Consider the following 57,671-nt stretch of genomic DNA (forward strand, 5'->3'; position numbering starts at 1 on the left):
TCAACGATGGGTACCATCTCACCGCTTGCCAGCAGCATGGAATCTATACATACCTCTCCGTGATAGCCTGCCATGAACAAGTCCTTGCAGGCATCTTCCATAATGCTGAAATAATCATTGTCCCGGAGAATCCGGGTAAACCCGGAACCGGCAGGATAGGAGCCTATATAAGAGAAGGCTTCATTTACCATTCGCTGAACAGAGATAAACTCCGCTTCCCCCTTCTCTGTTATGAACAGCTGACAGGAGAAATCCTCCGTTTTATCCAGCAGGGGTTCGATAATGAACTGTGTTTGTTTGCCTCTATTCTCTTGCTCTTGCAGATAGGCCGCAATTCTCTTCAGCATTCTCTCGCTTGAAATTAACATATTGCCTTTGCCTGAGACACCGAGCGGGTCCTTAACCAGCACTTGTCCGGTCCGTAGCAGCTCCGAGCCCAGGGCCAGCAGTTCCTCCGAGCTGTCAGCTATAGAGGACATATTGCGAATGCCCAATCTTTGTCTTAGTTCATGAGAATAGATCTTTGAATTCACAGCTCGAACTGCATCTAAGGAGGGAAACTGATTACCGACATTGAACCTGCGCACTAACTCACTGGTATCGGACAGAATAGAGTAGGGAGAGAATAGAGCATCTTGTGGGAGTAGCTGCTGGTAGTAGCTTGCATCAGCCATTAGAAGATCAAACACATGCAGCGTGTAGTCATCCGCATGAACAGGATTTCTGCAATGAACATTGGTGAAGGTATAGCCGAGCTGTGATAAATAGCTTCTAAGATGCTCGTCCATGGGCTGCCGGGTGAACAGAATGTCCTGCTCCTTGCATAACGGAAACAACAATTCATCCATGCCCATCGTCACAGCTTGGCTGCTGTTCATAGAAGGAAGCATAGATCCATTCGGACTCCGCCACCACGCCTCGGAATCAAAGGTGCCCAGAACCACGGTTGACTTCATCCATGAAGCCCCCTTAAGAAGCGGTTTGCGTGGCTGTGATGAACCCCATGAAATCCCCGATCGACTGGAAATCCTCATAGGCAAAATGATCAAAATCAAACTCAATTTCAAATTCGTCTTCAATCCGGAGAATGAAATTAATCATCTGCAGGGAATCCAGACCTACATCATTCACTATATCGGTGGTTTCAGTGGCAGTGAGCAACAGCTCTGGATTGTTCTTAATTTCACTCAAGATCCGCACAATGGTATCCTGCATATCACCGTTCTCCTCGCATCATGAATTTTAATTAAACAGCCTTGCTTACTAGTTATGATACAGCCTCAAGGTTCCGGCTTCTAACTCACATTTTTATGATATGTATAGGATTTTTATTGGAATTGATATAGCTGAGATATTACTGTTTGGAGTAAGATCCGCATGGGAGCTTGGGTGGACGCTGCGTGAACGGACCGATGTTCCAATCGCTGTGGTCTCCAGATTTTTTTCATTCCCCCTTAGCGGTGAAAATCCGGAGACCAAGGCGACCGCTGCCGCTTTTCCACATTCGTTCCGTTCTCTCCGCTGTTTAAGCGGGGAACGAACTACAGGCTTAAAATATATAAAAAAGCACTAAAGAAATAAACAAAATGTATGCTGTTTTCCGCATACATACGGCCCACATGCCTGCGTGCCAGCACAATGTATGCTGTTTTCCGCATACATTCGAACCACATTCCTGCGTTCCAGTAAATGTATGCTGTTTTCCGCATACATTCGGGCCACATGCCTGCGTGCCAGTAAATGTATGCTGTTTTCCGCATACATTCGGGCCACACGCCTGCGTGCCAGTAAATGTATGCTGTTTTCCGCATACATTCGGGCCACATGCCTGCGTGCCAGTAAATGTATGCTGTTTTCCGCATACATTCGGGCCACATGCCTGCGTGCCAGTAAATGTATGCTGTTTTCCGCATACATTCAAGAAGCAATTAAAGAGCACTCATCCACAACAAAAGAAAAAACAGGTCCCTGCTGGCATAAATGCCAAGCAAGAACCTGTATTGTAAGCTATGATGCGGTCAAGAGGACTCGAACCTCCACGATATTGCTATCACTGGCACCTGAAGCCAGCGCGTCTGCCAATTCCGCCATGACCGCATATTATGTATTACAGTGATTCAATCACCGTAATTAAGAATATACTCTCTTTGGCCGGGAATTGCAAGCTTTTTTTGTGTGTATTTCTGTAGGGAGGTGTGCCTTAAGCCAATACCTTCAGCACATCCGCGATCTTCCGCTGATGCGACAGGACACCGTAATTCATCCAGGCCATGAAATCCACCTCGTACACGCAGCGGTTACGCACCGCAGGCAGACTTCTCCAGATTGGGGTATCGAGCAGTTCCCGCCCCTCACCTTCCTGCCGGTCGAACGTAATGAACAAATGATCTGCGTTCAAGCCGGACAGCTCTTCAGGGCTCAGGCTCACGCGCTTCTGTCCACGGGTGAGCTGCCGTACCAGGGGATGCCGGCCAAGCCCCAGATCTTCATAGAGGACACCCGCTGCATATCCCAGATTCTCACTGCCATACAGGGCAAAGCCATGGGCAGAAATCCGCAGCAGTGCCACTGTCTGCCCCCGGACGCTGCGGCTGAGCAGCCGCCTGGCCTGACGGGCCTGCTGCTCATAGTCGCAGATGACCTCCTGCACACGGCCGGTCCTGCCAAAGACCGCTGCCGCCGAGCGGAGCGTGGCACGCCAGTCCTCCTGGTGGAACGGGAGCCGGAACAGCGGGGCCACCCGGCTGCATTCCCCCAGCTGCCAGCGCTGGAAGCCGTCATCCAGCATAATCAGCTCAGGACTGTAACGGATGAGTCCTTGCCAGTCTCCGCTGGAGATATCGAACGCCGGAACCTGATCCAGCCCGAGGTATTCCTGCTTGCCCCACTTGGCATGGCAATACTGCACGACCGGAGTAATGCCGAGTGCCAGCAGATAATCCTCCAGAAAAGGGGCAAATACCCGGACGCCTTCCTGATGGAGGCTTCTGTATTGTCCGGGAGTCACCCCTACTGTTCTTTTGAAGCGCCGGTTGAAATAATACTCATTGCTGTAGCCTGCAGCCAGAGCCACCTCATGCAGCCGGTCCCGGGTCAGCAGAAGCTGCTGCTGTGCCCGTTCAATACGCAGACCGTTCAGGTGCTCCAAGGGCATCCGGCCCGTAATTTCTTTGAAAATCTGCGTATAACGCGCACGCCCGATCCCTGCAATCTCAGCCAGCTGATCGACAGATAACGGTTCACTGCAATGCTCTTCCATATAACGGATCGAGGCTTCCACGGCCTCACGGTCATCCTTAGCCTTCAGTACCGGAGTATTCGCCCGCATAATCAACAGCAGCAGCTCCTGGAACCGGGTCTGAGCAGCGAACCATTCCACATCCTCCGGGCGCCGGAAGCTATAATAGATGGAATCCAGCAGCAGGGCACACTGGGAGAACGGTCGGCAATCCAGATATCCCGGGCAGAGCAAATATTCTGCATGTTCCTCCTGCCCCTTATCTCCGGTGCCAAGCTTGACGTGCCCTGCGGGAATCAGCGCGAACTCCATCCGGTACCAGCTGATCCCCTGCTCCCCGGCCTGAATCCGGTTCAGTGATCCGGCTTCGATCAGGAACCCGGCCCCTTTTTCCAAAGAATACCTTCTGTCCTCTGCCTTCAGCCACCCCTGCCCTTCAGACACAATGATTAGGGTATGCTCCGGATAGACTTCGGTCTGTTCATTCCCGGACGGGGAGCGTGTCACCGCTTCTATATTCATCAGGCTGTGGAGCAGCCTTCTCCTGGTGTGTTCCTGCAACTGTTCGGTCATTCTGCCGCCCCTCCTGACTGAGAATCATTATCATAGACTCAAGTGTAAAACAAAAAAGAAGATCTATCAACCTTGCGGATAGACCTTCTTCTCGCTTATAGACTCACCGTCGCTTAACGCTGAATTACTTCACCATTACCTTAAGCAGATCATCCAGCTTCATCTGGTTGGCGGTAATCCCCCCGGATTGCCAGTGCGAACGCTCCATCCGGTAGATATTGCCGTTCTTCACCGCAGGCAGGTTCTTCCAGAGGGGACCATCCAGCATCTTGATGGCCTCCTGGTTAGCCGCAGTATCCCACTCCCCGTTGTCAGGGAACACAATGATATGATCCGCTTCAAGCTCGGGGATCACTTCTTCGGAGATGATCGACTGAAATTCCGTCATCTCAGCGGCCATAGGAACAGGTGTCAGACCGAATTGACTATAGAGCACACCGGTAAAACGGTTTTTGACTCCAAAAAGAGCAACGGTTTTGTCTGCCACATTAAGCCGGATCACAGCCACCTTCTCTTGTCCCAAGGCCTGCTGCAACGCGGCTTTGCCGTCTGCTACCTTCTGGTCATATTCGGCCAGTACAGCCTTCCCCTTCTCAGGAATACCGAGCGCGTCTGCAACCGCTGTAAGGATTAGCCTTGAATCCTGCAATACGCTCTCCGGCAGGCGGTAGGTTGGGGCTACCAGGGAATACTGCTCAACCTTAGCGGCATCTGCACCGCCATCGGTAATGATCAGATCCGGTTTCTTATCGAGCAGCGCTTCTATGCTGCCGCTGATATCAAATTCAGGCACATCCAGATTCAGATAATCCTGCTTGCCCCAGCTGGGATGGTACCACTGCACCACCGGGGTGACGCCAAGCGCCTTCAAGTAATCTTCCACGTAGATTCCCGCTACCCGCTGAGGGTTCGCCGGAATCTCCACCTCCCCGAATTCCCCGGTGACCGTCCGTGTTGCCCCTTCTGAAGCTGTCGCTCCGCCAGTCTCTGCAGGAGCTGCACTGGCAGCTGCCGCATTTCCTGTCTGGACATTCTTACCGTCCGCAGCCTTGTTATTCGTTCCGCAGGCCGCGATAGCGGACATTGCCAGGATAAGTACAGCGGTCCAAATGATTTTTCGGCCCCAATTGTTCATGTCTCTCTTCACTCCTGTGTCTAATTTCATTGATAATCATTCTCAGATGATCTTAAACACAATAGTAGCATGCCAGGATCAGCTTTCAATGCACTTTCTCTGCGAAAATCTTATACAAACTTATAGTTTGACCCCGCCAAGCTGACGGGCCCATCGTTTATAAGCGGTCTCCCACATATCTGTCGCGTCCGGCCCCCATACCGGCTGCAAACAGCAGTACGCTTGCTAATACAAGCAGCGCAAGCGGTAGATTCCAGCTCCCCGCAGCATCATGCAGCAGGCCAAACAGTGCAGGTCCCGCCGCCGCCAGCAAATATCCGGCAGACTGAGCCATCCCTGACAGCTCGCTGGCCTCCTGTGTGGTCCGGGTGCGCAGGCTGAAAAACATCATCGCCAGACCGAAGGCGAAGCCCCCGGCAATCCCTATGCAGATAGCCCATAATGCCATCAGTGCGGTACTGCCCAGCCAGACGCCAAGGATGCCAGTGATAAACAGAACCGAAGTTATCACCACCGGCAACCGTTGGTTCTTCATCCTTCCCACCCAGAGCGGCACGAAGAAGGTGAACGGCAGCTGGGCCAGCTGCATCAGCGAGAGAATCCAGCCGGCATGGCCGGCAGACATCCCCCGCTCACCTAGGATCACCGAGAACCAGGCAATCAGCACATAATAGAGCAGGGATTGCAGCCCCATGAACAGCGTAACCTGCCAGGCGAGCGGGGAGCGCCAGACCCTTGCCGCTGAAGGGGATGCAGTGCCTGCCTGCCCTGCGCCCAGACTCTTCAGCTGCGGAATCCAGAAAATCGTAGCCAGTGCAGCAATCATGAACCAGAGCGCCAGCGTTCCTCTCCACCCCAGCCCCGCACGGGTGGCCAAGGGAACACTCAGCCCCGAAGCAGCCGCTGCACATATGTTCATGGACACGGTATAGATTCCGGTCATCAGACCGATGCGGTGCGGAAATTTCCCCTTGATCAGTCCCGGCAGCAGCACATTACAGACGGCAATCGACAGACCGATCATCGCCGTACCTGCGAAGAAGGTTACCGTGCCGGAAGCCGAACGAACCAGAATTCCCATGGACAGCGTGAGCATGGCCAGCACCAGGATATTGGGCAGTCCCAGCTTGCGGGCCAGCCGGGGCGCAAACGGTGACAGCAGGGCAAAAGCCAGTAAAGGTAAAGTCGTAATCGCTCCCGCCAGAGTATTAGACAACCCCAGGTCATCCCGGATCATCTCCAGCAGAGGTCCGACGGAAGTGAACGGGGCGCGCAGGGCAGCGGCCACACAGATGATTCCGAAGACGAGCATCCATCTGCTGCGGATATCCGCAGCAGATGAGGACAAGGCCGGGCTTGTCCTCTTTTTATTTTCACGGCCGAGCTTCATGTTGTACCTCCAGGTCGCAGCAAAGCACCCGTCAAGCCCGGGGCTTGTCAGGGAATACAGCCGCTATATGTATTACGCCCTTCAACCAAGGCGCATTATTTCATTATACCATATCGCTTGATGGAGCAGCCTCCTAGGCAGAAGTGGAAACGGCTTTGCCGTCCTTTTAAAGGACGGTACCGTTTCAGCGAGAAATAGAAGGCTAAGTTATCGTGTGAAACCTATAAATTCTTATATTTGAAGAAAACCGCCGGTCTCAGGGCTGGCGGCAGGGCAACAGGTGAAACAGAATTAGAGACAGAAGGATTTAGTGATGATGACGAGCAGGATGAACAGAACCAGAATCGCTCCAGTTGAAGTGAAGACTCCGCCGTATCCCCCAATATTTTCGCTCATGTTAACTCCTCCTTTATGCCCGTATACTGTTAAAATATGTATAAAACCGCTTTTCGGTATGGGTTAAACGGCAATGAATTCCGCAGTATATTTCTAATTTAAATGTTCTCACCGTTGACAAAACGTGTAACCCGCTTTAGTATCCTAAACATAGGTTCAGTTGAGAATCAATCTCAATAACCAGATACATAACATATTACAGAAAAGAGTGAACAAGAGATGCTGCGTCGTTTTTTCTCCTATTACCGTCCTTACAAGAAGCTGTTTATCCTTGATTTCACCTGTGCGGTGGGTGCCGGTCTGCTGGAGCTTGCTTTTCCGGTGGCTGTCAATAAATTCATTGATGATCTGCTGCCGGGCCAAGATTGGCCGCTGATTCTGATTGCCTGCGTTGCCCTGCTCGGGATCTATGCGCTCAATACAGCAATGAACTACGTCGTTACCTATTGGGGGCATATGCTGGGCATTAATATTGAAACCAATATGCGCAAAAAAATGTTCGATCATATCCAGAAGCTCAGCTTCCGGTTCTTCGACAACAATAAAACAGGTCACCTGCTCGGCAGAATAACCAATGACCTGAACGATATCGGGGAAGTCGCGCATCACGGGCCGGAGGATGTGTTCATTGCCGTTATGACACTGGTCGGCGCATTTGTGCTGATGGCCGATATCAATCTTCAGCTGGCCGTGATCACCTTCATCATCGTGCCGATTATGGCCTGGGTCATTATCCACTTCGGACGCAGCATGACTGAAACCTATCACCGTCTATTCGGCAACGTAGGAAACTTCAATGCCCGGATTGAAGATAATGTCGGCGGCATCCGCGTGGTCCAGTCTTTTGCCAATGAAGAATTCGAGAAAGAGCTGTTCGCTGTGGACAACCAGAAGTTCCGTGAGACCAAGCTGATGGCGTACAAGCTGATGGCCAAAAGCTCGTCGGTCAGCTATATGATGACCCGTCTGATCACCATTGTAGTGATGGTCTGCGGGGCGTGGTTCTTCATTCAGGGAGAGCTGGAAATCGGGGAATTCGTCGCTTTCATTCTGCTGTCCAACGTCTTCTTCCGGCCGATTGAGAAGATTAATGCTGTAATCGAGAGTTATCCGAAGGGGATTGCCGGCTTCAAACGTTATCTGGAAGTCATTGATACCGAGCCGGATATCGCTGACAAACCGGATGCAGTAGCGGTTGGCCCGCTTCGCGGGGATATCAGCTTCAGCAATGTCAGCTTCGGCTATGAAGACGACCGCAAGGTGCTGGAGGATATTAGCCTGAGCGTTAACGCCGGTGAGACGATTGCCTTCGTCGGACCCTCCGGTGCGGGGAAAACAACCATCTGCAGCCTGCTCCCCCGGTTCTACGATGTGACCGGCGGCGCGATCTCCATCGACGGAATCGACATCCGGGAAATGAAGCTCAGCTCGCTGCGCAAGCAGATCGGGATCGTACAGCAGGACGTGTTCCTCTTCTCCGGCACGATCCGTGAGAATATTGCCTACGGCAAGCTTGATGCAGGGCTGCCGGAAATCTGGCAGGCTGCCCGTCAGGCCCGCCTGGAGGAGCTGATTAACAGCCTGCCGAATGGCATGGACACTGTGATCGGCGAACGCGGCGTCAAGCTGTCCGGCGGACAGAAGCAGCGCCTGGCCATCGCGCGGATGTTCCTGAAGAATCCGCCGATTCTGATCCTGGATGAAGCGACCTCTGCGCTCGATACCGAGACAGAAGCAGCGATCCAGCAGTCACTGGCCGACCTGTCGGTGGGCCGCACCACACTGGTCATTGCCCACCGCCTGACGACGATTAAGAACGCCGACCGGATCGTTGTTGTCAGCGAGGACGGCATCTCCGAGGAAGGCCGCCACGAGGAGCTGGTGAACGCCGGAGGCACGTACAGCCGCCTGTATCAGGCGCAGTACAATGCCTAGGGGCTTCTATTGATGCGGAGCGGACAAGACTATTGGACCAAGTGGAAACGGCTGTGCCGTCCTTTCAAAGGACGTTACCGTTTCAGCGAGAAATATAAGGATAAGTTATCGTGTGCAACCTATAAATTCTTATATTTTCAAAAAAACCTTCCGAAATGCGGCTTAAGCCGTATACCGGAAGGTTTCTTTATTTTGAATCACCCGCCAATCCATTCCTCAGCACGATCTGCCATGGCCTGAACCTCGTTCATGAACCACCCTGCATGATAACCATCACAGACCGCATGATGGACTTGCAACGACAGCGGCAGGTATATGGAATCGCCTTTAGTCATAAATTTCCCTGCGGTAATAATGGGCAGAAGGTAATTCCCGTTATTGCTGATATTCAGGTTAAATCCGGTAAAGGACATCCACGGAATCATAGATACAGAAAAGGTATGCTCAGGAATCGGCGTCTTGGGGAACAATCTCCCGGAATGCTTATAGTTCTCCACATCAGACAGATAAGAATCATGGAACGCTCTGAAATCACCCGTGCCAGCCGTCCAAATTGCAGAGAAGGATTCCGAGACACTGTCAGCAATCGTATACAGCGGGTCTACCTTGTCCCAATACCCTAATTCCCCCGCACTATTGTACCCCATTCTGAACGCTGTATTGGAGTTGACTACACGGGTCATTAAGAATAGAAGGGCAGGATACAGCTTATATTCTTGTTGCTTTATCTTCCGGTATAAACCGCTAATCTCAATTTCTGCCGTCATGCTGAAGGTCGTGCCCTGGTTCAGATAATGATTAAAGATCTCTTGTCTCTTCCAGTTCTCCATATCAATCGGATTAAATTTCATTGGCTATGCCTCCTAAATGTTTGTGTAAAGTGGATTTAGGAGGCTGACTTGTCTGCTTTCTTCATTAGAAGCCCATCCTTTAAAAAGAGTTCCTGTTATTGTAGTTTATTTCTTCGCGATATGGCACTTCAGCAGCTTGCCCTTCACGGTAGTCTCCTTCATCGCCTGCAGTACAAGCGAGCCCTTACCGTTCAGAATATCGACGTAGGTCACGTTATCCTGAATCGTGATGATCCCGATGTCCTCAGCCGAAATGCCCTCAAGCTTCGCAATGGTGCCGACGAAGTCCACGGCGCGGAGCTTCTTTTTCTTGCCGCCATTGAAATACAGCTTCGTGATGTCCTGGTTCATGACCTCGGTTTTGCCGGCTTTGCGGACCTGCTGCTTACCCAGCTTCAGATCGAAGGCAGGTTTGGCATAGGCCACGGCATCGTCCGAGGGAGCCTTCATCTCCGGCAGGCTGAAGCCGATATAGCCTTCGATTTCTCTGACCCATTTGTGTTCATTCGGCGTCACGAAGGTGATGGCTTTGCCGCTTTTGCCTGCGCGGGCAGTCCGGCCGGTGCGGTGGACGTAGCTCTCTTTTTCGAGCGGGATATCGTAGTTGATGACATGGGTGATGTTCTCGATATCAATCCCCCGGGCTGCAACGTCGGTGGCGATCAGATAACGGAACTGGCCCCGCTTAAAAGCATTCATCACCTCAAACCGCTCGTCCTGCTCCATGCCGCCGTGAATCTTATCCACCGGATATTCGAGGTCGGCCATCCCGCGGAAGAGGGCATTCACCTGCTCCTGGGTCCGGCAAAAAATAATACAGCTATCCGGGTTCTCCACCGTCAGCAGGTCGCTGAGCAGTCCGAACTTGGCAGCTTGTACAACCTCAATCAAGGCATGTTCAATCGATGCTGTCGTAATTCCGCTGGCTTCAATCTCAATATCCACCGGGTCCGTCATATACTTCCGGCACAGATTCTTGATCACTTCCGGCAGTGTCGCCGAGAACAGCATCGTTACACGTTCCTTGGGCAGCTGCTTAATGATCTTCTCGATCTGCTCGATGAAGCCCATGCTGAGCATTTCGTCCGCTTCGTCAATCACCAGATATTGTATCCGGCTCAGGTTCAGCGTACCGCGCTCAATATGGTCGAATACACGGCCCGGCGTGCCTACAACGACATGCGTCTTCTGGGTCAGCTCCAGCTTCTGCGGGGCAAAAGGCTGCTTGCCGAACAAGGCTACCGCCTTGATCCGCTTGAAGCGCCCGATGTTCGTAATATCCTCTCTCACCTGCTGGGCCAACTCCCGGGTAGGGGTCAGCACCAGCGCCTGGGGTTTGTTCTCCGCCCAATCGGCAAGCTCGCAGAGCGGGATGGCGAAGGCTGCGGTCTTGCCGCTGCCGGTCTGAGACTTGACGATCAGATCCTGCGCCTTCAGCGCCACAGGAATCACCTTCCGCTGCACCTCGGTGGGGTCCACATACTTCAGAACCTCCAGCGCGCGGATAATCTCCTCATTCAGACCATAATCACTAAACTGTACTTGTTCTTCACTCATATTATATTCTACCTCTTCTATGCTGATTGTTCCGGTTCAGGCGGGGCCAGCCCGCGTTCCATCCATCTTGCGCATTATTCCATTATAACACCTACTCCGCCCCCTGATTCCATTCCTTATCGAATTGCTCCAGAAAAATCAGCATGAACCGGTGCCGCTCCTCCGCCAATTGCTTGCCGTACGGGGTGTTCATGAGGTCCTTCAGCTTCAACAGCTTCTCATAAAAATGATTGACCGCTGTACCCTTGGAATAATCGCGGTATTCCTTCTTCAGCGATTCGTCACGCGGGGGAATCTCCGGATCATAGACCGGACGGCCCTTCGCACCGGAGAAAACCATCGTCCGCGTGATGCCGATCGCCCCGAGCGCATCCAGACGGTCCGCATCCTGGACCACCTGCCCTTCCAGCGTTGACATGGGCTCGCCCCCGCCGCCGCTGAACGACATTGTCCCGATGATTTCCATAATATGCCTGCACACAGCTTCATCCGGCAGATGTGCGGTGAGCCATGTTTGTACTTTGAGCAGCCCCGCCTCCTTGGAGGGGTTCAGCTTCTCGTCTGCTACATCATGCAGCAGGGCAGCGATCGTACAGATGACCACACTCGCCCCTTCCATTCTTGCGATCAGCGCCGCAGTATTCCGCACCCGGTTAGTATGGAACCAGTCATGGCCGGTGGTATCCTGGCCGAGTTGCTCCTTCGCGAAGTTCTCTGCTGCTGTAATCAGCTCTGTATGATTCATTATGATTGCTCCTTTATGGAAAATAATGCAGGTCTTGCGCGGTTGCTCCTGATCCGCTATAATGTGCTGTAATCCAGCCGGAAGGGAATTGATTCGCATGAACCGCTTGTCCATCATAACGAATCAGCTTCATCATCACAAGCAGCGTTAGCACACCTGAATTCATTCAGGGAGGGCTAACGCATTTCGCGTTCGACCTCCCTGCGGCATAGATAAGCGCGCAGGACCATGGGGTCCGGCGCGTTTTTTATTTTAGCGGAATTTAAGTGACAAAGGAGCTGCCAAGGATGCAAAATATTAAAGGAACTTATGATTACTTCGGCCGGGAACAGGCCATCCGCCAGAAGGTGCGGACTACGCTGCAGGAGTTGTTCGAGCTGTACGGCTTCGAATCGATGGATACAACCCTGCTGAATGAGCTGGAGCTGCTGACCTCCAAATACGCCGGGGGCGATGAGATTCTGCGCGAAATGTACCAGCTGGCCGATCAGGGCGGGCGCAGGCTGGGGCTGCGTTACGATCTGACGATCCCTTTTGCCAAGGTGATTGCCTTAAATCCGGGCATTGAATTCCCCTACCGGCGGTATGAGATCGGGAAGGTGTTCCGGGATGGTCCGGTCAAAAAAGGCCGCCTGCGCGAATTCCTGCAATGTGACGCCGATGTCGTCGGTATTGCCGGCCCGCAGGCGGAAGCGGAGCTGATGCAGCTCGCCGCAGAGGCGTTCCGCCGCCTTGCGATTCCGGTTGTGCTGAAGTGGAATAACCGCCGCTTCCTGGGTGAGATTCTCGGGGCGGTCGGGGTTCCGGCAGAGGAACAGCTCTCGGTGATGCTGACCCTCGACAAGCTGGCTAAGATCGGCAGCGGCGGGGTGCTGGCAGAGCTGACGGACAAGCAGCTAACCGCTCAGACGGTTACACTGATCTCAGAGCTACTGGAGCTGAAGAACCCGGGATTCAAGGAACTGGTGGAGCGGTATAAGCTTGAAGGGCTGCCGGGGACGCTCGAAGTGCAGGCCTTGCAGCAGCTGATTGATGCGGTTGGACTTGCGGACATGTGCGTCTTCGATCCATTTCTGTCACGCGGGCTGTCATTCTATACAGGGACTGTATACGAAATCTTTGATGCCACAGGCGGCTATACGTCCAGCCTGGGCGGCGGGGGCAGATATGACGACATCATCGGCAAGCTCGTGGGGCGTGATGATATCGAATACCCTACCGTGGGGATCTCCTTCGGCATGGAGTCGATCATGGCCCTGTTAGGCGAACGCCAGGAGCAGGCAGCGGCGGAGCGTTCCGGCGTTCTGATCATTCCCATTGGCGGGTATATGCCGCAGGCGCTGGTTGCTGCTGCTGCGCTGCGTTCGGCAGGCATCCGGGTCACGGTGGACACCGGCATGCGCAAGCTCAAAAAAACGCTGGCCACAGCCAGCGCCAAGGGCATCCGCTATGTGATTATGGTCGGAGAGAGCGAAGCCGCTGAGCAGAAGCTGCGGCTGAAGGATATGGAGCTGGGGAGCGAGCAGCTGGTTACAGCGGCGGAGGCTGTTCGTTCGATTGCGTTGTGATTCTGGATGAGACAGCCCCGGGCTAACACACTGGCTCCAGGCCCGGCTTCTCACCGGACAGGCGAGTGTGGTTATGCATGCTCCCTCGCCAGTTTCAGATTACGGATGCCGATAGCTGATTGTTGTATTAATTGCAGGATTCCCGTCAGTTCGGCTCGAGATAACGCGGATTGTTGCATTTATTGCAGGATTCCCCTCAAATTAGCCTCTGCTGAGCACACATTGTTGTAATTTGTGCAGGATTTCTATCAGCTAGGCCCCAGGTTAACACACATTGTTGCAATTTATGCACCATTTTCATTAGCTCCACAATCGCGCGGATCAGCGCAAGCGGCGCTCCGCTGTGCAGTCGCAGGCCGGCAGGCCCTTAATCTCCTGCTCTACGTCCGTCAGCTGGCCACTTCAGGCCATCCATAGAAGCAGTCTATACCCTGCGCGAGCTGTCCCTGTACGCTTTGGGCGATAGACCGCTGCAATTCTTGAACACACGGTTGAAGTGGCGCACGTTGCCGAAGCCCGTCTCCTCAGCGATTCTGCTGATCTTCTCCCCGGTAAAGGCCAGCTTCCTGCGGGCCTCCTCCATGCGGATGTGGGTGACATATTCGCTAAAGGTGACGCCGGTCCTCTGCTTGAACAGATTGCTGAAATATACCGGGTTCAAATATACTTTGTCGGCTACCTCCTTGAGACTCAGCGGATGATGATAATGCTGCGAAATGTAGCGCTGGGCCACAGTGACCGGATCGATATCCTTCATCTCTCTGGATTCGGCAATGCAGCCGGTTAGGGTGAGCAGCAGCCCACGGCATTGCTCGGCAAGCTCCTGCCGTGAAGAGAGGCTGCACACCTCGAACAGGATGGTGCGGATATCCTTCGGGCCCAGCCATGATTCGGTAACCCCAAGCTCCTCGGACAATTCATAATAATACAGCAGCAGCTTGCAGATTTGCTGGTGAATGCTCTCAGGTGATTCGGCTGTGCTGCACAGCTCTTCGATCATATGTTCCACAATCGGGCCGATGCCGGCTCCTCTTCCGCCGGTAATCGACTTCTCCAGGATCTCCCAGGACCACTTCAGGGGGCCGCTGCCTTCGTTGGGGCGCTGCTTCATTTTGGCATAATCCAGCAGCTTGTCACCGCCTTCAATCAACCGGTACAGGAGGGCAATTCCGGCCTCGTTGTAGGCTCTGGGGATTCCCGGCAGCCCTTCTGCCGGATTGCTGACCCCGATCGTCACCGTCAGATTGGACAAGGAACGGATCTGCCTGCGGATCAGGTCCCCCAGTGCTCCCGGCGCTGACAGGGAATGCTGCGGGTCTGCTGTATTCAGCAGGGCAACCACCTCAGTATCCGACTGCACGAAGCTTATTCCTACGGCCTGACGATCGATCATCTCCTGGACGACCTGCTGGATATACAGGAGGAACAACGATGCATCTCCCCGCTGATAACGCTCCTTCTCCACGGAATGCTTATCCAGCTTGATGACCATGCAGATGAAATAGGGATGACCGAAGGCGAAGCCCAGCTCACGCAGCAGCCGCAAATCGCTATCTTCCGTCTTGCCTTTCAGCAGACTGTCCGCCAGATGACCGGCCACATGCCGTTTCAGCACAGGCTGCACCTGCCACGGCTGATCGCTTCGCGCAGACTGCTTGTGACGCTCGGCCAGCTCCTGCCCCAGCCGCTCCAGCACACGGCCCAGCTCCTGGCGTTCCACCGGCTTCATCAGATAGTCCTTCGCCCCCTGGCGCATGGACTGCTGCACATAAGCGAATTCATCATAACCGCTGACCACGATGGTCATCAGATCCTTGAAGCGACCCGCAGCCAATTGCTGCAGCTGGATACCGTCCATCCGCGGCATGCGGATATCGGTGAGCAGTACCTCTGGAGACAGCTCGGCCAGCTTGTCGAGTGCATCATAGCCGTCGCTGGCTTCACCGACCACCTCCCAGTTGCTATCCAGGCTGGTGATCATTTTGCGCAGTCCTTTGCGGAAGACCGATTCATCGTCAACAATCAATATTTTAGGCAACCCCGTCATCCTCCCTTGCAATGCCCTGATGATGAATGACCGGCAGCGTAAGCACGGCCTTGAAGCCCTGATACGGCATACTCTCCAGCGAGAGGCCATATTCCTCCCCGTAATGCAGCACGATCCGGCGGTGGACATTCAGCAGCCCGTTGCCGGAGCGCCCACCGAGCTCCTCCGTATTCCGCAGATGCAGCCGGAGTGCCTCCAGTGCTTCTGCATTCATACCGATTCCGTCATCCTCGACTGTAATGGTAAGCACCTGATTGCTGCTGCCTGCGGTCAATGTAATCACGCCCCGGCCCACCCCCTGGTCCAGCGCATGATTAATCGCATTCTCAACCAGCGGCTGGATCATCAGCGGAATGACCTCGCAGTCCAGCAGGGAGGGTTCAATATTCATCGTGAATTGAATCCGTTCCTCATAGCGCATCTGCTGGATGGCCATATAGCCGCCTACATGATCCAGCTCATCCTGCAGCGTCACATGCTCCTTGCGCCCGCTGAGACTGTAACGGAGCAGCTTGCTCAGATTATTGGACATGGTTATAATCTCCGGGCTGCCCTCAAGCTCGGCGTACATGCTGATCGAGCCCAGTGTATTGTATAGAAAATGCGGATTGATCTTGCTCTGCAACGCGGCAATTTGCGCATCCTTCTCGCGGATTTCCGTCTCATAGAGCAGATAACCCAGCTCGCTGAGCTTGGCAATCATGCCGTTAAACGAATGGCCCAGCAGCCCCACTTCATCCGTTCCGCTCACCGGAAAAGCCTGACTCAGATCGCCGCGCTCAACACTGCGCATCAGCCGGCTCAGCTTGCGCAGCGGCTGGGTGATCCGGTAGGCGATGAACACATACAGCAGCAAGGCTAGGCCTACACAGATCACGCCAATGAGAATAAGATACGTGCGCAGCACCTCGGTATCCTTCATCAGACCGGACACCGGCACAACGCCCACGGTGGTCCAGCCGGTCACTTCAGAGGTGACATGTGCGACCAGCAGCCCTTCACCCCCGGACTTCACATGGCTGACCCCTTCGCCCGTTCTTCCGGAGGAACCATCAGCTACTCCCTGCGGAATTCCGTGATCCTTGCCGGTAACCAGGTTGCCGGAATCATCCGTAATGTACAGCAGCTCCTGGGGGTCCAGCGTTACCTTCGACAGAATCTCACGGATGAACTTGGGGTCCACATCAATGACAATGTACCCGAGCGTGGCTCCGTCATCGAAGCTGCGCAGCTCCCTTACGATGGAGAAGGCCTGATATACATTTCCGCCGCTGGACCTTAAATCATGCGTGGCCACATAGACTGGCTGTCCATAATGACCCTTGAACTTATTCAGCCAGCTCACATTCTCATCCAGCTTGTAAGTCGTGACATACTGGCTCTCCGGCATGACCACATAGGAAGCTCCGCCCGTACCGTACAGGGATACGCCCAGAATATCGACCCGGCCGTTCAGAAACACCTGGGTGACGAAGCTGTTGAGTCCGCTGATCTCATCCAGCGTCAGGGGTTCGCCGGGAGCACGCTTCGTGGCCAGATAATCGGTCACTTTGGGATATTGATAGGGCATCACGGTCAGCCGGTTCAGCTCATTCATATAGGTATCGATATTCAGGGTAAGCTGCTTCAGCGTCTGGAGCTGATAATCGCCTACCTTGCGCTCCGTCGTTTCGGTGAAACGGGCAAAGGCGAAATAGCCCATCAGTCCCAGCGGAAGCACAATGAACACGACATTGATAAGAATAAGCTTGCGCGCAAGCGCCAGGTTCCTGAACCAGCCGCGAAAGGATTTCAACCGCATTCCCCCCCCTTGCTCCCTTACAGTCATTTCTTCAGTTGAAGGTTGATGCTGTCCACCGCCTGCTGCAGCGCCTGCGCCGGACTTTGCTCCTTGTAGATCATCCGCTCAAACTGCCGGATGATCTCTTCATTAATACTCCACTGCTTCATATTCCGCGGCCAATAGACTACGGAGTTGGCGGTATTCGCATAGTCACTGCGGAATTTCAGCGCGGAATACGCCCTGCTCTCCACTACCTTCCGAGAACTCGGGACATGGCCCGCCTCCGCCCACATTACCCCGTGCTCAACGGCCCAACGGGCAAAAGCCATCGCCGCCTTCCGTTTCTCCGTACTCATCTCACTTTGGGCCGGAATCGCCAGCGTATGCGAATCTCCCCAGACGGCCGGATGATCGTAGATGACCGGAACCGGCACAACACCCAGCTCCAGCTTCTCAGCCTTCTCAAAAGCGCCCGTGCCCCATACCCCGGTAATCAGCACCGCCGCCTCCCCGTCATAGAACAGCTTGAAGGCATCATTGATCCCTGGCGGAATCAGCTCCCGCTGGTACAGACTGTTGACGAACTCTAGCGCCTGTAACGATGCCTTATTATTGAAGACCGCCTGTGTGCCGTCCGGATTGTAAAAGACACCGCCGCCCTCGATCTGATTGTACAGGCTCCACCATAACCACACGGAATCAATCCGTGTGCTGGGCAGAGCCAGCGGTGCGACACCGGGCGGAACGGATTGCTTCAGCTTTTGCAGAAAAGCGGTAAAGCCCTGCTCTCCCCTACCGATCACCGGTTTATCCGCTGCATCCAGCAGCCCGGCCGCTCTTAAATATTTCTTGTTATAGTAGAGCACCAAGGTGTGCGTATCCAGAGGTACCGCGTAATGAGCGCCTCCGTAGACTGTGGATTCGGCAATTTTGGTGCTGAACTGGCCCCAGTCCAGGCCCGTATCCGCAGCCAAACCGTCCAGCGATTCAATATAACCGTTCTGCACGAACTGCGGGAGATTGGTGGCATGGATCACCGCCAGATCCGGCGCATTGCCGGACAGAATGGCTGTCCGCAGCCGGGAATAGTAATCATCCAGCCGGGAGTTGATCTGATCGATCCGGATATCCTGGTGCTCCTTGTTGAACTGCTCTACCAGCCTGGTCATGAAGATGTTGTCTCCCCCGCTGAACGGGGTCCAGTATTCGAGAATCACCGGCTGGACAGCAGGTGCCGGCGGCGTCTCCTTCTTCTCTGCACCACACCCGCCCAGCAGCGGCAGTACAATCAGCAGAATTGAAAGCGCACTCAGTTTAATGCGTCTGTATCCGGTCTTGCAGCTAGTATCTCTCATATGAGTAAGCCCCCGTCTTGCTTCCCGTCTATGAATCTACCTGCTCATTCACTCTTCTGCCATATATCCATATAATCTATACTGAAGCTGCCTTGTCTGTCAAAAAGAATGATCTCGTTCGCCCCCCTCTGTAATTTCAGCTCCAGCTGCCAGAGGGAAAGCTGATTGCGTTCCTGCGGGAGGGGGGAATAGGCCGTCTTCGCACCTCCGTTCACCGCCAGCTCCAGCTTCGCGTCCAGCGAAGCATTCATCACCGCCACCAGCACCGTATAGGTTCCGCTGTGCGGGACCTGAAGATGGCTGAACTTCAGCGCAGCTCCGCTGCCGCTTAAGACAGCCGCTGCCCCGCCCGAGGCAAAGGGATTATCCTCTGCCGCCGCGTTCCCCTCCATGGCTTGAGCCTCGCCTTCATATCGCGGAATTTCAATCGCTAGCACTTCTGCCGCAGCACCCTCCGGCAGCTCTATAGCTACTGTATTCTTCCCGGCTGTGAACGGCAGACTCAGATAAGCATAACCGGTCTGGCCCGCGCCGGATGGCGGCAGTGGAAGCACCGCCGGCGGACCGCCATTCACCGAGACTGCCGCCCCGGCCGGTTCTCCTCCCGGATTCACATAATGCACCAGCAGCGGGAGCATGCTGTCCACCGTGGACGGCAGGGACGGGAATTCCAGCTTGTTCCCGCTGCGCAGGGCCGCTTCCGCCTGGAGCACGCCCATGCCTGCGGGAACCGGGATGGCCTCACTCAGCGGCAGCGGCTTGCCGAAGACCGGCAGGCCGTCAGCATCCCAGCTAACCGGCTGGGCCCGTGCCTTGCGGTTGTTCCAGCCGTCCTCCGCCCCTGTCGTGGCATGATAGACGATCCACTGCTCGCTTCCGTCCGGCGAGACCGTGAATGAATTATGCCCTGGTCCGTAGACTCCGGCAGCTTCATCCATGGTCAGCAGGGGCTCTTGCGACTTGATCCAGTCTGCGGCCTCCAGCGGGTTGCCGCCCGGCTTCAGGGCAAGCAGTCCCAGGCTGTAGTAGGGAGTCCAGCTTCCAGCACCGGAATATACAATGAAGACACGGCCGTTATGATGAAGGACGGACTGGCCCTCATTAATATAAGGCGGGCCTCCGGCCTGCTCCCAGGGAAGCTGCGGCTCGCTCAGCAGCACCCGCGGTCCGCTGATCGTCAGCGGGTCACTCATCGGAGCAATATAGGTATTCTGCGCAGCGTTTGCCTCCCCTTCCCAGCCGGACCAGACGAAATACAGCTCCCCGTCCACCTCCATCGCCAGCCCGTCGATCGCCCATTTATTACTGCTGTCAGTGACCTGACCCTTGAAGGTATAGCTGCCCAGCGGATCACCGCTGTCCGCTTGCAGCACATACATCCGGTGGTTCTCGTTCTGTCCGTCATCTGCGGCAAAATAGATATACCAGCTTCCACGAATATACTGCAGCTCGGGGGCCCAGAGATTCGCCGAGTAGGCCGTCTCCGCCGGCGGGTACCATACGACCTTCCGCTCCGCCTGGCGGAAATCCAGGGTGAGCGACTTCATCACCATAATATCCGTTCCGTTATGGGTGAAGGTCATATAATAATATCCATCCTTGTAGATCACACTCGGATCAGGCGTATCGATCTCGGCCAGCGTGTTCTTGAATGTTCCCCCATGCCCCTTATAGACTTCATCCTTAACGCCGTTATTGGGCTTCAGCAACAAGTATGCACCTCCTGCGAGTATAAAGAACAGAAGCGCCGCAAGGGAGTAGATTATTCTACGTGAATGTTTGCCTGCCCATGCCTTCTGCGGTATTTCTGATTTCGTGCTCATCTGCTTCCCTCCCCGTCTTCCGCTATTTCACTCCCGAGCTGGTAATCGCCCTAACGAACGACTTCTGGCCGGCAATGAACAGGATCAGCACCGGCAGCGCCGCGATGGTGGTCATGGCCATTAATTTACCATAGCTCTGGGTATAGCTGCCGGTGGCCATCATGGCAATCCCTGCGGTGATCGTCCGCATCTCCGGAGAGGTGGTCGCGTACAGCGGCCAGACAAAATCATTATAAATCCCCATAAAAGTGAAAATCCCCAGTGTCGTCATGATCGACACCGCTGAAGGCAGCAGAATTCTCCGATACAGATTCCACTTGTTCACCCCGTCGATCCGGGCCGCTTCCTCGATCTCCTTCGGGAAGGAGACAAAGAACTGGTACAGCAGGAATACCCCGAATGCCCCGGCGGTAGCCGGGAGGATCAGCGCCTGATAGGTATTGATCAGACCGAGTGTATTGAATTCGATGTACATCGGCAGAAAAGTCAGTACGCCTGGAATCATCAGCGAAGCAATGAACATCGCCAGCAGCGTGCGGCGCAGCGGCAGATCCGGCAGACGGGCCAGGGCAAACGCCGCCATGGAATCGATCAGCAGTACGATCGCTGTGCCCGCAATCCCCACCGACAGGGAATTGACAATCCAGCGCAGAATCGGGGTATTCATCAGCTCCCCGCTCAGCCCCTGGACGAAATTATCCAGCGTAGGCTTCTTCGGCAGGAAGTTCATCCGCCCCGAGAGGGCTTCAAAATCATTTTTGAACGCAGTCGACAGCATCCAGACCAGCGGCAGCAGCACGAACAGCGCAATCAGGATGGCCAGCAGCAGCAGGCCTGTTTTTTTGGCTTTTCCCATCTATACCTTCTCCTTCCGGTTCGTAAGACGGAACTGTACGATAGACACCAGCATGATCAGCAGTGCCATCAGAATCGCCATCGCCGAAGCCGAACCGATATCCTTGCGCACGAACGCCTGGTCCAGCACATTGATCAGCAGCACCCGGGTGGTATCTCCCGGCCCCCCGCGCGTCAGCAGAAACGGCTGGGCGTAAATATTGAAGGAGGCGATGGTTGATGTGATCATTACGAACAGCATGACCGGCCGGATGGAGGGCAAGGTAATTGACACGAAACGCTTCCAGGCATTCGCCCCGTCCATGGAAGCCGCCTCATAATAATCCTCCGGCACCTCATTGAGCGCATTCACAAAAATAATCATATTGAAGCCGATCGTCCACCAGAGTGTCGTAAGCACCAGCGCAATCCAGGCCCATGGCGTAGCGGTCAGCCAGGGGATGCCGGTCAGGCCCAGCTTTTGCAGCAGACTGTTAATGAACCCGGCATTCGTATCGAACATCATCAGCCAGATGACAGCCATCACGGAAGCTGACAGCGCGTAGGGCAGGAAATAGAAGGTGCGGAACAGACCCCGGAGCTTCGCCGGCAGCGCATTGACCAGCATCGCGATCCCCAGTCCGGTAATGATCAGCAGCGGAACCGAGTACAGGACAAACTGAAGGGTGGTCCACAGCCCGCGGAAGAAAATACTGTTCTCATAGGTCCCCGGGGTGAAAATGGTCATGTAATTACGCAGCCCCACAAAGGGGTGGGCGGCAGACAGCAGCTCGAAGTCCTGCAGGCTGATGACAAAGCCATACAGAATCGGGAAGAGCAGAAACAGCGCGAAGGCAGCCAGATAGGGCAGCACGAACAGAAATGAGGTCAAGCGTGAAGTCCACAGGGTTTTCAAAAGTGTTTCCTCCTTAGCATAAGGATAAGGAAAAGCGGGAAGCTCCCGCTCCCCGCCATACCAACCGAAAGATCCGCTCCACGGAGCTATTTCATCGCCTGACGGGATTTGGCTACAGCATCATCCATCGCCTGCTGCGGTGATTTTTTGCCAAGAAGGGCACTGCTCAGCTCTCCCCATACCGGCTCGATAATGGTCCCCCAATTCAGCACATTCGGTGCGAACTGTACGGAGGAGAAGCTCTGGGATACCGTACTCTGGAACTCCATAGCCTTGAATTCGGCGCTGTCCATCACGGTCTTGGAAGCTACCGCCTGCCCGGATTCCGCCCAGTCCAGTGAGTTGCCGGAGACATATTTCAGGAAATCGCCGATACCGGCCAGCTTCGTGCTGTCTGTCACGGCCTTGGGAACGACGAAGCCATGCGAGCCTGCATAAATAGCCTGCTTCACCTTGCCGATCTGAGGCATGACAGCGACGCCATAATTCAGCCCGGCTTCATCGAACTGGGATTTCATCCACGGCCCGTTGAACTGGATGGCGTTCTTGCCCTGCAGGAACAGGGTATTCTCACCATCCTGCTGAACATTGGCCGGGGAGACACCCTTGTCTACCATATCGCGCAGCCACTGTACCATCTCCACCGCTTCAGGTGAATTGTAGGCTACATCCGTTCCGTTCCAGAGTTCCCCGCCATTCTGCCAGACGAGGGACGGGAAGATGAACTGCTGCGGCCAGAGAGTCGGCACCACGTATCCATAGACCCCCTTGGATTTGTCCGTCAGCTTCAGCACAGCGGCATCGAATTCGGCGCGGTTCGCTGGAGGCGCAGTGATGCCCGCCTTCTCGAACAGATCCTTGTTGTAATACATAACGACCGGATGAATGTCCAGCGGGATCGTATACAGCTTATTGTCGATCGTGGCATATTTCACCGGAGCTTCGGCAAAATCAGCCGGGTTGATCCCGGCCGCGGCCGCCAGCTCATCCACAGGCTGCAGTTGCTCCTTGCTCTGGTACGTCGGCACCTGATCGACATGCATAATCATCAGGTCCGGCTGTTCCTTGCCGGTACTGAGCGCTACATCAAGCTGTTTGTAATATTCGCCATTCGGCTGGATCACGAAATTCACTTTATACTTATCCTGGGAGCTGTTGTATTTATCAACGATTTTCTTCATGAACGGGCCGTCCGAGCCGGAGAAGGGTGACCAGAACAACAGCTCTGTCTTTTTGCCGCTGCTGCCGCCTCCGTCCGCGCCCTGTGTGGCCCCTCCGCTGTTCGCGCCGTTATTCTTCGCATTGTTGCCGCCGCAAGCGGTTACAACCAGTGCCAGCATCATACCCATCAGTAAAAGTGATGCTCCCTTTTGCATGGATCGCTTCATCTGTATACTCCCCTTTGACCGGTAATTCAAAGCTGACTGCTCTTTGATATCTTTATGTTACCGCCGCAGGGGAGGGTAATAAATGTCCTCAGGCTAGGATCAGTGGACATATTTACAGATTGCACAGCTTCATTCCACTTGCACAGGTTCGATCCCCTTGAACAGAAAACGGGAGTCCGCCAGATATTCCTTTAGATAGGCCAGCGCATACGGCTGTTCTTCGCGCAAGCTAGGGAGTTCATCGGGATTAGAGATGTGGTGGCTATAGTTCCCGATCATGATCATAATGAAGAAGCATTCCAGCTTCCGTTCGTAATCAGGTTCCAGCGCACGGATGCTGCTGTAGCCCCGAATCAGACTCCTGCGCTGCTCCGTGGACAGCTCCAGCAGAGCGGCGGCCAGATCATACAGGTAGAAGCCGTAGCCGCAGAGGCCGAAATCAATCGCCCGGGGCTGGCCGTCAGCGAACACCACATTCCCAAAGTGCAGGTCACCATGGATCAGGCCATAGCTGCCGGGGTCTGGCGTCATAGCCTCGAGTTCACCCGGGATTCTGGCGGCGGCAGCCTGATAGAGCTTCCACCATGCTTCCGGGACCAGAGCCGAAAGATGCTTCTCCAGCTTATTCCAATGCTTGCGAAAGCTGTCCGCTCCCCAAGCCGGACGGGTGAACTCCGCCGATGGTACAAACTGTTCGCCTGCTTGATGCATCCCGGCCAGCATCACGCCTACAGCGTGGAGCTGCTCATCTGTCAGATTGCCCGCTACATGTTCACCTTCGACCCAGCGCATCAGGGTAACATAGTTAAGCTCCTGCGCTCCACCGTAAAGTTCATTGCCAGGTTCATTGCCAGTCTCCAGGATATAACTACCGCTTGAATCGCGCAGCCCCACAGGGACAACCAGCTCCGCTGCCCCGCTGAGATGGCTGAGCCACTCCAGCTCTGACAGAATTTCTGCCCGGCTGCACCGTTCACCATGAATCCGCAGCAGCAGCTTGCCCGCTGTTTCCGTCTCTAGCTTGAAGGTGACACTATCGGATTTTCCAAGATATTCGATCTTCGTCCAATCTAATTCGTACGCCTTGAGCGCCCGCAGTACTATATCCCTTGCTGCTGTTCCTAATTTCATCTTCCTGCCCCCTCATATGGATGTCTGCATTCATTATAGGGTTGGCGGAGGCAGCGGACATAGATAATAGACAGGTATAACCTGACTTTTGCACACAAGTGGAAACGGCTTTGCCGTCCTTTTTAAGGACGGTATCGTTTCAGCGAGAAATATAAGGATAAGTTATCGTGTGCAACATATAAATTCTTATATTTAAACAAAGAGGCTGCTCCAAGAGTCATAACGCGACTTCTTGGGACAGCCTCACTGTGTAGGGTGGGGTCAGGTTTAGGTGTTTGTGTGATTGAGTACCTTGCATGCTTGTGTGCCTTGTGTAGGCGCTTCTGTGACACTTGTGTATGGGCGCTTGTGTGTGGATGCTCGTGAGTTGGCGCTTGTGTGTTAGCACGTGTGCGTGGACGCTGCGATTGTATTTTCTACAATAGATTATGATTGAATGGGTCCAAAAACTCATTCTGCTGTATTTCATACACCAGATTTCTGCATATATGCTCCAAAAGGCCGCCTGCGCAAAATTCTACTGTACAGAGTGCAGCAGATGCTATTTTTCGGGAGGTTTTGAAGGAATCTAGTGTATATAGTGCAGTCGAAGCCAGCTCGTGGTTGAATCTCACAAGCAGAAATGGCTGCGTCACGCGGCCTTAGATCTCTACTTTCTCTGCTTGCTTCCATACACAATCTTCTTGATGCTGTCGGCTGACAGGCAGAACTGCTCCGCCAGCTCAGTTACGCTCAATCCGCTGGCATAATGCTCACGAATGGACTGGTTCCGGGCGCTTAAGTAGGATCTGCCGCCTGAATTCTCCCCCCACCGCTTGTGCTGTCCCTCAGGCTTCGGGATATACAGCATCCCGCCCTGCATGTATTTCTGAATCTCCTGCAGCAGCTGCTGCGGCAATACCACATCTGCATTTACATATTTCATTACTTGCTCCGCTCCTTTTAAGTTGTTTCAACTTATCAAGGCAGCAGAGTCTATCGGACAGGTGTTCACAGAGGAACTGGTGAATCGTTACAGCGGAGTATTGCTATCCGCTCTGCACATTAACCGCTGTGTGTGGGTCCGTAGACTCTGCGCAGAGCTGAGCATTAATCTGCTCATGAAGTTTCCTCCCTCCAGTATAATACTTACATATAGCATACCGGACGCCACGGTCTTTGCGCAAATGCTGTTTACCCGTGACTTTTGACATTTCATCATAGATTTGTCCATAATACCAATAAATAAGGTAGAACCAATTGCCATTCTTAGTATCCTAGATGAGGCGGCAGGGGAGATGAGGTCATAATCATGAATAAACAATTAATCGCAGCGGCGGAGCGCGGGGATACCGCTGAGGTGTTGCGGCTGCTGGAGGCGGGAGCGGATATTCAGGCGCAGGACGAAAGCGGCCGAACGGCGGTAGCCGCCGCGGCTTATGGCAACCATGCCGAGACGGTCGAGGCGCTTATTGCCCAAGGTGCCGATATCAACATTCGCGACCGTATGCTTAATAATGTGCTGCTATATGCCGGAGCATCCGGATATCTGGACATAGTAAAAATGGCGGTTGAGGCGGGAGCGGATACGACGCTGACCAACCGCTATGGGGGGACTGCGCTGATCCCCGCCGCAGATCGAGGGCATGTCGAGGTCGTCAAGTATCTGCTGGAGCATTCGGATGTCGACATCGACCATATCAACAATCTGGGGTGGACCGCGCTGCTGGAGGCCGTCATCCTCGGCGACGGCGGGGAGCGGCATCAGACAATCGTCAAGCTGCTGCTGACGCACGGAGCCGATCCAGCCATCGCCGACCGCGAGGGTATCACACCGCTGGCGCATGCCCAGTCGCAGGGCTTTACAGAAATGGCCGCTATGCTGGAGACGGCAAGCCGCTCGTGAACAGCTGGAATAAAAAAGGGACCCCGCCAGCGTCCGGCGGGGCCAAAAGTTATATTAAAGGGGGGTATGTGAGTACTATACCCCGCGAAGCTTAAAAACAGATGAAGCCCAGGTAAAGATCTGCTGAAACGAGTTTAGATTTTGAATTTCTCTACCAGTTGTTGCATCTCCTTAGCACTCTGCGTATTCTCATCGGCCATTGTGGCTTCATGGAAGGTCTTCTCCACAATATCCGCCGTCTTCTCGGCGATATCCTGCACCCCGATGGCCCCCTCGTTCACCGTGGCCGCCACCTCATTGACAGCGATGGCGATGCTGGAGACGGTCTCGTTCAGGTGATCGGCCGCTTCCTCGAACTGGTTCATCAGCCCGTTAATTGTGGAAGCATCATCATTGTACTGCTGGCTGACCTCGGTCAGGCGCTCATAATCGCCCAGCACATTGCGGTCGATGAAGCTCAGCACGGCCTCGGAATGCCGGGTCATCTGCTCCACGGAGGCATAGACATTTTTGACCACCTCTTGAATGCCTGACGCTGTCTCGGAGGACTTCTCTGCCAGCTTGCGGATCTCCCCGGCCACCACGGCGAAGCCCCGGCCCGCCTCGCCTGCCCGTGCGGCTTCAATCGCTGCATTCAGGGCCAGAAGGTTGGTCTGGCTTGTAATGGAGAGAATCGTATCGGCCAGTACGTTGATCTCGTGGATCGCTCCTGATTGCTCAATGGCCTGCTGCATCTCACTGCGGACCGAGCTGTAGATCTGCTTCGCGTTCTCGGTAGACGTCACTGCATCATGCTGAAGCTCCAGGGCCCGCTGCGTAATCTGGCTTGATACTCCGGAGCCTTCTTTTACCTTATCGCTGATCATTCTGACATTGCTCAGGGTCTCGTGGATTGCCGCCGTCATCTCCTCGGTAGAAGCCGCCGTCTCCTCCATCCCTGCGGACAGCTCCTCTGTCGTGGCTGAATTGTCATGCGCATTCTCTCTGACCTCGTTCGACAGCTTCTCCAGCGTCTCAGCATTGTCCAGTACCTTGGTGGAGATCGCAATCAGACTGCCCGCCATCTCACGCAGCGCCGCACGGGTACGGAACATAGCCTTGGCGATGGTTCCTGTCTCATCTTTATTTTTAGTCAAATATTCATATTGGTTATCATACTTGAGATCCAGCTCTGCCGTGCGGTTCACCAGCTCCGTGAGCTTGATGATCGGCGAGGAGATCCGGGTAGCCACTGTAGTCCCGATCAGCAGAGTGAGCAGTAGGCTTCCCAGGCCGAGCAGCATAATGAAGTTCGTCATTTCGCTAACCGGCTGCAGCACCTCTTCCACATCTCCGGTCAGCACCAGGGTCCACTTCGTCTCGGGGAGCACGGTGTAGGCCGCTTTTTTCTTGGCCCCGTTGAAGGTATATTCCACAATGCCATCGGCAACGCCCTCCCCCGCCTTCACCCGCTCGACCACGGCTTTGATGGATTCGTTCTCCACCTGGGAACCTGTCTTCTTCCCGTCGGGATGATAGAGCGTATTCCCCGTTTCATCCACCAGATAGGCGTAAGAGGAAGGCGCACCCGCCACCTTGGCATCGGCCAGATAGGTCACCAGACTGTCCGCCCTGACCGCCGAAGCTACGAATCCGATCATCTTCTCACCACTCATCACCGGATGGACAAAAGCCACAATATATGCCCCTGTTGACTTGGATTTCAGCGTCTCGCTAATGACAGGCATCCCGGTCTTCAAGACATTCTTCGTATAATTTCTATCGCTGAAGTTGGCGCCGACCAGCTTGATGTCACTGTCCGCTACCGCCGTTCCCTTCAGATCGACCACGAACATATGCTCCAGATTGCCCGCATCCTTCACCTGGCCCTGAAGCTTGACATTGATCTGGTCACGTAGCGCTTCCTCCACTGAGCCGCCATTTGCAGCCTGAAGCAGCAGCTCGGTGATCTCACTCTCCCCCGCAACCAGCTGGATGTTCCGCTTCTCCTTGTCGATCATTGCGCCGATGGTCTGTGCCTTATCCGTGCCTACCTGCGCCATGGAAGATTCGGTCAGGTTCATGATGGTGCCTGTGGATTTGGTGTACGTAAAAATCCCCATTAATGCTGTAGAAATCAGGGTAACGACAATCATCATAACCGATAGCTTCATACGAATCTTCATCTTCTTCTACTTCCTTCCGCCCCGTTGTCTTTCCTTAGCCTTCAAACAACCAAAAAGATTGCTTTATTACAATAATTATCGGATTTTCCTCGAACGTAATGAATAATGGAATGTTGTATTTTCAGAAAAAATATCGATTTTTGTCGAATGACAACATAATATATCTATTTTCTTACATAGTAAAAAAACCGCCCTCCTTAACAACCGCACTCAGCGGATAAGTAAGGAAAAGCGGGTTCGCATTCCGCCTATGAAGTTGGTATTCTACTACATGCCCGGGCTGTCCGGCGAAGCTGAGGCACCCGGCAGCACTGCTGCCGAACGGGCCTGCTGCAGGCGTCTCACCCTGCTGCGGATGAACATGCCGGAGCAGGCAGCCAGAATCTGCTGGAACAGCATCCCGGAGATCACGGGCAGGGCCACCGCAGGCGGAAAATACCGCACCGCCAGCACGGCTCCTGCACTGAGATTGCGCATACCGGAGTTGAACTGCACGGCTACGGTATTCGCATAATCATAATGAAGGCGGCGCGAGACTACAGCTCCAATGACATAGCCGAGGGCAACGGTAACGAAGGTTACGGCAATAATGAGCGCAAGCTTCCCGTCCGGGTGCTTCAGATATCGGGCAATGCTGGCTCCATTGATCGAGACCACGGTGAACAAGCCCACCTTGACAAACGGGGCCAGCGGAGGCCCGCAGACCGTGCTGATCTTGCCTTTAGTGAATTGATTCAGCAGCATCCCCGCTACGGAAGGCAGGACGACCATCCAGAGCAGGCCCCGCATCATCTCGCCGGCGTCCATCTGCACGCTTGCCCCCATCAGGAGATACAGCGTAGCTGGTACAATCAATGGCGACAGCAGCGTATCGATCAGGATCAGCGCCAGAGTCAGGGCGATATTCCCGCCATGCATCGATACCCAGACTACACTGACCACTCCGGTCGGAATGGCAAAGAGCAGCACATAACCGGTAACCGTATAAGGATCGCCTGGAAAAAACAGTATCGCTGCCAGCCAGCCGATCAGCGGCATGACGATATGCAGAATAATGAACAGGATGAGCAGCTTCTGCGGCCTGGCAAGCACGGTGAACAGATCCCGGAAGCTTGACTTCAGGCTGCCGATCAGCGTCATCCCGGCGAAGATCCAGGGCACCAGCCACGTTAACGGAAGCAGCGACGCCTCATTCATCACGCCAACCACGATGGCTGCGGGTGTTAGCAGCGGCATAATCCGCTCCAGCACCGTATTGGAAGATACTAATCCGCGTCTTACTGCACCAAGCATGTATTTCAACCCCCTGTGTGAACTATGCCATTATACTCTGATGCACTGACTTCTCTGCTGTAAGGTCCGGTAAGGGAGCTATACTCCTTGCGGGAACAAGGCGTCCAACGCCGGGCAAGGTCGTTTCTCCAGATATTCCGACAGCGGGGCCGGCATATTGCTGTACAAGTCCTTCAGTGATGTTCCATTATAGATATTGCCGATAATGACCGGATGGCACAGCTCGGAGATCAGAATGTCGCCGTTGCCGTGCAGATGAAGCTGCTTCATCCCTTCGATGCAATGCGGGAAGTAAACGCCCGGCTGCTCCTCGAAGCCCATCGCCTCCATGAACCGGTCCATACAAGTGAAGTAGAGCGTCGTGTCCTCCGGCTTGCGGTCGATCAGCTCTTGGACAGCGTTCTTTAGCTGCTCGCGGGCGGCAATCGCCTTCCAGCCGGTATGTCCCATGATAATACTATTCTGAATTTCATGCGTTCTTACGCCCATCGAATAGACATGCTCGCTGATTTCCTGCATATGATCCTGTGTTTCATTGAACAGCAGTGTCTCCAGCACCACATTGACATTGGTTTTGGCGAACATAGTGATGTTCTCTCTGATCTTGTGATAGACACTCGGATGAATATTATAATAACGCGAGAAGCCTTCAGCCGTGGTGAAATTAAAAGAAATATGAATCGTCGTCAGACCTGCGTCCACCAGCTGCCCGATCCGCTCCTCATTCAGCAGACTGCCGTTCGAGTTAAGCTGGGTCTGAATGCCGCGCGAGGAGCAGTATGCCACAATCTCCACACAATCCTGGAATTTCAGCGTAACCTCGCCGCCCGAGAGCCGGACACGCTTCAGATTAGGCAGCTCCTCCAGAATGCGGATGACCTCCTTACCGTCAAGGGTCTGGCCGTCATTTCTATTGTAAGCGCAGCAGTAATCACAGCGGAAATTGCAGTTCGAGGTCACGCCGACTTCCAGCCCTTCCAGCTCATAAGTCATCGGCTTATCCAGTTCCAACGCTTTATATTTCGTGCTCATCTTCTATAGTCCTCCTTGGTTGTTCAATCCATCTGTTCTAAGGTCAACTATAGAATTATACAGGTTTGCCCGCGAGGTTAATGTGACATTTGATATTTGATCTTTGATCTTTGCAAAAAGACTGCTGCACGGTTATAGGCTCACCATACAGCAGTCTTCATTAAGATAGATGTACCTGCTACAGCTCGACAGCTTCTCCCATCCGGTTCAGCACCGGCTGGCCGATGATCCCCAGACGCCAGATCGCAATCCCCTTAAGGCCGTACCGCTTAGCCAGGCCGATCTTGGCATTGACGGAGGCTTCGTTCTCACTGTAGACCGATATCCCGAGAATCAGCTTCTCCTTGCTGACCTGATCAAGCGCCAGCCGAATGCTCTCATCAACCTTATTCATCGGCTCCGGCCCGGTCTCCCCTTCATAGGCGTAAGCCATGATAACCAAATCGTCGGCAAGTGTTCCTAGCGTCTTGTAATCATACCCCTTGTAAGAGCTGTTCAGCGGATGCAGAATGACGGTCAGCTTGAGGCTGGCGGCGCGGGCGGCTGTAGAGAGATTTTTGACAAAAGCGTTATATTGGCTCTGCACCAGCGCTTTATCCCCCGTCAGTCCCAGCCCTTCCAGATCCAGTCCGATGCCCTTGAAGCCCTTCTGCGTGGCCAAATCGACAATACTGGCGATCGTCTGCTGCTGGAGCTGCGCGTCCTCCAGATTCTTGCTCAGCTCCAGTGACGAGTCACTGGAATAGACCATCAGGTAAGGGGCAGTTCCACCCGCTGCGGCATTCTGCACAATCGATTCCGGCGTTACATCACCTGCAGCCTCCGGCCACCAGAAATCCTTACCGGTGGTGGTGAACTGGCCGTCCTTGTCAATCCGTGCCCAGCCAAAAGCAACCGCATCGAAGCTTGGAATAAGCGAGACCTCACTGTAGGCCTTCTGTGCGTAGAAGCCCAAGGTATACATATCCCGCTTCGGGGAAGTTATGGATACGGTCTTGGACGCCTGATTCCAGGAGGTCACCGCCCCGAACTGCTGGCTGAAGAACTTAAGCGGCAGCATCGTGGTTCCGCGAATGTCCTGCGGTGCGACCTCCAGCTTCACCACTGTTCCGTTCACGACTGCATTTTTGCTGCCGAGGGTCAGGACCACTACGGTTGGAGCGGTGCCAGTTGCGTCCTTCCGGCTGGCCGTAATTTTGCGGGCCTTCTGATTCCAATCGACCTGAATCCCCAGGGCTTCCGAGATGGCGCGGAAGGGCACCATGGTCGTTCCGTTCATCATCACCGGCTCCACCGGGAACGGCAGCGGATAACCGTCCAGCATGATACTGACACCCGCAGGTGCCGCATGGACCGCACTTGCCGGAAGTGCCGAGAGGCTGCCGAGTGAGATCGCTGCGCATAATACTATTTTGGCCAAATGCTTCATATAAGTTAGTTCCCCATTCTCTTAGATAGATTGTGAATCTCTCAACCTTACATCCCCTACTATTCTAGCAAACTAGATAAATATAGTAAATGAAGGTATTGTAACCATTGCAGATTCACCCGTCCGGGGTTCCCTTAATACCTATATGAACACGCTCAAAAAGACACCAACAGCCCGTTCAGCATCCACCTCTACAGCCACTTCGATGAACTCGCCTTCTTTGGGCTGTGCCCGCAGGTCTGCTACGACCATACCCGAGGTGAACGCCCCCTGATGCTCTACACGGACCTTCATCCGGCGGCAGGTTACTAGATCCGGCTGCAAGGCAGCCATCAGGGCCAGCGGATCATGCAGCGGAGCGCTGTTAATCAGATAGTTCGCCTCGCGGTAAAATTTAAAATAATACGCAAGCGACTCTTCCATAAACTCGATGACCGCCTTATTCTCTTCCCGTCTATGCCGTTTCAGCAGTTCCACATGCTCTGAAGTGATCCGCGTCTGCAGCGTCACATCCAGCCCGATCATCATTACAGGCAGCCCTGAGGTGAATACTCGGTCAGCCGCTTCCGGGTCGCCCCACAGATTGGCCTCGGCCACCGGTGTGACATTGCCCGGCTTATATACCGTACCGCCCATAACCACTACCTTCTTCAGCTTGGAGGTCAGCTGCGGGTCCAGATCCAGTGCCAGCGACAGGTTCGTCAGCCGTCCGAGCGTCACCAGGACCAGTTCTCCCGGATTCGTATCCGCCATCCGCGCAATGAACTCTGCTGCCGTCTCTTGAACCGGCACCTGCCGGGAGGGGGGCAGCTGAACGCCGCCAATGCCGTTCTCCCCGTGAACATGGGTGGAGAAGCCGGTCAGCTCGCGTACCAGCGCCCGGGAAGCGCCAAGCGCCACCGGGATTTCATAGCCCGGAGCCGCAAGCTCAAGCAGGCGCAGCGTGTTATCCGCCGCCTGCTGCACATCGATGTTGCCGAACACCGTCGTAATCCCCTCAACCACTACCCCCGGTGCCCGGAGCGCATACAATATGGCCAGTGCGTCGTCTATTCCTGTATCACAATCTATAATTATCCGGGTCGTATTGCTGCTGCTCATCTCTATCTCTCCCACTCTCTGTTTATACTTATTCATTCACCCGTACTGCACTGCCCATCTTATCACGGGGCTTCCCCCGGCTCAATATGGTTTCAACACAAGCAGAAACGGCTACGCGTCCTTAAGAGGACGGTATCCGTTTCTGCTAGAAATAGAAGGATAATGTATCGTGTGAAACATATAAATTCTATATTTAAGAACAAAATGCCTGCGGCATCCCCATTGTGATTGTGATCGGTTTTTCGACCACATTCGGCCCACACGCCTCTGCCGATGCTCCAAGACACTTACCCCCAACTTTATGCACAACTATCCACATCGGACTTAAATCATAATTTCCTAATCAAGAACAAAATCATCCTAAAGGATGAATAAGATTACCTTCGCGCGAACACAATGTATGCTGTTTTTCACATACATTCAGGTCGTATGCCTGCTTGCGAGTATAATGTATGCTGTTTTTCACATATATTCAGGCCGTGCGCCTGCTTGCGAGCACAATGTATGCTGTTTTTCACATACATTGGTCCATATTCCTGCTTACGAGTACAATGTATGCTGTTTTTCACATACATTGGGTCCATATTCCACTGTAACAGCCCATTGTATTCGGTTGTAAGCATACCCTCAGCCTTCAGTCACATTCAGCATCAAAGTCCTTCTACGAATCTTTCAAAGAACTCGTATCCACAAATTTACACACACCTTTTCCACAGCAGAAGGAAACTATAGTTTCCTATACAAACAAAGAATCCGCCAGCCTCATCAGGCGACGGATTCTTCATTACAGATTATCGAGTTACATAAGCAGCCGCAGCCTTGACGAACCGCTCCAGCGCTTCAGCCAGCAGGGAGCGCGGGCACGCGAGATTGATCCGCAGATGACCCTGGCCTTCCGCACCGAACACAGACCCTTCATTAAAGGCTACCTTAGCCTCACGGTACATTAGCTGCTTGAGCCCGTCCGCATCGAGTCCGAGCGCCCGGCAGTCGATCCACAGCAGGTAGGTGGCTTCCAGCTGCATCGGCTTCACCTGCGGAAGATGCTCGGCCAGGTAGGAGATGGCATAGTCAGCATTGCCGTTAATATGCAGGATCAGCTCATCCAGCCATTCTCCGCCTTCGTTATACGCCGCTTCCACAGCCTCCGGCGAGAAGAACGCCGACATATGCAGGCTGAGCGTCTTAATCTTATAGTCGAACTTCCGTTTCAGCTCCGGGCTGGAGGTGACGATATACGAGGTCTGCAGCCCCGGCAGATTAAAGGTTTTGGTAGCCGCCAGTGTAGTCAGCGTAATGTCTGACAATTCTGGTGACAGGGAAGCGAACGGAATATGCTTGTGTCCGGGCATGATCATATCGCAATGAATCTCATCCGAGATCACGGTTACCCCGTACCGCAGGCATAGCTCGCCCAGAAGCAGCAATTCCTCCCGTTCCCACACTCTGCCTCCCGGATTATGCGGATTACACAGCAGCAGCAGCTTCGCGCCGCCGGCCATCAGCTCTTCCAGCTGAACGTAATCCATGACATAACGGCCTGCTTCCAGCTTCAGCGGATTCACCGCCACCTTGCGGTCATTCATCCGGATCACATCATAGAAAGGATAGTAGACCGGCGACTGCAGAATCACCTGATCTCCCGGCGAGCTGAACAGCTCCACCGACAGGCTGAGTGAGGTTACAATCCCCGGAGAATCCGAGATCCACTCCTCCTGAATCTCCCAGTCATGGCGTCTGCGGTACCAGCCGGTAATCGCCTTTTTGTAAGAGTCGCCCGTCACGCTATAGCCGTATATTCCTGACTGTACGCGGCGCAGAATCGCTTCCTGTACCGCAGGAGGGCTTGCAAAGTCCATATCTGCTACCCACAGCGGAAGAATCTCCTTGTCTCCGAACAGCTTCTCGGACTGGTCCCATTTGTAGGAACGGGTATTGCGGCGGTCAATGATACGGTTAAAATCATACTTCAACTAAAATCACCCATCCTTTCTGCTTGTCCGTACATTGTACCATGGGCAGACAACATCCGGCATCCCTGATTCCGTCCGCCAGCCTGCTTCAGCTCCCCTTGCGCAGCCGTTCCAGAGACTGGCCCAGCCGGACCTCCTCCAGCGGCTTCAGCACATAATCCACAATGTCCTGGTCGAAGGCCCACAGGGCATGCTGCTTCGTCTCTGTGACCACCACAATCTGAATATCCGGCAGCCTTTTCTTCACCAGCTCGGCTACAACGACTCCTTGATGGCCGGGCAGCTGAAGATCCAGAAACAGCACATCGGGCTGCAGAAGGACAATCTGGTCCACAACATTGTCGGGATAAGCAGACATGCCGATCACATTCACCTTGCCAGTATGCTGAAGCATCGATGACAGCTTGAATAGATCGTTCTGGTTCACATCCAGCAAATAGGCCGTAATCACATGGGTTCCTCCTCCTTCCATAGGGGTGAATTACGATCATCGAGCTGCTTATACATTCTTGTTTGTAAAAAAAGTGCTGTCCCCGCGTTTGCCAAGAAACGCCTGAGGACAGCCATAGTCGGTATTATATTGCAGCCTCAAGTGTAAGCTGCTTCTGGTATTGCTTTTAGTTGAAGGAAGCTGGCAGCAGGCTGCGCAGATCCTCCGTATTCACAATCAAATGAATGTTAGTCATCGTCCGCAGGGAACCGGAGATAATACCCGCCAGCTCGCCATGCGTATCCAGCAGAGGACCACCGGACATTCCGCTTGCCACCTGGGCCGAGGTCAGAATCCGGCTTCTGCCGTTAATGTCGGCTGCCGGAGTGTTCACAATCCCCTCCGTGATGATCGCTGTATTCTTGAGCGGATAGCCCAGGGCATACACCGCTTCACCATGTCTCAGCTTGTCCCCCCGCAGCGGCAGAAAAGCATAGGCATTATCCTTTTGCTTCATCGCAGCAGGAGTTGGCAGTTCAAGAATGGCCACATCCTTCAACTCGTCGGACTTCGTGACTTTAATCGGACTGATCACCGTTCCATCCGCCATGACTCCTTCAATGCGCTGTGCGTTTTTGACCACATGATACGCCGTTGCTGCAGTACCGGCCGGAGACAGGATCACTCCTGTTCCGGTGGAGCTTGCAGTACCGTCGCTTTTCAGCACCCGCAGATAAAAGATCGCCTTACTCGCTATTCCATAGCTTTGTTCAGCGTTGTACGTCTCAGGTGTATCCGCACTGGTGGGGCCGGAATAGAAGAGTATCGCCGAGATCAATGAGAGGACCAGGCTTACGGCAAGCAGCTTTGTTTTCATCCGCCGATCTCCTTCACTTATGAATTTCTGTTATTTCACAACCGACATGATATCTTTGTAAGCCCAGTGGGTAGCCGGAAGATCCTTGAATTGTACTGCCGTTACCGTCAGCTTCTTCGTGCCGGCAATCCGGTTAATCAGCACTACGGCCTGCGCACGGGTAATCGGTGTTCCCGGCTTGAAGGTTCCGTCAGGGAAGCCTTGCACATAACCTGCCTGCGATAGGGCATTAACATATTTCTCTGCCCAGTGTCCCTTCAAATCCTTCTGCTTCGTTACGCCTGTCTCAGTTACATCAAGCTTCAGCACAGTTGTCATGATTTTGGAGAACTCGGCTCTGGTTAAGCCCTTCGTTCCGCCGAATCCGCCATCCGGGAAGCCCTCAATAATGCCGGCCGATGCGAAGAATCCGGTCAGTCCTTCATTCTCGGCATTGACATCATTGAACAGATTGCCTACATTCACTTCTTCCATGTCAAGCAGCGGTGCAAGCGACTGGATCAGCTCATACCTGGTGATGGCTGCGTTCGGCATGAACAGACCGTTCGGATAGGCTGCCATATACTTGATCTCACCGCTGTTACTCTTCAGGCTGTACTTCGCATTCTCCACCGCATACTCGATGGTAATGACTTTATCGTCTTTGTCCGTAATGGCTTTGACCGTCATGCTCTTGGTAATCAGCAGCTCACCGGTGTACTTCGTGCTCTTGACAGTCGGAATGCTACCGTCCGTTGTGTAATAGATCGTCTGCCCTTCTGGAGCCTTCAGCGCAAGCTTGCTGTTCTTAGCGATCTTGACCGGAGCTTCACTGTCACCAGTTACTGTCGATGTTCCAGCGACCGCTGTGATCGACGGAGCTGCCGGTGCAGGTGTCGGGCTTGGAAGCGGAGCAATTGGACCGCCACCACCACCGCCGCCATTGCCGGTACCAGGGTTTGGATTAGGGCTCGGATTAGGGACTACAAGCGTCCAGGTCCAGGCTGCAACCGGGCTGTACTCTTTGCCGGATACAATCGTAATGGCTCTAACCGTTGTTGTGCTCTTAAGATCGATAGGTCCGCTGTACAGCTGGGAGGTCTCTGTAGGTGTTGTACCGTCCAGTGTATAGTAGATGCTTCCTCCCTGCTCGCCTGTTGCCAGCTCCACCTTCACTTCAGTAGTGAAATTCTTATCTGCAGGAGTTGCAGTTGGTGCAACTGCTGCGCTCGGGTACTGGAATGCAGCGGTATTAATAGCAATACTTCTGCTCTGTCCTCCAGCGGTTGCCTTCAGCACTGCACTGCCACCTGATATCAGGCTGCCGGTTGTACCGTTCACTACAGCCTTGGACGGATCAGCGCTCCAGGAGAGTGCTCCGCCGCTGCTCATGTGGAATGCCGAACCCACGCGGTTAATCAGATCCTGCGAGTTCAGGATAACAGCGGCTGAAGCCAGAGTCCCTTCATTTGTTCCGTTAAAGGCCTGAGGCAGCGGATAGAATGTTTTCCGGGCTGTCCAGATTCCGGCATCCAGGCCTGCCGGCAGATTCGCGCCAGTAAGCTCTGCACCCGGCAGCCCCATGGCACTGCTGTTATTGCCGGACACTGCCTGGCCATTCAGATTGTAGTACGCAATATTATTCTTCAGCATTTGTCTGTTGAACAAGGAGCCGCTGATCGTGGCATTGTCCGATTTCTGTCCGGCAATCCCGCCGAAGAAGGCTTGCAGCGGTTGAATCTTGCCCTTCACTCCAGCCTTCACTTCTCCGGTGTTCAGGGAAGTAATAATCGACCCGCTCTCTGCCAGACCGGCAATACCGCCAGCCCATGCAGTAGACATGCCTTCGGCGAGGACCGTGGCGGCAGAGTAGCTGTTCTTGATCTCTCCAGCATTCAGTCCGCTGATCCCGCCAGCGATAGCCTGGGCTGAAGCTACACGGATATCGCCATAGACAAGCGATTCAGTGATGGAGCCTTCTGCACTGTTCTCACCGGCAATTCCGCCTGCGGCCAGTGCAGATGATACATCAATGTTGCCCTTCGATACAGCCTGGTGAATCACACCAGCGTTGCTTCCGGCAATTCCGCCAATCCGGCCTGCTCCGGCAAGCTTCACTCCTTCATTCGTGACCTTCTCCAGAGTGCCCTGATTCACACCAGCTGCCCCGCCTGCGGCAGCACTTCCCACCACGGAGCCGCTGACCTTCACATTCCGGATCACTGCACCAGTGTGGTTGATCCCGGCAGCGACACCTGCATTCACTGCGCTGGAGAGTTCCGCTCCGGTAAAGTTCACATTCAGGAGCTGGCCACGGTTATCCTTGATGAATCCGGCGGTCTGCTGGCCGGAGGCTTTCAGAGACAATCCGTTTATCGTATGGCCTTGGCCGTCGAACACACCTGTAAAGCTGTCGAACGCGGTCCAGAAGCGGCCGGCAAGATCAATATCCGCCGCAAGCAGGATTGTTGCCAGCTCCGGCTTGTTCTCAGCTGTTCTGTTGAACAGCTTGTAATAATTCAACCCTGTCTCGTTATAGAACATGACTGCCCCCGCGAGCTGCAGCGGAGTCTGTACAGTAATGGCCCCATCCGTCAGGTCGTTCAGGAAGGTAGTATCATAGTCGATACTCCAGAGTCCTGAAGTCAGCGGATCAACTGCTGCTGTACTTACGGCTGCTGCAGCCGCGCCTGTGTTACGCCCTACAGCAGCCAATGTGCCTGTGTAGGATGAGCTAATGATTTTTCCGTCCCGGAAGTTATAGCCGACCAGTGCGCCTTTGGAGACATTGTCCCCCGCAACCGCCACGGTAATCTGCGGTACATTGGCATAGACACTGGTTAACGTTCCGTCATTATAACCGGCGAAGCCGCCGTTATAGGAACGGGTTGATGACTTCACTCCGACAGTAGACAGCTTATTCTGCAATGCGTAAGACTTGCTGATGCTGCCGCTTCTCTCCACGGATGCTGCGAAACCGCCGCTGCGTGTGTCGAAGCCGGTATTGCTGATGTCACCGGAGGCATAGGAATCTGTGATCGAGTAATGATCTACAGACCCGACGAATCCGCCGACATAGGAGCCTAATCTGCCGCTGACATTCAGCTTGCCTGTGGCATAAGACTTCTGAATCTGTCCGGCAAGCGTACCGTTCTCACCCAGGAGTCCGGCAAAGCCGCCTGCATACATCGTGTTATCCTGATTGGTATCTGTGATCACTACCGGAATATCCGTATGGGTATTCGTAATCAGGACATGATCGGCCATACCGATCACTCCGCCAACGCGTGTATTCGGTACTGATTCACCCAGAGTAACTGCTGATCCGACGTTGATGGACTGGCCGGAGCCGGAGATCACCTTACTGTAATGAATCTCGCCGCCGTCTCCCCAGCCGACAAGCCCGCCGGCATTGATTACTCTGCTGTTATCTGCGTTCACACCGCTTCTGACAATGGTATCCACAATGATACCGTTACTGTATCCGGCTACTCCGCCTGCACTCACGGTATTGCCGCCGGTTACCTTCAGACCGGAGGCAACCTCGGAGCTATAGATGGAGGCATCCGTATTCTTGCCGGTCAGACCACCTGCATAGAGGTCAGCACGATGGTCTGTTCCGGTAACTGTGATCTGGCCATCATGAACCTTAGCGATGTAGATCCCTTTATACAGCGGATATGCCTTGCCAAAATCAAAGCCCTGATTAATATCCTGGGCTGAGATCGTTCCGGTGATCCCGCCGACAGTGGCCTCACCGCTCTTCGCCGCTGCCTGAAGCTCAGGTGATGAATCCACATTGTAGATGATGGAGTTATCACTCTCTCCCACAATACCTCCGGCAATGATTACTTCACCTGCGGCACTAAGAGAAGCCTTGAACCGGGCGTCATTGATTGCTGTCCGGGAAGCCGATCCGGCAATCCCGCCGAGCACAGCCTTCAAGCTGTCGCCTGTTGTAGCCAGCTTCACGCCTGATACTGCTGCATGTTCAATATCGAAGCTGCTGCCGTTATCCACAGAACGGGTCAGCATTCCGCCGAGTCTGCCTTCCTTCGCGCCCACAACACCGCCAGCCATACCATTAGCTGTCAGCTGCACACCGCTTCCAGGACCGGTAACTGTAACATTGCGGATGCTGTTCCCTTGATCGGATTGACCGATCATTCCGCCCAGGATGGAGCCAAGCCCCCGCGCTTCCAGAGTTCCGTCTGCAAAGCTTACGGTCAGCCCTTCAGCTTGACCTGTCTGGTAATGTCCAACCAGTCCGCCAACAGTGGCTTCCATTCCTGTTGAAGAGATCCGGTATCTTGAGTTCACTTCAAGGGCCAGGCCCGTCACATTACCATTCTGCACCCCGATAATTCCGCCGATAACGGCATGGTCAGCCGCGCTGCCGATGCTGCCATCCTTATCGTTGATGACATAAGTGTCAGCTGTAATATCCGCTGTGTTGTCGCCGATAAGACCGCCGGCGATGCCGCCTTCAGCTACCGTCTCAATCCGGCTTCCGCCGTCGAGCGTAAGCTGCAGACCAGCAATACTGCCTGAGTTCTGGCCGATGATGCCGCCGACAATACCGCCGCTGACCTTAACGCCTTCAAGCAGCTTAAGGTCCACATTCTTGACCGTACCCAGGTTCGTTCCGGCCAGCACACCGGTGTAGCCGTTACCGGCAACCGAGAGCGGCTCAAGATTCATGTTCTGCACTGTAGCATTCGCTCCAATGATTCCGAACAACCCGGAATGTGTATAGACCGGCTGCAGGGTCAGACCATCGATCAGCTGGCTTTTCCCGTCGAATGTTCCTTCAAAAGGATTGACTTCCTTATCACCGATAGGTACCCATTGCTTAGATTGGATATGGACCGGATTCATCACAGTCACGGTTCTGTCCTTAAAGCTGAATTGGTCTACACCGGCAATGGTGCCGTTGACAATTCCCGCCAGACCGGCAAGCTCAGCCTCCGAGGTGATCTCGAAGCCGATCGCATCCTTATCCTTCGTGTACCAGTTGATATTGGCATTCACGTTATTGCCGTTGTCTCCGCCGCCGGTATTGGCAATGCGGTTGACTTCAGGGTAACGGTAGGCCGCACTGAGCGAGCCGTATTTCCAGGCTCCCTCGAAATCCCAGCCCGACAAGCCCGGGAATACCGTTCTGTCTTTCAGTGTCTCTGACAGAATGGTGGTCAGCCGGACATGCACATTCAGCCAGCGGTGATTGCCCTCTGCGAAATCAGGCAGATCGCGGTTGATATTCAGTCCTTCATCTTTAATATAGTAGGATTTATAGAGCAGTTCTTTACTTGCATTATCATAACGTCCGGCGAAGCCGCCGGCATAAGCAGTCTTTTTCTCGTCTACATTAACCTCTGCTGCTGAGTAGACGTTGCTTATTTTACCGTTTGTAATTCGCCCAACGAAGCCGCCCGCATAAGAATTGTCGTTCGCAGCGTTAACACTTTTCGCTACATAGGAATTCTTGACCGTTCCGCCGGACAGTTCTCCGATCAGACCGCCGACAATGGTGTAGACGTTCTTCGCGGTAACCTTGGAAACAGAATACGATTGCTCCACCGTACCGGCTGTATTTCTGCCGATGAGTCCGCCCAGGTAAACAGAACCGCCCGAGGTTCCTTGAGCATCTCCTGTCACATCAATATCTACATAAGAGCCAATGACAGCACCGGCATTGCTGCCAGCTAATCCCCCGGCATGTGTACCTTTTCCTTCAATGGTCAGGTTCGCATTGGAATACGTGTAGTAGAGTGTTCCCGATGCTGTATTCACACCGGCCAGACCGCCGATGATGGAGGAATTGCCTCTTGCGATCACCGAGATCTTATCGGTAATACTGTTGTTGGCAATCAGCGTGCGGTTCTCACCAACCATACCGCCCACAATGGCATTGGCGGATGTAGCGGAGACCGTACCCAGTGTCCGGGTATTCTGAATCGTGCTGACCGAGGTCACAGGATTCAGTACCGGATCAATACTCTGAGCCGCATTGAGGCCGACAATCCCCCCGGCATACGAGGACACTGCCCCGTTGTTAGCCTTCAGATTCAGACCGCTGATATAAGTGTCCACAATAATACCTGTAGCACTGCCGTGGTTATATCCGGCCACCCCGCCTGCAGTAGCGCGCGGTGCATTAAGGGTCAGACTCACCGCTGAACCTACCAGACGTTCCAGCCTGGAGGACTCATTGTAGCCTACAATCCCGCCAACATAGGCATCTGTAGCCGCTGGTCCTGCCAGAATCAGCATATTCTCCACATTGACCACTTTGCTGTCACTGCTGATGCTGCTGTTCGTAAGGGTACCTGCCAAGCCGCCGACAGACGGCTTCGCCGCTTGCGCCTGAATGAGCATCAGCGCACCGTCTTGCGCGTTCACTTCCGGCGTTGTAATATCTGTCGTTGCCGCTGCTCCAACGATCGCTCCCGCTTTGGCATCCGCCGCAGTCAGCGTAATCATCGGGTCAGCTCCGGGAACATTCAGTACAGCTGAAGTAATTCCTGCTCGTGTGGCAGGAGTCTCCGTCCCTTCCGAATGTCCGGCGATTCCGCCCGCTTCAGCACGGACACCGCTGGCTTCAATAGACAACTGGGTCACTGTAGCGTTAACCAGTTGTCCGGCATTGAAGCCGGTATTCCCGCCAAGCTGATTATCTGCACCGCTTGCGGTGATGATAACATTCTCCGCATGATTGAACGGAGCGGCTGCGGCTGAATGGTTCTCACCGAGCATGCCGCCAGCTTTTACTGTAGCGCCTGTAGCCTTAATCTCGATACGATTCGTGTGCCCGTTGAACTGGGCAGCCGAGTTATGCCCTGCGCCGCCGCCGAAGCTTACCTTATCAGCCTTCAGCTCTGTGCGGAGATCCTGCACTTGCACAGGCACGGCTGCAGATCCGATGACCGCATCCGCCGTCAGCTTGCCAGCGGCGCCGCCGATGGTGTACCCGCTTCTTCCGGCTTCATTCAGGAAGCTGATCCGCGAGGCCTTACCGCCGGTCAGCGTCAACGGCTTGGTGTTCACACCCACGAGTCCGCCGAACGTGATATTGTCCTGCCCGTCTGCCGCATCCGCTACTGCAGCCTGAAGCACCAAAGTGCTGTAGCCTGCCGATTCAGCATCTCCGGCCGTAACTCCGCTTACTGTACCCTGTGCGTTACCGGCAATCCCGCCGATAACACCGCCTGCCGAAGTAACCTGCAGTGTAGCATATTTAATAGAAGAATTATTCAAGGTTCCTTCCAGATAGCCAACGATTCCGCCGATTGTACCATCGGAAGTGATTGCCAGATGTTGCCCTTCCGTCTTGCCGGTCACTGATGATGCAATGGTTCCGCCGATTTCGTAACCCACGGTACCGCCGGTATATACATCCGCAGTCCCTTTAACCTTCAGCTCGCCTGTTGAAGAGGTCTGGGTGATGTTCCCGCCTGCATCATAACCGGCAATCCCGCCGGTGTAGACGCCTGTGCCGCCGTTAACCGAGATCAGCTCTTTATTCTCGAATACTCCCGCTGTAGCGTTGCTGGTAACCAGACCGCCTACGGCGTATCCGACGAATCCGCCGGTAGCTACATTCTCTGACCCTGATGCTGTAATCTTTTGTGTATTCACATAAGGATGCGTCCAGGTGAATTTGCTGCCCGTATATCCGGCAATGCCGCCAGTATATACGTTTTTGCCACCGTTATTGGTAACCGGCGCCGTATTCACAAATGTAATGGAAACCTCACGGCTGGCTACTGTTCCTGTCGCACCTACCAGCGCCCCGGCTGCCGAGTTCACTGCCGCTGCTGCATTAACGGTAATTGCACCATTATTGGTAGTCATATTGGAGAACACGATGGTATTGTCTACTTTACCGACAATCCCGCCTGCCGCAACCTGATTCCCGCCAGCGATGGTAACCGCCGCCGTATTGATGATAGGAGTGTCTTCATCATTTAGACTGAGCGGTCCTGTGGTATGACCTGCAATCCCGCCTGCGGTAAGCACGGAGCTGTCCGTCCCCTGGGCAAGAACCGCACCATTATTGACTATTTTTTTGATGATGATGCCTCTGGAGTCGCCATAGCCCATAATTCCGCCCACATCGGCTGAACCAAACGCTGTAACGGTTCCGTTATTGATTGAGTTCGAGATCATCCCTTCGCCCATCCCGACAATACCGCCCGTGTAGGAGTGATACGGGGAAGCGTCCGAAGTGATATTGATCTTGTTGGTAATGTCAAACACAATGCTGCTGCCGCTCATTTTACCTACCGCTGAGCCGGCATAGACATCATAGGTTACTCCGGTCACAGAGATGGTGCCTGATTCAAAACTCAGGCCGCCTACTGTACCGCCTTGCATATTCCCTACCAAGCCTTGGTATGAACGGTTCGCCACTACGTTCAAACCGTAAATCTTCTTGATTAATCCGCCTTCCGTGATTAAAGTTCCCCGGAAGGGATTCTCGGCCGTACCGATGGGCACCCACTGGTAAGCAGAAAGGTCCAGGTCGTCCGTAATCTCCATAATTTTACCGCTGAGTCCATTTACAGTGCCTTCATTCACGAGTTTGGCTACACCAGCAAGCTCTCTAGCATTGTTAATTTTGAAAGTATCATTCGTCGGCACGTACCAACTGGTATCGGCCGTGCTGTCCCAGGTCTGCGGATCAGCCTTGGCCATGATGCCTCCGGCCACTGCGGCAACGACAATTACCGCCAGTGCTATAAGATAACCTATCCATGATCTTCGCTTCAAAGCCATGTTGACACCACCTGAATAGTATTGTGACTTAAGGATTTCCCAGCAGAGTGTGCCCGCCCGCTTACGAGCGAACGGGCACATCCTTGTTATTGCTTAGCTGTAATGAATTGATCCAGACGGATGGCAATGGCTGCCGCCTGCTCACGCGTAAGCGGAGTGGACGGGTTCACCTTGTTGCCTTCCCCGAGAATAATGCCGTTCTTGATGCTCATTGCCACTGCTTGTCTTGCCCATGCCGGAACCTTACCCTTGTCAGTGAAACCGCTGAGGATCGAAGTGACTTCAGCCTCGCTAAGTTCACTGCCCGGATTAACCTGATTCAGCAATCTTCCGAGCATCGTCATCGCTTCAACTCTTGTCAGCGTATCCTTAGGCGCATACTTTCCGCCTTCGAGTCCGGTAACAATACCCATTTCAGCGGCAATGGAGACACTGCGGTTATACCAGCTGCTGCCGCTGACATCACTGAAGCCTGCCGAAACTGCCTGCTTGTTCATCAGACCTGCAACGCGCAGCAGAATGGTTGGATATTCTGCCCGGGTCACTTTGCCTGCCGGATCGAACAGATCCGCAGATTTCCCTAGCACGAACAGCTTGGCGGATGCAGCCGCAATGCCTTCCTTGCCCCAGCCTGAAGGCATATCCTTGAAGGTCTTCTGGTTGCGGATGAAGAAGAGGCTGCCTTCACCGGTCAGTTGTACATTCACTGCCGTACCGCTGCTGTCCAGCTTCCACGGTACCGTTGTCCAGTTGCCGTCTTTGTCCTTAAGCACCATAGCTGTAATTTCCTTGCCCGCAAGCGGCGCAGGAATGGCAATCTTGGCTGCAAGTGCCGGTGTCCAGCTGCTCTTCGGCAGATTAACGTTAACCGTTACACCTTGGCCTGCCGCCATCAACGTAAAGCCTTGCTGATCGGCAATTGCCTTCATCGTCTGCTGGTCAACAGTGCTATTACCGCCGATGCCGATAGTAAGTCCGGCAGTTACACCTGCAAGATTCTCAGGAGCAATAACCAGTTGTCCCATTGGAACTTCAATCACAATCTTCTTCTTCGCGGTCAGCTGCTGCTGGACCACACTCTGGTCTACACGGATACTGAATGCTTTGGCATTCTTATCGGTGGAGCTTACCGTGAGGTCACTGCCTGCTACAGCTTCTTTATCCGTAATCCGGACGATAGCCGTAAGTCCATCCCACTCTGCTGTCACGGCCTGGCCGTTGACGGTAACCTCGGCTGCCTGCTCCGGAGCTTGTTCTTCAACAATTCCCGGCACGGCACCGCCGCCTCCGCCACCACCGCCAGCTCCGCCGCCACCGCCTGAGCCACTGCTGGTCCAGACCGATGCAGGAACGCTGCCGGAAGCCTTAACCAGCTTGTCCAGGGAGGTACGTTTGGCCAGCACAACGATGGAACCTGGATGTGCGGACACGATACCATCGAGCGGAAGAAGACTCCATGAGCTTACATTATCTTTATGCTTCAGTACTTCCGGATTGGACGAGAAGACCTTGTAAGCGATCTGCTGTCCGGTCATATCTCCGGCGGAAGTCACCGTAATCTTCGTGCGGTTGCTGTCTCCGTTAATTGCAGAAGATACGGCTTGTACAGTACCTAATTCATCTTTATCCAGAACAGCTACGGTTGCCGCAAGCATGCCTTTAAGCGTTATACCCTCGGACACCTTATATTCTGCTTCAATCAGACTTGAGCCTGTGGCAAGTGCGGTAACATTGCCTTGTGCCGACAGGGATACCGAATCGCCTACGGTAACTTCATAAGTCAGATTAGCCAGATCCTTACCGGTAATCGGCTCGTCCTTGAATATCGGCTTACCATTGTCGTCCTTGCCATCCGAAACCTTGAGATAAGCCTGTATCTTGTCCATTTGCCCCGGCTCCAGGTTCTCATCCGACCGCTTGAGAACCAGAGCTACGGGAACCTTGTAACCGGCATTCGTAATATCCACAATGGCTGTGTTCTGATTGGTGGCACCGTCAGTTGCGACAATGCTTAGCGCCACTGAAGGCTCCTCCGAATTCACTTCCACCATTCCATTGAAATCCCCCGTCTTCGGATCTACCGTAAGCGTCTTGGAGATAACCTTGTCTTTGTATTTGCCGTCAGGCTGTAACTGACTCACCGTATACTCTGCTGCCAGTGTAGTGCCTGTAGTTGTCGTTCCGGCTACACGAATGGCACCCTGTGCGGTACGTTCGCCCGTTACCGGCTCTGTGAGATACAGCACCGGTGCGATCGTATCTACCGTCAGATAGAGCATGGTCACTGAGATATCCTTGGTCACCGTATTTCTGGCTCTCAGTTCAATCGCATACGGACCGTCCGTCTGGAACTGGTCTAGATTCAAGGTGCCTTCGCTTCCACCGCCGGCCTTTTTCGTCAAGGCCACTGTCGCGATAGATTTGTCAGCATAGAATGCTTCCACCGTCACATTGGACTGTTTGGAAGAGAGCGTCAGCTTCTGCTTCGTTTCATTCGTTAACAGGTTCACGTAGTTCCCGGAGGAGGCATCTACCGTCCCCGATGAACTCAATACCGTCAGATCCGGCAGATTCGGAGTTGGCAGCAAGGTGCTGCTGCTCTCACGCCGCTCGGCATAATGATAGTTCTGATGCTTGTCGGCATCCTCGGTTGGAACCGTTGCGGCACTGACGCCGATGACGTAATTCTTCTTCACTTCCAGGCCGACATATTTCACCTTGCTCAGATCAATCACTGAGCCTTCAAGGCTGCCCTTATAGACTTCATCTGTTGTAGATACAGCCTTCCAGCCGCCAATCAACAGACCTTCGTATGTGCCTGTGGATGCATTCCAGTAAGGCTTAAGCTCCTGTTCGGTATACAAAAGCTCTCCAAACGGAGCATATTCACTCAGTTTGCCTTCAGCATCCAGCTTCGCATCGACCACGTAGCTGTGCTCGAAGCCGCTGTGTCCCGATTTCTTCGCTCCCGGCTTGAAGGAGAGTGAGAACAATCCGTTGCCGGCAGGCTCAACCTTGACCTCACTCACACTCTGTGGTGCCAGCGGATCGATGATTTCAAAGCGTTGCGGCGAAGTCTTCGTCCCGAAGTTCGAGCTGGATTTCAGCTCGGCCCGCAGGTAGTAATTGCCTTGTCTGAGCAGCCCGCGGATATCCTCGGGATTGCCCATCAATGTTACATTGGTGACATCGATCACTTTGCTGCCGCTCGTAATTCCGCCGCTAACCGAGCCGCCAGCTCCGACAGGCACATCCTTGGCGATCAGCATACCCGGATCACCCGTCTGCAGAATCTCTTGACCATTCAGCATTTCCTTACGGTTCGTCACTGCATCCTCAGCCAGATACAGGTTCACTGTATCGCCTTCGGCTGCGTTAGCAACTTTCCAGGAGGCTGTGAACTTATTCGCATTCGCGCTGTCTTTCGCCAGGTTGACTTCATTCAGCGTAGGCAGCGTAGGAACGTTGAGCAGCTTGGTGTCAACCGCCGAGACGGCTGTCAGCTTCCAGGTACCGCCCTTTGTGGCTTCATTCTCCGGAATAATGATATACGCTCTGCGAATATCCACTTCACTGCTGAGCTTAGGCCCATTTTCCGTTTTATAGCTTGCAGGAATATATTGTGTAAAAGCATTTGCCGTAGGATCAGTGTTCGTGTTATCGAATTTCACCGGATAAAGTTTACCTGAAGCATCCTGCAGCTTGAATTCCGGCATTTCCTTACTGCTGTACTCCATCTCAATGATTGCATTACCGGCTACGCCATCCATTGGAATCTCATGGATTCTGCCGCCGTTCTTGACCGTAATGCCGCCTACGCCGACATTGATTGATCCGTTCTCGACGTATTTGACACCTTCTTCTACCTCACGGTAGATAATTTCCTGATTCTCTTCCTCGGTAGCTACCTTGGAAGTAGCCAGTGTCTGCACCCCTGCACCAATCACCATCAGGCGCGGTCCAAGCTCAGGATCATCCACCACCAGATGGATCATGCCTTCCGGCAGCTGATCGGTCGAAGTGCCGAATTCGATGCCTCCACTCCAGTAATAGGTAATGCCTAAGGAGATGAACAGAATACCGATGCTACCCCAGACCTTATCATTGTTGACGCCGAGGAACATACTCGACAGCGGCATGCCGCCGACAACCGGTACATCGTTCGGAATCTGCACCTTGGAGCTGATATAGCCTTCAAAATCCGTGCGGTTCTTCTCCAGATTTTGTCCGACGAAGATGCCCGCCTTCCCGATGATGATGTCCCAACCGCCGATATCCATCTCTGCTTCCACGCGCACGAACCATGGGGTTACCCACTGCGCCTCGAGCAGCGCTTTGGTCAACATTGGAAGCCGGTCATCTTTCTCCGCATCGGCTTTGGCAGCGAAATCCAGCCTGCCTTCCACCTTAAGGCCGGTACGCTTCACTGTAAGGTCCACATCGCCGAAGAAATACGCCGGAGCAATCCCGAACCGCATGCCTACGCCTGCTTGAATGGTTAACGGGAATGGGTCCTCTGCCGTGCCGCCGGCAATAGTGTCCGCCAGTTCACGTACTGCTCCCCGGATTGCTGTCAGGTACGTTGCACCCGTCACCAGGATACCCGGCTGCGGAAGCTCTGCCCCGAAGGCAATCACATCCGGAAGAATCCGGCCGTCTTTTACTTTTTTGAGCGAGAATTCAATCTCCACGCCCATCATATTCTTCAGCTGTGCTGCGAACTCCAGGCCGTATTCATTGCCTACGCCCCCGCCTTGCACAGCGTGCTTGATTGTAACTTTGCCGCTTGGAGCATCCGGACCTTTTTTCTTATCCGCATCCTTCTTCTTATCCGGTCCGAACAAGCCCATCTCCTGATTGAGATCGAAGCCCAGGGAGGCATCGACGCCATAGAAGCCGGCACTGTTGAAGATGACATTCTTGATCTCGGAGTTAATGATCTTCAGGGACAATGAGCCTCCGAAGGAAATCCCATTCTCTCTAAGAATGAAGTCATTGAAGGAGAAGCCAAAGCCGTCAATGGAGAAGCTTGGTGCCCCGAACAACGATTGCTTGTTGAAGTACACATCCTCAATCATAATCTGGCGCAGCGGATTCAATCTGTCGCCCACGCCGCCGACAGCCCATTTCAGACTGCCGTTCTGTGTATCATCTTCCGGGTTGCCGTCATTGCCTTTCTCATCTTTCTTATCGTCATCATCGTCTTTATCTTCTTCTTTTTCCTTCGTGGGATCGAAGTCTTCTTCTCCAAGCGACTTGTTGAAGCCGTTGAAGAAGTCGAGTGTCCATTCGCCTTTATGGAAGACGAACCCGCTGCTCGCTACGCTCAGCGTTCCTTCACCCTTGACGAACAGGGTATCCAGGAAAGGCAGATCGCCGGGAAGGGTGTTGCCGAAGATATCCAGCTTACCGCGTACAAAAGACAGGTCCTTACCTTTATAAGCTACAGCATCATTAATAATTGCCGGTTCTGTCTTGGTATCCACGATGACCTGCTCTTCGTCACCTGTGCCAACCTGCTTGATCATGCCGCGGACGGTTACCAGAATTTCACGGTCGAATTCCGGGTCCTTGGCTTCCGCTTCTTCCTTGAATTCCTCAAAGTCCTCTTCTGTTGCAAACAGCTTATAAGCATACATTGGAGTCTCTTTCAGCGCTTCCTCATCCATGAATTCACTGATATCAAACTTCGGATCAACCGCTTTGCTCGCTGCGCCGAACAAGGCTTTGGTTTTCTTATACTCGGTAACAGCCTTGTACAGGAACGAACCGTCCTTGAAGGGCTTGCCCGGGAACAGAGAGTTCAGCTGATCCACCAGTTCATCTTTTACAGAAGCACCGTTCGCAAGGCCGCTGATATCTACAGCTTCCTTGTAGACCGCCATTACTCCGGCTTCACGGATACGTGTGTCATTATTATCAGTGACCAGGAACGATTGCGGAGTTGTCATATCATAGAGAGCCGCTACTTCCTCATCTCCGCCGGCATCGCCTTTGTAATCAATCTCCACCTGATACTCGCCAAGCGGCAATTCAGGCCCAAGTCCGGCTTCCACCACATTGCCGCCTGAATCCACCTGGTCACCGCCGCGGTACGTAATCCGCATAGCGCCGGAGAATCCATCGTCTGTCGGCTGCATCACCACTGCATCCTGGACATTGACTTTATACCTGCTACCATCCGCCTTATTCTTGAGATACAGGTCAAAGTTCGGAGCGGTCGTTGCATTACCTGTATTGTAAGCTTCAATATTCGACAAATTCACGGTCAAATATTTCACGTCTGTGCTATACAGCTCTGCCGGTGCTAGTGCGTAGGAATACGTAGCTGTTGCTTCTCCCACCGGCGGCAAAAGAATGAAATTAGTGCGGGTCGATTCATACTGGGCTTTAATGCCCTCATCCTTGACGCCTTCGATTTTGCCTTGCGTTTCCGGGCTTCTCGCGGAAATCATATACTCCCGGGTAACCGGCCAAGGTCTGCCTTTAGCCTGAACACGGAAGGTTGCGGTAATCGCGTCACCTGGCTTGTACTTCGGCTCAATGCCCATAGCTGCTTCATCAGGTGTGGCTGACTTTTTGAACTCCAGCATTTTGCTGCGGGCATTCTCCAGAACAGGATTGCCGTTCGCGTCCAGAACATCGTATCCTTTTTCATCCTGCCTGACGAAGCTTAGTCCGCTCTCCAGCGTCATCTCCACTTCGATCTTGGAGTGCTCCATATTGTAGGCTTGCAGATTCTCTACTTCGGCCGTAATCGTGAAGACTCCGTTTTTCTCATATTTCGTCGGCACTCCTCCGCCTTCAACCGGCTCGGTAGCCAGTTGCTGTACCTGATCTACATAACGGATCGAGAACACTTTATCAGGGGCTGTCAGCTCACCGAGACCGTATACAGTCTCGAAGCTCTGGAAGCCTCCCGGCGCCAGCTTCTCCGGGTTCCAATAGAAGGCAACCGCAGAATCCGCTGTGCCGAAATCATTGGTATCCCGGGTAAAGTCCAGGTTCGGATGGATCTGGTAATCCCATTTCGTGTTCGCCAGGCCGTTCCAGTGCCCGACAATCATCTCATCCACAATATTAATATTCTGTTCAGCAAAGTTATTGAAACCGTAGGCTACCACATTGGTTGCCTGAGGATTCGTCAGATCCAGCTTGTCGCGCATCACCCAATAAGCAGGAATCTTGAAGTATGCTCTGTCCTCTTCCGGAATTCCGGGATTATCCTCCGGATTGTGGACCAGCTTCCGCTCCACCTGCAGCGGTGACTTGTAGGCTGTGCCAATCTGGAACTGCGGTCCGTCGTTGCCGCCGACCATTGTATCCAGCAGAATCCGGCTGCCGATCTGTACCTGCGCACCGCTCTTGTTGTTCACTTCATAACGGATGTTGACATTCCCGGAATTCACAGCATCCTTGCTGTCGGTGTAGAGCATTAGAATCTGCTTGATCTCTACGCCTTTAATCTTCCAGATCATCTCCAGCTGCTTGGTGCCATTTGAATTCTCCACCACTTTAGGTGCACTAGTCTCTGAATAGTGGCTGGCGTCGAACTTGTATTTATTACCGTAGATATAATCCGTTCCATCGATCCGGAACGTCGTGAACGACGTCTCCGGGTCATCTCCCTGGAACAGCAGGTTTACATTATTGTCGTTCTTGCGGATCGGTTGACCCTCTACAGTGCGAATGCCGTAGCGGCCCGTTTCGTTATCCACGGTGACCTTAATAAAGTCATTCTGAATCATGGTTGTCTTGGTACTGCTGGCCGCCTCGACGAGAGCATGGAAGCTCTCGGAGGTGGACAGAAATACCATGATTAAGGTGAGCATTACCGCTACTGTGCGTTTCAACAACTTCACCAAGTATTCCCCCTGTTCTTGTTTCAACTATTTCAGATTGCCGACAAAGAAGGTAGCAAATTCGCGGTCACGTTCCTGGGTTCTCACCACAATGGTGTACCAGCCTGTTTTCGGGAAGGTGACCTTGAAATTACTGCTCACCAGTTCAGCATAGGTCAGCTTCTGCTTCACCAGCTTCAGCTGTCCTTCGCGGTACAGACCAGGGTAATACAGAATATCGAATGTTCCAGCCTGGTTGACCTTGTCTACTCCGCCTACCTTCATCAGGTTGAAGCCGGATACCTTGAAGGTAATGGTGTTGGTATTGAACAACGCAGATTCGCCGGAGGAAGCCGAGATTAAGGTATCGTTACCGAAGACCAGCAATCCGCCGTCCTTCACGACCACCACATCCTGATAGACCACCGTCTTATTGCCTACCTGATCAACTGCTGTGTAAGCTACGCGCTGGCGTCCAAGCTTGCTCAGATCCAGCCCGCTGACCGATACTTTCACGTTAGCTTCAGCCGATACATTATCTGATACGGTGAACCCGCCGAGATCTGTACGGAAGTTAAAGTCTTTCTTGTTCTGAACAATCCCTACGGTTTCCTTGTTCAGTGTCAGCTCAGGTGCTGTGTTATCAAGTCCTGCAATGGTCACCGGAACCTTGTTCACATTGCCCAGCAGATCCGAGATGGCCATGACCGCTGAACCGCTGCTCTCAAAAGCACGCGAGTAGCTGTACGTTCCATCCGCTTTACTGATCTGGTTCGTATAGGAGGCTCCATCTGAAATAGGTCTTACGCCTGAGAACATTTGGTTAGGGGCAGCAACTGTGCCGCTAAGCGTAACCTTCACTTTGCCTTTGGCATATTTCTGTCCGCCGATGGTCACAATCTGATCGGCCGGAACCGCTTTGCCTTCGGCATCTACAAAGGTATAGGCCACTTTGTCCGGCACTGGCGGCGCAGAGAGAATATTCGTTACCTTCTCTTTGATAACTGTTGTATTGCCGTACACATCCACCACAGTGAATGAAGCTGTTCCATTCTCCATGAGTGTAATGCTCTTATCGGCACTGATAATGTTGAACGCTTTAGCCGAAGCATCCGCCTTCTCTACCGTAACCGTAACGCCGGTGGAGAACAGCACATTGCCGCTATTATCCTTCAGGGTGCCGAAGGTCTGGCTTCCATTCTCGCCATATTGGTAGGAACGGACCACTTTCACCCTAGGAACTTCCTTGTTAATGTTCGCAACCGTTGCTTCAACCTTATTGACATTTCCGGCAGCATCCTTAATTTCGAATTCGAACTTGCCGTTCTCCGTGAAGGTGTAGGCTGTCTTGCCGCCATTGTTCACAACCGTCACCGGCTCAGACGTGCTCTGGAGAAGGGCTACCACATTCCCGTTCGTACTCTCCATGTATGAATATTCAATGGTTCCTTCAGGCTTAGTACCGTCAATATTCTTCACAACCAGATACAGGGTATCTGTCCGGTCAGGATCACTGAGATCAGTCAGATCGAAGCTGTAGTAACCATTCTCGTAGATCTTGAATGAATTGCCGGTCCGCACAGGCACCGAAGGGTTAATCTTCGAAGGCGTAACACGGATACCCGGCGGAAGCGTAATCTCAATATCCGCACCAACCGTGGCATTGACCGGGCTGTTCACGCTGAGCGAAGCAAGCGCGTAGACCGGCTGTACGCTGGTAGAAGCTCCATCGACATCAAGCTTGGCCGGTTTGCTGATCAGACCTCCCGGCGTTCTGTACTTCACCCACACCTGAAGCTCCTCAGGCTTACTCGTCGGAACCTTCACTGCTACGAAGTTGGTGTACGGCTTCCAGTTCAGCCAGCTCACACCGTTATCCGGTGATACTGAATATTCATAACCGGTCTTGTCCTCCGTTTCGAGACTCAGCTTCACAATGGCTGTGTAGCCGTCCGCTGTATCACCGGACAGATAGATCAGAGAAGACTTGGCATCCGACACCGGCGCATCCGGCTTGGTCGTTGCCGAGACCTTGAAGGTTCCTGCACTTGCCTTGATTGTGCTGTTGCCTGCTCCATCAACCGCGAGTACATATAAGCGGAACTCCGAGATTTCTCCCGATTTCAGTGATTGGTCATCGATGGAGACTGAGCCGCCTGCCGGAACATCTGCCCATTTTGTCGACGACTCTGTAGGTACTTCTGCGCCTGCTTCTTGTTTGACCCATTGATACTTGCTGACCAGTCCTGTTTTGCTGTAGAACTCTGAGACGCTAATCTTCGTCTTCTGCAGCGGCAGCGGGTAAGCAACTGAATCAGGACTGAAATATACTACCGGTGCTTCATTGTCAAAATAATAAGCCTTCGAGTAGTAGTACGTTTTGTCGCTGTGCTTCACCATAAGATGAATGTATTGCGTTCCGTTCAATTTTAATTTTTCAGCAGGAATAATATAGCTGTAAGTGGCTTCACTTACAGAAGCGCCAAGACCTTTAGCTGCCAGCTTGGCATCGGTGCCGGCTTCTGGCGAAGCAGCAGGCGTCGCTGACGGTTCAGTTGCTTCTGCTGAGCCAGTTGGTGTCGCTGCCGGTTCAGTAGCTTCTGCTGAAGCAGCAGGTGTTGCTGCTGGCTCGGCATTGTTATCCGGTGCCGGAGTCTCTTCCGATTCAAGCGGCGTCAACGAAGGCGCTGCCGGCCCGGAGGACAAGAATTTCATAATGACTACCGGCCCGATGCTTGCTGTAACCTCTGGCTCAGCCGGGGCACTAGGCTCTGTAGGAGCACCAGTCGGTGCCGGTTCCGAAACATCTTCAATCAAGCTTTTCTCAGACAGTGGAGATATGCCAGATGACTCGGAAACCTCTAGTCCGGTAAATTTACTATCATTATCTGGACGAAGAGAGCTGTCGCTGATGGCATAGCCCACATAATCGGGATGCACACCGCTGATCTGGAAGGTAACATCATGACTCTTCACATAGTTAGGATTCGCTTCCGGTGTGAACTGTGTCGGAATCGCCGCCTCTGAACTCACAACCACCGCTCTTTCCTGCGGAGTCTTGATCGTCTCATTGCCCGCATGATCCAGCGCCTTCAGATAGAGCCAGTATGATCCGTCCTCATCAATATCCTCATAGGTAGACCGGGTAACGGTTGTGCCGGAATATGGCGTAGCTGCCCACTTTCCGTCCGCCGGGGAATCCCCGTCCTTCACCCATTGGTACTGCACGCTGCTGACTCCGCTATGGTCGTCTTTCACCAGAGCCTGTACTGTAGCGGTATCCTCTCCGGCCAATGTAATGGCAGGTCCCTGGTTGTCCAGCTTCAGCACACCTACTTCATGCGTCCAGTTGGAGTCGTCATTCTTGAAATCCGCAAGCGGCCAGACGCTCAGATCACCGTATTGTCCAACAGCCGCGAGCGCCTGATTGTCTGCATAGAAGATTTTGTCTGCTTCTGAGCCTGGCGCTTCTGCTTTCCAGGAATCATACAGTTCCTGATGAGTTGCGACATAAGCTTTTTTCTTCTCGTACTGCATCAGCTCTCTGGCAGAATCCCAGGACATATCGGCCGTCCAGGTATGCAGGTACCACTCCCCGCTGTTTCCTTCCTCGAAGGCCTCAGCCGGTGGAGCGAGCAGGTTCGTCTTGTTATTCACTACCGACAGCTCTACATTCTCGAATTCTCCCGGATACAGCTCTTCCGACGGCTGCTTGGCGGAGAGTGCGTAACGCTTAAGCGCTGCATAATGATCTCCGGCTACACCAGCGAATGGATCAGCCTTATCCTGGCTCCACCAGTAGTACACCAGACCTACCGAAGGTGAGGCTTCCGCACTCATATTGGAAGGGCGGTAGATCCCGCGGCTCGGCCGCTCTGTTCCACGGTCACCTACAGTAGGATCAAGATGCGGTACTTTAATAGAAGGATCGTTGGCGTCAATCGTAACCTTGCCTTTTTTGGCATAGGTTGTATCCGTTGCTCCGCCTGTCTCGAACCGGTACCCGATCACCGGCTCCGTATTGTCGATGAACAGGTTCGCCCAGTCAATCTTGGAGTTGGCGAGTGAGAAGTCACTGCCGTAAGGATTAATTTTCTCTTCGTGTACTCCATCGAAGTTAGCAGGCTGAATCATCAGGTTGCCTGCGTAATCCTGAATGACATCGGTATCCATCTGGATCGGCTCGCTGCCGCCCTTGGCATCATTGGATATGGCTACGGCTT

The 57,671-nt window shown here is 53.6% G+C and carries 33 protein-coding genes and 1 tRNA gene (2 of these 34 running past the window's edge); 3 read left to right on the forward strand and 31 right to left on the reverse strand.

What is annotated here, in order from left to right; all coding sequences use genetic code 11:
- The 7 genes from J2Z70_RS15275 to J2Z70_RS15305 form a co-directional block, all read right to left on the reverse strand.
- Nucleotides 1–956, reverse strand: the 5' portion of a protein-coding gene (locus tag J2Z70_RS15275; RefSeq protein ID WP_209874429.1) for an ATP-grasp domain-containing protein. 373 nt of this gene lie to the left of the window's left edge; 956 of the gene's 1,329 nt are visible here — the first part of the coding sequence; its start codon is at nucleotides 954–956; its stop codon lies beyond the left edge, outside the window.
- Between the two features lie 13 nt (nucleotides 957–969).
- Nucleotides 970–1,215, reverse strand: coding sequence for an acyl carrier protein (locus J2Z70_RS15280; RefSeq protein WP_209874432.1), 246 nt, complete (start codon nucleotides 1,213–1,215; stop codon nucleotides 970–972).
- A 798-nt stretch (nucleotides 1,216–2,013) separates the two neighbouring features.
- Nucleotides 2,014–2,097 (reverse strand) — tRNA-Leu (locus J2Z70_RS15285).
- Between the two features lie 103 nt (nucleotides 2,098–2,200).
- The gene (locus J2Z70_RS15290) at nucleotides 2,201–3,811 is read right to left on the reverse strand and encodes a helix-turn-helix domain-containing protein (protein WP_209874435.1); all 1,611 of its coding nucleotides are present in this window, start codon (nucleotides 3,809–3,811) and stop codon (nucleotides 2,201–2,203) included.
- Nucleotides 3,812–3,935: 124 nt separating this feature from the next.
- Nucleotides 3,936–4,946 (reverse strand): ABC transporter substrate-binding protein, encoded by a 1,011-nt coding sequence (locus tag J2Z70_RS15295; protein ID WP_209874437.1) that lies wholly within the window; start codon nucleotides 4,944–4,946, stop codon nucleotides 3,936–3,938.
- Between the two features lie 157 nt (nucleotides 4,947–5,103).
- Nucleotides 5,104–6,336 (reverse strand): CynX/NimT family MFS transporter, encoded by a 1,233-nt coding sequence (locus J2Z70_RS15300; protein ID WP_209874440.1) that lies wholly within the window; start codon nucleotides 6,334–6,336, stop codon nucleotides 5,104–5,106.
- A 291-nt stretch (nucleotides 6,337–6,627) separates the two neighbouring features.
- Nucleotides 6,628–6,732, reverse strand: coding sequence for a YjcZ family sporulation protein (locus tag J2Z70_RS15305; protein WP_209874443.1), 105 nt, complete (start codon nucleotides 6,730–6,732; stop codon nucleotides 6,628–6,630).
- A gap of 219 nt (nucleotides 6,733–6,951) precedes the next feature.
- Between J2Z70_RS15305 and J2Z70_RS15310 the strand changes: the two genes are divergently transcribed.
- The gene (locus tag J2Z70_RS15310) at nucleotides 6,952–8,667 is read left to right on the forward strand and encodes an ABC transporter ATP-binding protein (RefSeq protein WP_209874446.1); all 1,716 of its coding nucleotides are present in this window, start codon (nucleotides 6,952–6,954) and stop codon (nucleotides 8,665–8,667) included.
- A 197-nt stretch (nucleotides 8,668–8,864) separates the two neighbouring features.
- On the opposite strand, the gene catA is transcribed toward J2Z70_RS15310, so the two are convergent.
- From catA to J2Z70_RS15330, 4 genes are all read right to left on the reverse strand, one after another.
- A complete protein-coding gene (catA, locus tag J2Z70_RS15315; protein ID WP_209874448.1) occupies nucleotides 8,865–9,518 on the reverse strand; it encodes a type A chloramphenicol O-acetyltransferase in 654 nt (217 codons plus the stop codon).
- 105 nt (nucleotides 9,519–9,623) lie between these two features.
- Complete coding sequence (locus J2Z70_RS15320) at nucleotides 9,624–11,075, reverse strand: DEAD/DEAH box helicase (protein WP_209874451.1); 1,452 nt, start codon at nucleotides 11,073–11,075, stop codon at nucleotides 9,624–9,626.
- A 91-nt stretch (nucleotides 11,076–11,166) separates the two neighbouring features.
- On the reverse strand, nucleotides 11,167–11,820 hold the full coding sequence (locus tag J2Z70_RS15325; RefSeq protein WP_209874453.1) for an HD domain-containing protein: 654 nt from the start codon (nucleotides 11,818–11,820) through the stop codon (nucleotides 11,167–11,169).
- Between the two features lie 13 nt (nucleotides 11,821–11,833).
- Nucleotides 11,834–11,986 (reverse strand): hypothetical protein, encoded by a 153-nt coding sequence (locus J2Z70_RS15330; RefSeq protein WP_209874456.1) that lies wholly within the window; start codon nucleotides 11,984–11,986, stop codon nucleotides 11,834–11,836.
- Nucleotides 11,987–12,107: 121 nt separating this feature from the next.
- Between J2Z70_RS15330 and J2Z70_RS15335 the strand changes: the two genes are divergently transcribed.
- A complete protein-coding gene (locus J2Z70_RS15335) occupies nucleotides 12,108–13,388 on the forward strand; it encodes a histidine--tRNA ligase (RefSeq protein WP_209874459.1) in 1,281 nt (426 codons plus the stop codon).
- Nucleotides 13,389–13,812: 424 nt separating this feature from the next.
- On the opposite strand, the gene J2Z70_RS15340 is transcribed toward J2Z70_RS15335, so the two are convergent.
- The 9 genes from J2Z70_RS15340 to J2Z70_RS15380 form a co-directional block, all read right to left on the reverse strand.
- Nucleotides 13,813–15,426, reverse strand: a complete 1,614-nt coding sequence (locus tag J2Z70_RS15340; RefSeq protein WP_209874463.1) for a response regulator — start codon at nucleotides 15,424–15,426, stop codon at nucleotides 13,813–13,815.
- Nucleotides 15,419–17,230: a cache domain-containing sensor histidine kinase gene (locus J2Z70_RS15345; protein ID WP_245368251.1), complete on the reverse strand. Its 1,812-nt coding sequence runs from the start codon at nucleotides 17,228–17,230 to the stop codon at nucleotides 15,419–15,421. Before J2Z70_RS15345 ends, J2Z70_RS15340 begins: the two co-directional genes overlap by 8 nt.
- 29 nt (nucleotides 17,231–17,259) lie before the next feature.
- Nucleotides 17,260–18,573 carry an ABC transporter substrate-binding protein gene (locus J2Z70_RS15350; protein WP_209874469.1) on the reverse strand — a complete coding sequence of 438 codons (1,314 nt, stop codon included), beginning with the start codon at nucleotides 18,571–18,573 and terminating at the stop codon, nucleotides 17,260–17,262.
- A 44-nt stretch (nucleotides 18,574–18,617) separates the two neighbouring features.
- Nucleotides 18,618–20,282 (reverse strand): family 43 glycosylhydrolase, encoded by a 1,665-nt coding sequence (locus J2Z70_RS15355; RefSeq protein ID WP_245368252.1) that lies wholly within the window; start codon nucleotides 20,280–20,282, stop codon nucleotides 18,618–18,620.
- Between the two features lie 136 nt (nucleotides 20,283–20,418).
- Complete coding sequence (locus J2Z70_RS15360; protein ID WP_036725349.1) at nucleotides 20,419–21,252, reverse strand: carbohydrate ABC transporter permease; 834 nt, start codon at nucleotides 21,250–21,252, stop codon at nucleotides 20,419–20,421.
- Nucleotides 21,253–22,146, reverse strand: coding sequence for a carbohydrate ABC transporter permease (locus J2Z70_RS15365; protein WP_245368253.1), 894 nt, complete (start codon nucleotides 22,144–22,146; stop codon nucleotides 21,253–21,255).
- Nucleotides 22,147–22,232: 86 nt separating this feature from the next.
- Nucleotides 22,233–23,534 (reverse strand): ABC transporter substrate-binding protein, encoded by a 1,302-nt coding sequence (locus J2Z70_RS15370; RefSeq protein ID WP_209874475.1) that lies wholly within the window; start codon nucleotides 23,532–23,534, stop codon nucleotides 22,233–22,235.
- Between the two features lie 129 nt (nucleotides 23,535–23,663).
- Nucleotides 23,664–24,665 (reverse strand): phosphotransferase enzyme family protein, encoded by a 1,002-nt coding sequence (locus J2Z70_RS15375; protein ID WP_209874478.1) that lies wholly within the window; start codon nucleotides 24,663–24,665, stop codon nucleotides 23,664–23,666.
- A gap of 649 nt (nucleotides 24,666–25,314) precedes the next feature.
- Entirely contained in the window at nucleotides 25,315–25,590 is a 276-nt protein-coding gene (locus J2Z70_RS15380) for a CD3324 family protein (RefSeq protein ID WP_036725355.1), read from the reverse strand.
- A 366-nt stretch (nucleotides 25,591–25,956) separates the two neighbouring features.
- Between J2Z70_RS15380 and J2Z70_RS15385 the strand changes: the two genes are divergently transcribed.
- On the forward strand, nucleotides 25,957–26,550 hold the full coding sequence (locus J2Z70_RS15385; RefSeq protein ID WP_209874481.1) for an ankyrin repeat domain-containing protein: 594 nt from the start codon (nucleotides 25,957–25,959) through the stop codon (nucleotides 26,548–26,550).
- A gap of 134 nt (nucleotides 26,551–26,684) precedes the next feature.
- Here J2Z70_RS15385 and J2Z70_RS15390 read toward each other — a convergent pair whose 3' ends face one another.
- The 11 genes from J2Z70_RS15390 to J2Z70_RS15440 form a co-directional block, all read right to left on the reverse strand.
- Complete coding sequence (locus J2Z70_RS15390) at nucleotides 26,685–28,715, reverse strand: methyl-accepting chemotaxis protein (RefSeq protein WP_209874484.1); 2,031 nt, start codon at nucleotides 28,713–28,715, stop codon at nucleotides 26,685–26,687.
- Nucleotides 28,716–28,982: 267 nt separating this feature from the next.
- Nucleotides 28,983–30,008 carry a bile acid:sodium symporter family protein gene (locus tag J2Z70_RS15395; protein ID WP_245368254.1) on the reverse strand — a complete coding sequence of 342 codons (1,026 nt, stop codon included), beginning with the start codon at nucleotides 30,006–30,008 and terminating at the stop codon, nucleotides 28,983–28,985.
- 78 nt (nucleotides 30,009–30,086) lie between these two features.
- Nucleotides 30,087–31,040, reverse strand: a complete 954-nt coding sequence (locus J2Z70_RS15400) for a radical SAM protein (protein WP_209874486.1) — start codon at nucleotides 31,038–31,040, stop codon at nucleotides 30,087–30,089.
- Between the two features lie 178 nt (nucleotides 31,041–31,218).
- Complete coding sequence (locus J2Z70_RS15405; RefSeq protein ID WP_209874489.1) at nucleotides 31,219–32,469, reverse strand: stalk domain-containing protein; 1,251 nt, start codon at nucleotides 32,467–32,469, stop codon at nucleotides 31,219–31,221.
- Nucleotides 32,470–32,610: 141 nt separating this feature from the next.
- A complete protein-coding gene (locus J2Z70_RS15410) occupies nucleotides 32,611–33,570 on the reverse strand; it encodes a nucleoside hydrolase (RefSeq protein WP_209874492.1) in 960 nt (319 codons plus the stop codon).
- A 791-nt stretch (nucleotides 33,571–34,361) separates the two neighbouring features.
- Nucleotides 34,362–35,543, reverse strand: coding sequence for a MalY/PatB family protein (locus J2Z70_RS15415; protein WP_209874495.1), 1,182 nt, complete (start codon nucleotides 35,541–35,543; stop codon nucleotides 34,362–34,364).
- A gap of 88 nt (nucleotides 35,544–35,631) precedes the next feature.
- Nucleotides 35,632–35,994 (reverse strand): LytR/AlgR family response regulator transcription factor, encoded by a 363-nt coding sequence (locus J2Z70_RS15420; protein ID WP_051478017.1) that lies wholly within the window; start codon nucleotides 35,992–35,994, stop codon nucleotides 35,632–35,634.
- A 166-nt stretch (nucleotides 35,995–36,160) separates the two neighbouring features.
- Nucleotides 36,161–36,850, reverse strand: a complete 690-nt coding sequence (locus tag J2Z70_RS15425) for a S1 family peptidase (protein WP_036725368.1) — start codon at nucleotides 36,848–36,850, stop codon at nucleotides 36,161–36,163.
- Between the two features lie 30 nt (nucleotides 36,851–36,880).
- On the reverse strand, nucleotides 36,881–45,607 hold the full coding sequence (locus J2Z70_RS15430) for a chitobiase/beta-hexosaminidase C-terminal domain-containing protein (RefSeq protein ID WP_209874498.1): 8,727 nt from the start codon (nucleotides 45,605–45,607) through the stop codon (nucleotides 36,881–36,883).
- A gap of 86 nt (nucleotides 45,608–45,693) precedes the next feature.
- Nucleotides 45,694–53,469 (reverse strand): S-layer homology domain-containing protein, encoded by a 7,776-nt coding sequence (locus tag J2Z70_RS15435; protein WP_209874501.1) that lies wholly within the window; start codon nucleotides 53,467–53,469, stop codon nucleotides 45,694–45,696.
- 27 nt (nucleotides 53,470–53,496) lie between these two features.
- Nucleotides 53,497–57,671: the 3' portion of a hypothetical protein gene (locus J2Z70_RS15440; protein WP_209874504.1), read on the reverse strand. 1,429 nt of this gene lie beyond the right edge of the window; only the last 4,175 of its 5,604 coding nucleotides appear in the window; its start codon lies off the right edge, out of view; it ends in the stop codon at nucleotides 53,497–53,499.

This window comes from Paenibacillus silagei, assembly GCF_017874735.1.
Lineage (GTDB): Bacteria > Bacillota > Bacilli > Paenibacillales > Paenibacillaceae > Paenibacillus_AQ > Paenibacillus_AQ silagei.

Excerpts from the sequence above, each read along its gene's own strand:
- J2Z70_RS15280 (WP_209874432.1), bottom strand. The coding sequence starts at position 1,215 with ATGCAGGATACCATTGTGCGGATCTTGAGTGAAATTAAGAACAATCCA.
- J2Z70_RS15290 (WP_209874435.1), bottom strand. The coding sequence starts at position 3,811 with ATGACCGAACAGTTGCAGGAACACACCAGGAGAAGGCTGCTCCACAGC.
- J2Z70_RS15295 (WP_209874437.1), bottom strand. The coding sequence starts at position 4,946 with ATGAACAATTGGGGCCGAAAAATCATTTGGACCGCTGTACTTATCCTG.
- J2Z70_RS15300 (WP_209874440.1), bottom strand. The coding sequence starts at position 6,336 with ATGAAGCTCGGCCGTGAAAATAAAAAGAGGACAAGCCCGGCCTTGTCC.
- J2Z70_RS15305 (WP_209874443.1), bottom strand. The coding sequence starts at position 6,732 with ATGAGCGAAAATATTGGGGGATACGGCGGAGTCTTCACTTCAACTGGA.
- J2Z70_RS15310 (WP_209874446.1), top strand. The coding sequence starts at position 6,952 with ATGCTGCGTCGTTTTTTCTCCTATTACCGTCCTTACAAGAAGCTGTTT.
- catA (WP_209874448.1), bottom strand. The coding sequence starts at position 9,518 with ATGAAATTTAATCCGATTGATATGGAGAACTGGAAGAGACAAGAGATC.
- J2Z70_RS15320 (WP_209874451.1), bottom strand. The coding sequence starts at position 11,075 with ATGAGTGAAGAACAAGTACAGTTTAGTGATTATGGTCTGAATGAGGAG.
- J2Z70_RS15325 (WP_209874453.1), bottom strand. The coding sequence starts at position 11,820 with ATGAATCATACAGAGCTGATTACAGCAGCAGAGAACTTCGCGAAGGAG.
- J2Z70_RS15330 (WP_209874456.1), bottom strand. The coding sequence starts at position 11,986 with ATGAATTCAGGTGTGCTAACGCTGCTTGTGATGATGAAGCTGATTCGT.
- J2Z70_RS15335 (WP_209874459.1), top strand. The coding sequence starts at position 12,108 with ATGCAAAATATTAAAGGAACTTATGATTACTTCGGCCGGGAACAGGCC.
- J2Z70_RS15350 (WP_209874469.1), bottom strand. The coding sequence starts at position 18,573 with ATGAGAGATACTAGCTGCAAGACCGGATACAGACGCATTAAACTGAGT.
- J2Z70_RS15360 (WP_036725349.1), bottom strand. The coding sequence starts at position 21,252 with ATGGGAAAAGCCAAAAAAACAGGCCTGCTGCTGCTGGCCATCCTGATT.
- J2Z70_RS15370 (WP_209874475.1), bottom strand. The coding sequence starts at position 23,534 with ATGAAGCGATCCATGCAAAAGGGAGCATCACTTTTACTGATGGGTATG.
- J2Z70_RS15375 (WP_209874478.1), bottom strand. The coding sequence starts at position 24,665 with ATGAAATTAGGAACAGCAGCAAGGGATATAGTACTGCGGGCGCTCAAG.
- J2Z70_RS15380 (WP_036725355.1), bottom strand. The coding sequence starts at position 25,590 with ATGAAATATGTAAATGCAGATGTGGTATTGCCGCAGCAGCTGCTGCAG.
- J2Z70_RS15385 (WP_209874481.1), top strand. The coding sequence starts at position 25,957 with ATGAATAAACAATTAATCGCAGCGGCGGAGCGCGGGGATACCGCTGAG.
- J2Z70_RS15390 (WP_209874484.1), bottom strand. The coding sequence starts at position 28,715 with ATGAAGATTCGTATGAAGCTATCGGTTATGATGATTGTCGTTACCCTG.
- J2Z70_RS15395 (WP_245368254.1), bottom strand. The coding sequence starts at position 30,008 with ATGCTTGGTGCAGTAAGACGCGGATTAGTATCTTCCAATACGGTGCTG.
- J2Z70_RS15400 (WP_209874486.1), bottom strand. The coding sequence starts at position 31,040 with ATGAGCACGAAATATAAAGCGTTGGAACTGGATAAGCCGATGACTTAT.
- J2Z70_RS15405 (WP_209874489.1), bottom strand. The coding sequence starts at position 32,469 with ATGAAGCATTTGGCCAAAATAGTATTATGCGCAGCGATCTCACTCGGC.
- J2Z70_RS15410 (WP_209874492.1), bottom strand. The coding sequence starts at position 33,570 with ATGAGCAGCAGCAATACGACCCGGATAATTATAGATTGTGATACAGGA.
- J2Z70_RS15425 (WP_036725368.1), bottom strand. The coding sequence starts at position 36,850 with ATGAAAACAAAGCTGCTTGCCGTAAGCCTGGTCCTCTCATTGATCTCG.
- J2Z70_RS15430 (WP_209874498.1), bottom strand. The coding sequence starts at position 45,607 with ATGGCTTTGAAGCGAAGATCATGGATAGGTTATCTTATAGCACTGGCG.